We start from the raw sequence: 55,982 nt of genomic DNA on the forward strand, positions 1-55,982 counted from the left end.
CGCTCTTTGTTTACAAAGCATGGGACTGCTGCGCAGCCCAACGGGAGCAAGCTCCCTCGCCACAGGTTACTTTTTAGCCTTTCTCCTTCTTAACTGACTGGCATTAGGGTAAGCCCCCTCACGTACAGGCCCAAACCGTGGGGCATATTCATATACCGTTTCGATCTAGATGGCTCCCTGAATAGAAGAAGGTGCTGTGCTAGCATGCCTCGCTCGAACACGGCCCGCTGGCCGTCCACAAGATCGTTTTTCCGTGAGTAACCATGGTCGACAAACTGACGCATCTGAAACAGCTGGAGGCGGAAAGCATCCACATCATCCGCGAGGTCGCCGCCGAGTTCGACAACCCGGTGATGCTCTACTCGATCGGTAAAGACTCCGCCGTGATGCTGCATCTGGCACGCAAGGCTTTTTTTCCGGGCAAGTTGCCGTTTCCGGTGATGCACGTCGACACCCGCTGGAAATTCCAGGAGATGTACAAGTTCCGCGACCAAATGGTCGAAGAACTGGGCCTGGACCTGATCACCCACATCAACCCGGATGGCGTGGCGCAGGGCATCAACCCATTCACTCACGGCAGCGCCAAGCACACCGACATCATGAAGACCGAGGGCCTCAAGCAGGCCCTGGACAAGCATGGTTTCGACGCAGCCTTCGGCGGTGCCCGTCGCGATGAAGAGAAATCCCGCGCCAAAGAGCGTGTGTACTCGTTCCGCGACAGCAAACACCGCTGGGACCCGAAGAACCAGCGTCCCGAGCTGTGGAACGTCTACAACGGCAACGTCAACAAGGGCGAGTCGATCCGCGTGTTCCCGCTGTCCAACTGGACCGAGCTGGACATCTGGCAGTACATCTACCTGGAAGGCATTCCGATCGTGCCGCTGTATTTCGCCGCCGAGCGCGATGTGATCGAGAAGAACGGCACGTTGATCATGATCGACGACGACCGCATCCTTGAGCACCTGTCCGACGAAGAAAAAGCCCGAATCGTCAAAAAGAAAGTGCGTTTCCGCACCCTTGGCTGCTACCCGTTGACGGGCGCGGTGGAGTCCGAAGCCGAGACGCTGACGGACATCATTCAGGAAATGCTCCTGACGCGAACTTCCGAGCGCCAGGGCCGTGTCATCGATCACGATGGTGCTGGCTCGATGGAAGACAAAAAACGGCAGGGATACTTTTAAGCGTCGACTTACAAGCGGCAAGCTGCAAGTCAAAGGCGTTATGCGTAATTTGCAGTTTGGTGCTTGCAGCCGGTCGTTGCGAGCCGCGTTTGAGTGACTCGTAATGGATTTCGAGAAGTTGGTTGTCTGGCAGAGAAGCAAGTGTCTAGCGGTGAGAATTTACCGAGAGTTTGCTCAATGCAGGGATCTTGGTTTCAAGGACCAAATCACTCGCTCAGCGCTTTCGGTACCTTCCAATATTGCTGAAGGGATGGAGCGTCGCGGTGCCAAAGAAAAGGTACGTTTTTCTCTGGATTGCGAAGGGCTCTTGTGGAGAATTACGAACACAGATTCTCATCGGCAGTGACATCGCTTACATCGCCCAACCAATGGCTGATAACTGGATTGCAGAAACCCGCGAGCTCTCAAAAATGCTCTGCGGCCTGATCAACAAAATTTCTGACTAGCTGTACGCCGACAAGCTTGCCGCTTGAAGCTTACAGCTTGGAGCTTGAACCCGATGAGCCATCAATCTGATTTGATCAGCGAGGACATCCTCGCCTACCTGGGCCAGCACGAGCGCAAGGAAATGTTGCGCTTCCTGACCTGCGGCAACGTCGACGACGGCAAGAGCACCCTGATCGGGCGTCTGCTGCACGACTCCAAGATGATCTACGAAGATCACCTGGAAGCCATTACCCGCGATTCGAAGAAAGTCGGCACCACCGGTGACGACATCGACCTGGCCTTGCTGGTCGACGGCTTGCAGGCTGAGCGCGAGCAGGGCATCACCATCGATGTTGCCTACCGCTACTTCTCTACCGCCAAGCGCAAATTCATCATTGCCGACACCCCCGGCCATGAGCAGTACACCCGCAACATGGCCACCGGTGCATCCACCTGTGACCTGGCGATCATTCTGATCGATGCGCGTTATGGCGTGCAGACCCAGACCCGTCGCCACAGCTTTATCGCCTCGTTGCTGGGTATCAAACATATCGTGGTGGCCGTCAACAAGATGGACATCAATGGCTTTGACCAAAGCGTATTCGAGCAGATCAAGGCCGATTACCTGAAGTTTGCCGACGGTATCGCCTTCAAGCCGAGTACCCTGGCATTCGTACCGATGTCCGCGCTCAAGGGCGACAACGTGGTGAACAAGAGCGAGCGTTCGCCTTGGTACACCGGCCAGTCGCTGATGGAGATTCTCGAAACCGTCGAGATCGCCAACGACCGCAACTACACCGATTTGCGTTTCCCGGTGCAGTACGTCAACCGCCCGAACCTGAACTTCCGCGGTTTCGCCGGCACCCTGGCCAGCGGCATTGTGCACAAGGGCGACGAAGTGGTGGTGCTGCCTTCGGGCAAGAGCAGCCGTGTCAAATCCATCGTCACCTTCGAAGGCGAACTGGAGCACGCAGGCCCAGGCCAGGCCGTGACCCTGACCATGGAAGACGAGATCGACATCTCCCGTGGCGACCTGCTGGTGCATGCCGACAATGTGCCGCAAGTGACTGACGCTTTCGACGCCATGCTGGTCTGGATGGCTGAAGAGCCGATGCTGCCTGGCAAGAAATACGACATCAAGCGCGCTACCAGCTATGTGCCGGGTTCCATCACCAGCATCGTGCACCGCGTAGACGTGAACACCCTGGCCGAAGGCCCGGCGAGTTCGTTGCAATTGAACGAGATCGGCCGGGTCAAGGTCAGCCTCGACGCCGCCATTGCCCTGGACGGCTACGACAGCAACCGCACCACGGGTGCGTTTATCGTCATCGACCGTTTGACCAACGGCACCGTAGCCGCAGGCATGATCATCGCGCCACCGGTTGGCCATGGCAGTGCGGCACAGCACGGTAAATTGGCTCATGTCGCCACCGAGGAGCGTGCGCTGCGCTTCGGCCAGCAGCCGGCCACCGTGTTGTTCAGCGGCTTGTCGGGCGCCGGCAAAAGTACCTTGGCCTACGCGGTTGAGCGCAAGCTGTTCGACATGGGCCGGGCGGTATTCGTGCTGGATGGCCAGAACCTGCGTCACGACCTGAACAAAGGGCTGCCGCAGGACCGTGCTGGTCGCACTGAAAACTGGCGGCGTGCCGCCCACGTGGCGCGCCAGTTCAACGAAGCCGGCCTGCTGACCCTGGCCGCGTTCGTTGCGCCGGATGCCGAAGGCCGCGAACAGGCCAAGGCACTGATCGGTGCCGACCGTCTTCTGACCGTCTATGTACAAGCGTCGCCGCTGGTGTGCGCCGAGCGTGATCCGCAAGGCCTGTACGCTGCCGGAGGGGATAACATCCCTGGCGAATCCTTCCCGTATGACGTGCCGTTGAACGCCGATCTGGTGCTCGACACCCAGGCGCTGTCGTTGGAAGAGAGCGTCAAGCAGGTGCTCGAGTTGTTGCGTCAGCGCGGCGCGATCTAAACCGCTCCAGCACAAATAAGCCCGCCACCGAGTGATCGGTGGCGGGCTTTTTCATGCACTTACGGTCAGCGCAGATCAACTGCAGGGGAGAGCTTGTTCACGATTGCCGAGTGCCAGTCACGGCCTCAGCTGACAGGCGCGTTACCGTCGGGAGCAAGCCCCCTCACACATGATGATTATTTTTTGCCTGGGAATTGCGTGTGCAGCTTCTCCAGGAGGGCGTCCTTGTCTTCCCACAGCTGGTTGATCCAGCCTTGGAATGCCACCCGATATATCTCGTCCTGTTCATAATTCTTGCCAATGAACTCGGCCGGAATCCGTACCTCTTCAAACTGCACGACCACGTCCTTCACATTCCCGCACAGCAAATCCCAGTAGCCCGGGCGCCCGGCGGGGTAGTGGATGGTCACGTTGACCAGTGACTTCAACTGCTCGCCCATGGCATCCAGTACAAAGGCGATACCACCGGCCTTGGGCTTGAGCAGGTAGCGGAACGGCGACTTCTGCTGTGCATGTTTGCCTGGGGTAAATCGCGTGCCTTCGGCGAAGTTGAAGATGCCGACGGGGTTGTCGCGAAATTTCGCGCAGGTCTTGCGGGTGGTTTCCAGGTCTTTGCCTTTCTTCTCCGGGTGCTTTTCCAGATAGGCCTTGGTGTAGCGCTTCATGAACGGAAAGCCCAGCGCCCACCACGCCAGGCCAATCACCGGCACCCAGATCAGTTCCTGCTTGAGGAAAAATTTCAGCGGGCGGATCCGCCGGTTCAGCACGTATTGCAACACCATGATGTCAACCCAGCTCTGGTGGTTGCTGGTCACCAGATACGAGTGTTGGTAGTCCAGGCCCTCAAAGCCGGTCAGGTGCCAGCGAGTGCGCTGCACCAGATTCATCCAGCCCTTGTTGTTGGTGACCCAGGCTTCATGGGTGTGGTTCATCAGCCATTCGCTGAAGCGCTTGGCAAACGGCAGCGCCTTGAACAAGGCCACGATAAACAGGAACGAACACAGCAGGATCGTGTTCAACGCCAGCAACAGCGAAGCAATGACTCCGCGCACGGCGGCAGGTAGAAAATCCAGCATTTAGATATCCATGGGGCGGTTGGCGGCTTGGATCGCAGTCAATGCGATGGTGTACACGATGTCGTCGACTTGAGCGCCGCGTGGCAGGTCGTTCACCGGCTTGCGCAGGCCCTGGAGCATCGGCCCCAGGCTTACGCAGTCGGCGCTGCGTTGCACGGCCTTGTGCGTGGTGTTGCCGGTGTTCAGGTCCGGGAACACAAAGACTGTGGCTTTACCGGCGACCTGGCTGTTGGGCGCCAACTGCCGGGCGACGGTTTCGTTGGCGGCGGCGTCGTACTGCAAGGGGCCGTCGATCAGCAATGAGCTTTGCTGTTCGTGGGCGAGCAGGGTGGCTTCGCGGACTTTTTCAACTTCCTCGCCGCTGGCTGAGTCACCGCTGGAATAGCTGATCATCGCCACGCGTGGGGTAATGCCGAACGCGGCGGCCGAGTCGGCGCTTTGCAGGGCGATCTCTGCCAGCTCGGCCGCGCTCGGGTGCGGATTCATCACGCAGTCGCCGTACACCAGTACCTGCTCGGGAAACAGCATGAAGAACACCGACGACACCAGCGTGCAACCCGGTGCTGTTTTAATCAGCTGCAGGGCGGGACGGATGGTGTTGGCGGTGGAGTGGATGACGCCGGAAACCAGGCCGTCCACTTCATCCAGCGCGAGCATCATGGTGGCGATCACCACGTTGTCCTCCAACTGCTGCTCGGCCATCGGCGCGTTGAGGCTTTTGCTCTTGCGCAGCGCAACCATCGGTTCGACGTAACGCTGGCGAATCAGGTCCGGGTCAAGAATCTCCAGGCCCTCCGGCAATTCAATGCCCTGGGCGCGGGCGACGGCTTCCACATCCGCCGGCTTGGCCAGCAGCACACAGCGGGCAATGCCGCGGGCCTGGCAGATGGCGGCGGCTTGCACGGTCAGCGGTTCACTGCCTTCGGGCAATACGATGCGCTTGTTGGCGGCCTGGGCGCGTTGAATCAATTGATAACGGAATACCGCCGGTGACAGGCGCATTTCCCGTGGCGTGCCGCAACGTTGGTGCAGCCAGCGCGCGTCCAGGTGGCTGGCGACGAAATCGGTGATGATCTCGGCGCGCTCGCGGTCGTCGATAGGGATTTCTTTGTTGAGGCTGTTGAGCAGGTTCGCCGTGTCGTAGGAGCCTGTGCTCACCGACAGCACCGGCAGCCCGGCCTGGAGTGCGCCACGGCACAAATCCATGATGCGCGGGTCGGGCAGGGTGTCACTGGTCAGCAGCAGTCCGGCCAGAGGCACGCCGTTGATCGCCGCGAGGCTGACCGCGAGGATGATGTCGTCGCGGTCGCCCGGCGTCACCACCAGTACGCCGGGTTTGAGCAGCTCCACGGTGTTGCGCATGGTACGCGCGCAAATGATGATTTTAGTCATGCGCCGGCTTTCATAATCGCCGGCATTGAGGATCTGCGCGCCCATCAGGTCGGCTACGTCGCGGGTGCGCGGAGCGTTGAGCTCGGGCTGGTAGGGGATGCAGCCGAGCAGGCGGAAATCCCCACTGCGCAACAACGGCGAATGCTCTTTCAGGCGCGCCGAGAAGGCTTCGATGCTTTCGTCGGTGCGCACTTTGTTGAGGATTACGCCCAGCACTTTCGGATCTTTCGGCCCACCGAACAGCTGCGCCTGCAATTCGACTCGGCCGGAAAGCTCGGTGAGCACTTCGTTTTCCGGGGCGGATACAAGGATCACCTCGGCATCGAGGCTCTTGGCCAGGTGCAGGTTGACTCGAGCCGCGTAACTGGCGCTGCGGGTCGGTACCATGCCTTCGACGATCAACACATCCTTGCCCACGGCGGCCTGCTGATACAGCGTGATGATTTCTTCGAGCAGCTCATCAAGCTGGCCGTCGCCCAGCATGCGCTCGACGTGGGCCAGGCCCAGGGGTTGTGGCGGTTTCAGGCCGTGAGTGCGCGCCACCAGTTCGGTGGAGCGTTCCGGGCCCGTGTCGCCGGGGTGCGGCTGGGCAATCGGTTTGAAGAAACCGACTTTCAACCCGGCTCGCTCAAGGGTACGCACCAGCCCAAGGCTGATGGAGGTCAGACCCACACCAAAATCGGTGGGCGCGATAAAAAAAGTCTGCATGCGAATTCTCTGGAGGTGCATGGCTTCGGCGGTGCTCTATGGTTGAGCGCCTGCCGGGAATCAGGCATCAAGGTTATCGTTATTCGTGCCCTTGCGCACACCAGCCGCAGGTAAAGGGTTGGCCTATTTTTTCGAGGCGTTGTGCGGTATCGAGTACCCACGCCCTGGACTGCCAGGGCGGCTGGTGGCGCAGGTGCTGGGTGTGACCGCAAGAGAGCTCGGCGACCCAGTGCTGGTCGTCGTCCTGGTGGAACCCGATGATAAAGGATGCCGTTGGTCGGTCCCGTCTGTCCGGGTTCTGTTCGCTTTCGGGCAAATCCTTGTTTAGACTTGTCCGTTCTTCATTCTTATGCAAAAGGTCTCGCCCCATGACGATCGCCGCTAACAAGGCTGTCTCCATCGACTATACCCTGACCAACGACGCTGGTGAGGTCATCGACAGCTCAGCCGGCGGCGCGCCGCTGGTCTACCTGCAAGGCGCAGGGAACATCATCCCGGGCCTGGAAAAGGCTCTGGAAGGCAAGAGCGTTGGCGATGAACTGAACGTTGTCGTAGAGCCGGAAGACGCTTACGGCGAATACTCCGCCGAACTGGTCAGCACTCTGAGCCGCAGCATGTTCGAAGGCGTCGACGAGCTGGAAGTGGGCATGCAGTTCCACGCTTCCGCGCCAGACGGCCAAATGCAGATCGTCACTATCCGCGATCTGGATGGCGATGACGTGACTGTCGACGGTAACCACCCCCTGGCTGGCCAGCGCCTGAACTTCCAAGTGAAGATCGTTGCCATCCGCGACGCTTCCCAGGAAGAAGTGGCTCACGGTCACGTCCACGGTGAAGGCGGTCACCACCACTGATTGATACGTTGATCGGCTGGTAGCAAAAACGCCCCGACTGGTTCGGGGCGTTTTTTTGCCTGGGGTTCGAGGCAGGATGTTTATTTTCTGAGCACAAACAAAAATGCCCCGGACCTTTCGGTACGGGGCATTTCTTAACTGTTACGCCGGTAAACCCGCGTTGCAGTTGTTACCACTTAGGCTGCAGCAGCAACGTTCAGAGCCTTGATGTGGCCATTCAGGCGGCTCTTATGACGAGCGGCCTTGTTCTTGTGGATGATGCCCTTATCGGCCATACGGTCGATAACCGGCACAGCCAGAACGTAAGCAGCTTGAGCTTTTTCAGCGTCTTTGGTGTCGATGGCTTTAACTACATTCTTGATGTAGGTACGAACCATGGAACGCAGGCTGGCGTTGTGGCTGCGACGCTTCTCAGCCTGTTTTGCACGTTTTTTGGCGGAAGGTGAGTTGGCCACCGTCGAGCTCCTCGAAAGACTTTTTAGGAAATAGCAAACAAAATAGGCCGCGAATCATGCCGATGACTTGAAGTGTTGTCAAGGGTGGCTGATGCGAACTGCTGAGTGGTCGATCTGAAGAGGCGGGTGATTTATTTCCGGCGCTTGACCTGTAAACTCGCGAGCTTTGGCTCTGTGCTGCTGCAGGTGCGCAGTATCGCATAAGTGGGCGCTTTGTTCGCCTGCTGTTTATCTATAGGCGCAAACTCTTTCAATGAATCTGCTCAAATCGTTGGCTGCGGTCAGCTCTATCACAATGATCTCCCGGGTATTGGGGTTCGTGCGTGACACCCTGTTGGCGCGTATTTTTGGCGCCAGCATGGCCACGGACGCCTTCTTTATTGCCTTCAAACTGCCCAACCTGCTGCGTCGGATCTTCGCCGAGGGCGCATTTTCCCAAGCATTCGTACCGATCCTGGCGGAATACAAGTCCCAGCAGGGCGAAGAAGCGACCCGCACTTTTCTTGCCTATGTCTCGGGCCTGCTGACGCTGGTTTTGATGCTGGTCACCATTGCCGGCATGCTCGCCGCCCCCTGGGTGATCTGGGCCACGGCCCCGGGTTTTGCCAATACACCGGAAAAATTCGCGCTGACCACTGATCTGCTGCGTGTGACCTTCCCTTATATATTGCTCATTTCGCTCTCATCCCTGGCTGGCGCCGTCCTGAATACCTGGAATCGTTTCTCGGTGCCGGCGTTCGTGCCGACCTTGCTCAACGTGAGCATGATTATCTTCGCGGTGTACCTCACGCCGTACTTCGATCCGCCCGTGATGGCCCTGGGTTGGGCGGTGCTGGCAGGTGGCCTGGCGCAATTGTTGTACCAGCTGCCGCACCTGAAAAAGATCGGCATGCTCGTGCTGCCGCGGCTCAACCTGAAGGACACCGGTGTCTGGCGTGTAATGCGCAACATGTTGCCGGCGATCCTCGGTGTATCGGTCAGCCAGATTTCCCTGATCATCAACACCGCCTTCGCCTCGTTGCTGGTGTCTGGCTCGGTGTCGTGGATGTACTACGCCGATCGACTGATGGAGTTGCCGTCCGGCGTGCTCGGTGTGGCCTTGGGCACGATTTTGCTGCCGACCCTGTCGCGCACCTATGCCGGCAAAGACCGCCAGGAATACTCGCGTATTCTCGATTGGGGGCTGCGCTTGTGCTTCGTGCTGGTGTTGCCTTGTGCCCTGGCCCTGGGGATTCTGGCTGAACCGCTGACGGTATCGTTGTTCCAGTACGGCCAATTCAGCGCGTTTGATGCCTCCATGACCCAGCGTGCGTTGATTGCCTACTCTGTAGGGCTGCTCGGTATCATTGTGATCAAGGTGCTGGCGCCGGGCTTTTATGCTCAACAAAACATCCGTACGCCAGTGAAAATCGCGATCTTCACGCTGATCGTCACGCAATTGCTCAACCTGGTGTTCATTGGCCCGCTGGCTCACGCCGGATTGGCCCTGGCCATTAGTGCCGGTGCCTGTATCAATGCCGGCTTGCTGTTCTATCAACTGCGCAAGCAGCAGATGTTCCTGCCGCAACCGGGTTGGGGCATCTTTGCGCTCAAGCTGCTGGTCGCGGTGGGCGTGATGTCTGCGGTGCTATTGGGGTTGATGCACTTCATGCCCGCCTGGGACGAAGGGCACATGCTGGAGCGCTTCATGCGCCTGGGCGTGCTGGTGGTTGCAGGTGTTGTGGCTTACTTCGGCATGTTGCTGCTGCAAGGCTTTCGCCTGCGTGATTTCAATCGCAAGTCCCTGAGCTAGGGACTTTGCCTGAATAAAACGATTGTTTTATCGAATCGACTCACTTGGCCTGCGCTGTTGCCTGTCGTCCGGGGCCGGGTGTGGTTATAATCGACCACTTTATGAGCAAGAAGCGCGTTATGCAGCTGGTTCGAGGTCTCCACAACCTGCGCCCCCAGCATCGGGGCTGCGTCGCCACTATTGGCAACTTTGACGGTGTTCACCGTGGTCACCAGGCTATCCTGGCCCGGCTGCGTGAGCGAGCGGTCGAGTTGGGTGTACCCAGCTGCGTGGTGATTTTTGAGCCGCAGCCGCGGGAATTTTTCACCCCGGAAACGGCGCCGGCCCGTCTGGCCCGCTTGCGCGACAAGTTGCAGTTGCTGGCTGAAGAGGGGGTGGACCGAGTCCTCTGCCTGGCCTTCAACCAGCGTTTGCAAAGCCTCAGCGCCGCCGAATTCGTCGACCGTATCCTGGTGGACGGCTTGGGTGTGCAACACTTGGAGGTCGGCGACGACTTCCGTTTCGGTTGCGACCGCGTAGGAGATTTCGATTTCCTGCAACACGCCGGCGTCAACCAGGGTTTTACCGTCGAAGCCGCGCAAACCGTCGAACTGGATGGCCTGCGCGTAAGCAGCACCCAGGTGCGTAATGCACTGGCCGCTGCCGACTTCGCCTTGGCCGAGCGTCTGCTCGGTCGCCCGTTCCGCATTGCCGGGCGTGTATTGCACGGCCAGAAGCTGGCGCGCCAACTGGGTACGCCAACCGCCAACGTGCAACTCAAGCGTCGCCGTGTGCCGCTGACCGGGGTTTACCTGGTGAGTGTCGACATCGACGGCCAATCGTGGCCGGGAGTCGCCAATATAGGCGTCAGGCCCACGGTTGCAGGTGATGGCAAGGCCCACCTGGAAGTACACCTTTTGGATTTTGCCGGTGATTTGTATGACCGGCGTTTGACGGTGGTTTTCCACCAGAAGCTGCGTGAAGAGCAGCGTTTCGCCTCCCTTGAGGCGTTGAAAACGGCGATCAATGCGGATGTCGCCGCCGCCCGTGCACTAGCCGCACCTAGCGCCCATCGCTAACCGAAGAGCCTTAAATGACCGACTATAAAGCCACGCTAAACCTTCCGGACACCGCCTTCCCAATGAAGGCCGGCCTGCCACAGCGCGAACCGCAGATCCTGCAGCGCTGGGACAGTATTGGCCTGTACGGAAAGTTGCGCGAAATTGGCAAGGATCGTCCGAAATTCGTCCTGCACGACGGCCCTCCTTATGCCAACGGCACGATTCACATCGGTCATGCGCTGAACAAGATTCTCAAGGACATGATCATCCGCTCGAAAACCCTTTCGGGTTTTGACGCACCTTATGTCCCGGGTTGGGACTGCCACGGTCTGCCGATCGAGCACAAAGTCGAAGTGACCCATGGCAAGAACCTGGGCGCGGATAAAACCCGCGAACTGTGCCGTGCCTACGCCACCGAGCAGATCGAAGGGCAGAAGTCCGAATTCATCCGTCTGGGTGTATTGGGCGACTGGGCCAACCCGTACAAGACCATGGACTTCAAGAACGAGGCCGGTGAAATCCGTGCCTTGGCCGAAATCGTCAAGGGTGGCTTCGTGTTCAAGGGACTCAAGCCCGTGAACTGGTGCTTCGACTGCGGTTCGGCCCTGGCCGAAGCGGAAGTCGAGTACGAAGACAAGAAGTCCTCGACCATCGACGTGGCCTTCCCGATTGCGGAAGACGCCAAACTGGCCGAGGCCTTTGGCCTGACGAGCCTGGGCAAGCCGGCGGCCATCGTGATCTGGACCACCACCCCGTGGACCATCCCCGCCAACCAGGCACTGAACGTGCACCCGGAGTTCACCTATGCCCTGGTGGACGTCGGTGACCGCCTGCTGGTGCTGGCCGAGGAAATGGTCGAGTCGTGCCTGGCGCGTTACAACCTGCAAGGTTCGGTGATCGCCACGACGACCGGTTCCGCGTTGGAACTGATCAACTTCCGCCACCCGTTCTATGACCGCCTGTCGCCGGTTTACCTGGCCGACTACGTTGAACTGGGCTCGGGTACCGGTGTGGTCCACTGCTCGCCTGCCTACGGCGTGGACGACTTTGTGATCTGCAAGAAATACGGCATGGTCAACGATGACATCATCAACCCGGTGCAAAGCAATGGCGTTTACGTGCCATCGCTGGAGTTCTTTGGTGGCCAGTTCATCTTCAAGGCCGACAAGGCGATCATCGAAAAGCTGAGCGAAGTCGGTGCACTTCTGCAGTCCGCTACCATCCAGCACAGCTACATGCACTGCTGGCGTCACAAGACCCCGCTGATCTACCGCGCTACCGCGCAGTGGTTCATCGGCATGGACAAAGAGCCGGTCAGCGGCGACACCCTGCGCGTGCGCTCGCTCAAAGCCATCGAAGACACAGGCTTCATCCCGGCCTGGGGCCAGGCGCGCCTGCACTCGATGATTGCCAACCGTCCGGACTGGTGCATCTCCCGCCAGCGTAACTGGGGTGTGCCGATTCCGTTCTTCCTCAACAAGGAAAGCGGCGAGCTGCACCCTCGTACCGTTGAGCTGATGGAAGTCGTGGCCCAACGAGTCGAGCAGGAAGGCATCGAAGCCTGGTTCAAGCTGGACGCCGCCGAGCTGTTGGGCGACGAAGCACCGTTGTACGACAAGATCAGCGACACCCTCGACGTATGGTTCGACTCCGGCACCACCCACTGGCACGTGCTGCGTGGTTCCCACCCTATGGGCCACGAGACAGGTCCTCGCGCCGATCTGTACCTGGAAGGTTCGGACCAACACCGTGGCTGGTTCCATTCGTCCTTGCTCACTGGTTGCGCCATCGATAACCACGCCCCGTACCGCGAACTGCTGACCCACGGTTTCACCGTTGATGAAAACGGTCGCAAGATGTCCAAGTCCCTGGGCAACGTAATTGCGCCGCAAAAGGTCAATGACACGCTGGGTGCCGACATCATGCGCCTGTGGGTGGCCTCGACGGACTATTCGGGCGAAATGGCTGTGTCGGAGCAGATCCTGCAGCGCAGTGCCGATGCCTACCGTCGCATCCGTAATACCGCACGCTTCCTGTTGTCGAACCTGACCGGCTTCAACCCGGCCACCGACATCGTGCCGGCCGAGGACATGCTCGCCCTGGATCGTTGGGCCGTGGACCGTACCCTGTTGCTGCAGCGCGAGTTGCAGGAGCACTACGGCGAATACCGTTTCTGGAACGTTTACTCGAAGATCCACAACTTCTGCGTGCAGGAGTTGGGTGGTTTCTACCTCGACATCATCAAGGATCGCCAGTACACCACCGGCGCCAACAGCAAGGCACGCCGTTCGGCGCAGACCGCGCTGTACCACATCAGTGAGGCGCTGGTGCGCTGGATCGCACCGATCCTGGCCTTCACCGCCGATGAGCTGTGGGAATACCTGCCGGGCGAGCGCAACGAATCCGTGATGCTCAACACCTGGTACGAAGGTCTGACCGAACTGCCGGCGGACTTCGAATTGGGCCGCGAATACTGGGAGGGCGTAATGGCCGTCAAGGTTGCGGTGAACAAGGAGCTGGAAGTCCAGCGCGCGGCCAAGGCCGTCGGTGGCAACCTGCAAGCCGAAGTCACCCTGTTTGCCGAAGATGGCCTGACGGCCGACCTGGCCAAGCTGAGCAACGAGCTGCGCTTCGTGCTCATCACCTCGACGGCCAGCCTGGCACCGTTCGCCCAAGCGCCGGCAGACGCCGTGGTCACCGAAGTGCCGGGCCTCAAGCTCAAAGTCGTCAAGTCGGCGTTCCCCAAGTGCGCCCGTTGCTGGCACTGCCGTGAAGATGTCGGTGTGAATCCTGAGCATCCGGAAATCTGTGGTCGTTGCGTCGACAACATCAGCGGTGCCGGCGAGGTTCGCCACTATGCCTAGTGGAAACATGCCTAAAGCCAGTCGCTTCGGGCGCCTGGGCTGGCTCGTATTGAGTGTGCTGGTCCTGGTCATTGACCAGGCCAGCAAGGCTCACTTCGAGGGTGCTCTGGAAATGTTCCAGCAGATCGTGGTGATCCCGGATTACTTCAGCTGGACACTGGCCTACAACACTGGCGCTGCTTTCAGTTTCCTCGCCGACAGTGGCGGCTGGCAGCGTTGGCTGTTCGCCCTGATTGCCGTGGTGGTCAGTGCCGTGCTGGTGGTCTGGCTCAAGCGCCTGGGGCGCGACGATACCTGGCTTGCCATCGCCCTGGCCCTGGTGCTGGGCGGTGCGCTGGGCAACCTCTATGACCGCATTGCCCTGGGCCATGTTATCGACTTCATCCTGGTGCATTGGCAGAATCGCTGGTATTTCCCGGCGTTCAACTTTGCCGACAGCGCCATCACCGTCGGTGCGGTGATGCTGGCGTTGGACATGTTCAAAAGCAAGAAAACCGGAGAGACCGTCAATGACTGATCAGGTAGTGACTGAACAACGGATCGGCCAGAACACGGAAGTCACTTTGCATTTCGCATTGCGCCTGGAGAATGGCGACACGGTCGACAGCACCTTCGACAAGGCCCCGGCGACCTTCAAAGTCGGTGATGGCAACCTGCTGCCGGGTTTCGAAGCGGCGCTATTCGGGTTCAAGGCCGGCGATAAGCGCAACCTGCAGATCCTGCCGGAAAATGCCTTTGGCCAGCCCAACCCGCAGAATGTGCAGATCATTGCGCGTTCGCAGTTTGAAGGCATGGACCTGTCGGAAGGCTTGCTGGTGATCTTCAACGATGCGGCGAATACCGAGCTGCCAGGTGTAGTCAAAGCCTTCGATGACGCGCAAGTGACCATCGACTTCAACCACCCGCTGGCCGGTAAAACCTTGACGTTTGATGTGGAAATCATCGACGTTAAAGCGATCTAACTGACGAATCGGCCTATTGCAGCGCCGGACTTGTGTGGCGGGGGATCAAGCTCCCTCGCCACACAAGCTCGTTCCTGCAGGCAAGACACGAGGCACAGCATGCAAATCAAACTCGCCAACCCCCGTGGCTTCTGCGCCGGCGTGGACCGGGCGATCGAAATCGTCAATCGCGCCCTGGAAGTCTTCGGGCCGCCGATTTATGTGCGCCACGAAGTTGTCCACAACAAGTTCGTGGTCGAAGACCTGCGCGCACGCGGTGCCATTTTTGTTGAAGAACTCGATCAGGTGCCGGACGACGTTATCGTCATCTTCAGCGCCCATGGCGTTTCCCAGGCCGTGCGTACCGAAGCTGCCGGCCGTGGCCTGAAAGTATTCGACGCCACCTGCCCATTGGTCACCAAGGTGCATATCGAAGTCGCACGCTACAGTCGCGATGGACGTGAGTGCATCCTGATCGGCCATGCCGGTCACCCGGAAGTCGAAGGCACCATGGGCCAGTACGACGCCAGCAACGGCGGTGCCATCTATCTGGTAGAAGATGAAAAGGACGTCGCCAACTTGCAGGTACAAAACCCTGAACGGTTGGCTTTCGTGACGCAGACCACCTTGTCCATGGACGACACCAGCCGTGTTATCGACGCCCTGCGCGCGCGATTCCCGGATATCGGTGGCCCGCGCAAGGATGACATTTGCTACGCCACACAAAACCGTCAGGACGCGGTCAAGCAATTGGCCAACGAATGCGACGTGGTTCTGGTGGTCGGCAGCCCGAACAGCTCCAACTCCAATCGCCTGCGCGAGCTGGCCGAGCGCATGGCTACGCCGGCCTACCTGATCGACGGTGCCGAAGACATGCAACGCAGCTGGTTCGATGGCGTTGAGCGTATCGGTATCACGGCCGGTGCTTCGGCTCCAGAAGTCCTGGTGCGTGGCGTGATCCAACAGTTGCAGGCCTGGGGGGCGACCGGCGCGGATGAGCTGGCCGGCCGTGAAGAGAACATCACGTTCTCCATGCCCAAGGAACTGCGGGTTCGCTCTTTGCTCTGAGCCACGACGTGCCGGATCAGCCTCGACATAATGCCTGCTCGGTTTTATCACTGCGCAGGCTGATGCGGCCGCTGGGAGCCAGCACCACCTGATACAGGCTTTGTGCCTGGCCCGTGTCACATATGTGCACGGTGCCGGCACGGAAGCCTCCTCCCTGAAAAACCGGTTCGCCCAATCCGCTGAAGCGCACTTGGCTTCTGACCGGGCCATTGCCCACTATCGTTGCGCGCCCGCTGTCCTGTCGCTCCAACAGTATCGGATTGTCATCGTCCATATGGCCGCGCCCGCTGACATCCTCGATCACTCGCCAACCTCGGCCCCAATCGTCCTCCAGTGCATGAACAATCACCGCGCGATTACGTGCGAGCGCTTCGCTGCGGGCGAAGCGCAGGCCGTCCGCCAGCGAGTTCGCTGCGCTGCGCTGCTGGTGCGATTCGAGCAACCCTTTGAAGCTGGGTACTGCCAGATGCGTCAGCAGGCCGCTCAGCATCAGGCCGAATAACAACTCGATCAGGGTGAAGCCTCGTTCTGTCATAGGTCGTCCCTCCGTGGACGCCGCCGGTGATTCCGCGGGTAGCGATAGGTATAGCTACCGACTGCCAGGGTTGGATGATGGCTTTTATGTCCAAAGTATTTCCCTTTGTTCCGGGAGCAGCGTTGGTTAAAAAGCGGCGCTAGTCTTGGGGCTCACAACAGGTTTTTCCTGCTTTCCCGGCCCTCGACATGGATGACGACGGTGATGCTAATCCGTACGCACACGTTTTTTCTGCGCGCCTCCGAATGGCGCCAAACCGGCATGACGCTGATCGAAGTGTTGGTAGCGGTGTTGATTCTGGCTGTTGGTCTGTTGGGGGCCTCGGCAATCCAACTCAATGCGCTCAAGTACACCGAGAGCGCCAGGATGACCAGCCAGGCCAGTTTCATTGCCTATGACATGCTCGACCGAATTCGCTCCAATCCTGGGATCGATTATTCATGGACGCGAGCCGAGCCCGCGCCGGCCAATGCCCCGACCGCCAGCGTGCGTGACCTGGACTTGCATGATTTCGAGGCCAATATCATTGGCTTCGCTGGCGCAGATGCCAAAGGGGCTGTGTCGATCAGCGGGCCTGAGGTCACCATCACTATCAGTTGGCAAGGAGCCAGGGGGGCAGGCGGCCCGGGAGCCAGGGAGACTTTCGTTCTCACCAGTCGCATGGCCGATGAACAAGGCGCGTTGCAATGAAGCGGCGTGTACGCGGATTCAGCCTGGTGGAAATGCTGGTGGCATTGGCCGTAGGGCTCATGTTGGTGCTGGGTGGGAGCCAGGTGGTAATCAGCACGCGGATGACATACGCCAGCCAATTGGCTGCAATGGTTCTGCAAGACGATGCGCGGTTTGTCCTGGGCAAGCTGACGCAGGATATTCGCCAGGCGGGTATGTTCGGCTGCCTGACCACCGCATTTATCGAAGAAGCTCCAGCTACCTTGGAGCGGCCAGTGGGATGGAGTAGGTCGGGCGACGCAACGGCGCTGACACTGATCACTGCGGATGTCGGTAAGGGTGGAGGCAAGCCTGATTGGACGGTGGTGTCCGACTGCAGGACGGTTGCCCGGGCGTATGCTGGAACGCCGCCTGCGCCGACGCCTGGACAGGTGCACTTTGCACTGCGCCAGCTCACCTACACCTATGAGTCCGGTCAACTGAAAGTCAGCACCCCGGCGGCGCCGGCCAAAGCGGTGCTGATCGATAACGTGGGGGCGTTCGACATCAGTTTTGGCATGGCGGCCAAGCCTGCATCGACCGGTGTGGTGCGTTACGACAGCGACCCGGCCGACGAATCGTTGATACGCAGTGTGCGCGTCCTCCTGACGCTGCAAGACCCGACGGGGCGTGTCAGGGACCAGACCTACAGCGTTGTGGCGGCGCTGCGAAGTCGGCAGGGGTAGGGCCGTGACGAGCACAGTTGGCGGTATTCATTTGCGTCAGGCAGGGATGGTGTTGTTGGTCAGCCTGGTATTCCTGCTGCTGTTATCACTGGTCGGCTTGTCATCGATGCAAGGTGCGATATCCCAGCAAAAAGTCGCTGGCAGCTTGTGGCATCGCAATCAATCGTTTCAAAGCGCCGAAAGCGGCCTCAGGGTGGGGGAGGTGACGGTAAGGCGAGGTGGCGACGCGCTCCCCGAATGCCACTCAATCATCACATGCTCGCCACCCGAGGAGGCGTTTTCGCTGATGGGGGCCGGGACGAATCCTGTCTCGGCGGTTAACTGGATCGCCTCGGACGGTGGATTCTTTGGCATTCAGTCCATAGGCGATGGCCTGGGGCTTGTGCATTTGCCGGCGCAAACCTCGGCGCAGTTGTTTCGGGTGACAGCGGTCGGGCTGGTTGGCCAATCGCGCACGGTACTCGAGAGCGTATATGCGCGGGTGGAGGAGGGAGGGCGTGCGCGGTTTCAACGAATCCTATGGCGGCAACTTCAATAAGGAGCAATCGGATGAGCATGGAGAGCCAGGGTTTTACCCTGATCGAGTTACTGGTTGCCATGGCGATCATCGCGGTTTTGGCCGGGGTCGCTTATCCCGGATATACCGGACATGTGAAAAAGGTTTATCGCGGTCAAGTCGCAGCACTGTTGACCGAACAGGCCCAGTACCTGGAGCGCTTTTACACCCGGAACGGCACTTTTATTGGTGCAGAGGCGGTCAGTACAGGCAATGATCACTATAGAATCAGCGCTGTATTGACTCCCCAGGATTTTGACCTGCTTGCCACGCCCATCGTCGATTCAGTCATGGCGGACGACGCGTGCGGCGAATTCAGCTTGAGCAGTACCGGCGTGCGAAGCAACCCGGGAGCCCTGCCAGGAATGTCGCGCAAGACGTGTTGGGGGCAGTAATGAGAATGCTGGAAGAATGAGCGCCGGGTGCGCCTATCCCTATATATCGGCTGGATCAAATGATGGCAAAGCAACAGCGAGTGGTAATTGTCGGCGGCGGAGTAATCGGGTTGTTGACCGCGTTCAACCTGGCCACCCAAGGGCAGACTGTCGTGCTGCTGGAGCGTGGGGGGCTTGGGCAAGAGTCTTCGTGGGCCGGGGGCGGGATCGTTTCACCGTTGTACCCGTGGCGCTACAGCCCGGCCGTTACCGCTTTGGCCCATTGGTCCCAGGACTTTTATCCACAGCTGGCGCAACGATTGTTTGCCGCCACGGGTGTTGATCCGGAGGTTCATACCACGGGCTTGTACTGGCTTGACCTGGAAGATGAGGCTGAAGCATTAGCCTGGGCTGCCCGTGAAGGGCGCCCGCTGAGCAAAGTGGATGTGTCGGCGGCTCATGATGCCGTGCCGGTGCTGGGGGCTGGTTATTCCCAGGCCATCTACATGGCTGATGTCGCCAATGTGCGCAACCCGCGATTGGTCAAGTCCTTGAAGGCGGCATTGCTGGCGTTGCCCGGCGTGACGATTCACGAACAGTGTCAGGTGGCAGGTTTTGTCCTGGAGGGCGACACCGTAGTGGGCGTCGAAACGGCGGCCGGGCGGGTTTGCGGCGATCAGGTCGTGCTCGCGGCGGGAGCCTGGAGTGGGGAGTTGCTGGGGACGCTGGGTTTGGCGCTACCCGTTGAGCCGGTCAAAGGCCAGATGATCCTGTACAAATGCGCCTCGGACTTTTTGTCGAGCATGGTCCTTGCAAAAGGGCGCTATGCAATCCCGCGTCGTGACGGGCACATATTGATTGGCAGCACGTTAGAGCATGAGGGCTTCGACAAGACGCCGACCGAAGCGGCGCTGGAAAGCCTCAAAGCCTCGGCAGTGGAGTTGATTCCCGCGTTGGCCGACGCTGAGGTGGTGGGCCATTGGGCGGGCTTGCGGCCAGGCTCGCCGGAAGGTGTTCCCTACATTGGCGAGGTACCCGGCTTCAAGGGGCTGTGGCTCAATTGTGGGCATTACAGAAATGGCCTGGTGCTCGCACCCGCGTCCTGCCAGTTGTTCACTGACTTGCTGCTGGGCCATGCACCGATTATCGAGCCGGCACCTTACGCGCCTGCTGGTCGCCTCAACGCTGGCTAGGCTTCGGACCTTGTTCCAGGTGCGCCTGGGTGCAGTACCACTCCTGGCGTACGCTCAGTGCGCGGTCCTGCGGCAGGTGTACGCCGCAGTGCGCGCAACGCACCATCGGCGTGGCATCGAGTTCGCTGGACCGTTGCTGTTTAGCGGTCGGGCTTTTGAATTTGCGCCAGAACCATACCGCGGCAGCAATGACGGCAATCCAGAACAGTAGACGAACCATGGTAAGCAGCTTCTCGACAGGGAATGCGCCAGTTTAGCCAAGGACGTGGCAGGCGCACAGCGTAAAATGCCTGCCCACAAAAAAGGGAGCCCTGCGGGCTCCCTTCCATTACTGCCTGGACCGATCAGTCGAAAATACCGAAGGTCATGTAGCTGAACCACGAACGGTCTTCGTTGTTGCCAAGGGCTTGCGGTGCCTGCTCTTCGATCACATCGCCGTTTTCGTCGTGCGGCTTGAGGTCGGAAGGAATGGCATCTTTCGCGTCCTGGAACTGCTTGACCACGTCCTGGTTGGCGCGGGTTTCGCCCGGCGGCAGCGGTGGACGGGACTCGATCAGGCCCAAGGTGTACTTGCTCAGCCACGAACGGTTGTCCGCTTCGGCGACCTGAGGCACGAACTGGCCGTCTTTCAGGCTCGGGTGATCCGGGTAGTTAAGCTTCAGGGTTTCCAGGCTGGTGCTCGCCAGGGCATCCAGGTGCAGGCGCTGGTAAGCCTCGGTCATTACCGCCAGGCCATCGCCCACGGATGGGGTTTCCTGGAAGTTTTCCACCACATAGCGGCCACGGTTGGCAGCGGCCACGTACGCCTGACGGGTCAGGTAGTAGTGGGCTACGTGGATTTCGTAGGACGCCAACAGGTTACGCAGGTAGATCATGCGTTGCTTGGCATCCGGCGCATAGCGGCTGTTGGGGTAGCGGCTGGTCAGCTGGGCGAACTCGTTGTAGGAGTCGCGGGCAGCACCCGGGTCACGCTTGGTCATGTCCAGCGGCAGGAAGCGCGCCAGCAGGCCAACGTCCTGGTCGAACGAGGTCAGGCCCTTCATGTAGTAGGCGTAATCCACGTTCGGGTGCTGCGGGTGCAAGCGGATAAAACGCTCGGCGGCGGACTTGGCAGCTTCCGGCTCGGCGTTCTTGTAGTTGGCGTAGATCAGTTCGAGCTGGGCCTGGTCGGCATAGCGTCCGAACGGATAGCGCGACTCCAGGGCCTTCAGCTTCGCTGTGGCGCTGGTGTAGCTATTATTGTCCAAGTCTTTCTGAGCTTGCTGGTAAAGCTCGACTTCGCTCAGGTTTTCGTCGACGACGTCCTTTGTTGACGAGCAAGCAGCAGTCATGGCGAGGATGGCGATCAGCAGCAGGTGTTTCACTTGCATGGCGGCTTGCGTCCCTATGACGGCCGCTGTCTTGGGCGGGGCCGTCCTGTTATGATGAGCGCCCCGTTGAAAGCCTCGGGGCAAAAGACGCCGTATTTAACCACAAGCGCGCAGCCGAAACCAAAGGCTGTGCCACGCCTAGTCTGAGCATGTCCGATAAAATTGAACTTCGCGCAGAGGTGCCGTCCGAATTGGGCGGCCAACGCCTCGATCAAGTCGCCGCACAATTATTCGCTGAGCACTCGCGCTCGCGCCTTTCCGCCTGGATCAAAGACGGCCGCCTGACTGTGGATGGAGCGGTTATCCGCCCGCGAGACATAGTTCATGGCGGTGCGATTCTTGAGCTGACTGCCGAGCAGGAAGCCCAGGGAGAATGGGTTGCCCAGGACATTGAGCTGGACATCGTCTATGAAGATGACGACATCCTGGTCATCAACAAACCCGCAGGCCTGGTGGTTCACCCGGCTGCCGGGCACGCTGATGGCACTTTGCTCAACGCCCTGTTGCATCACGTGCCGGATATCATCAATGTCCCGCGCTGCGGCATCGTGCACCGTCTGGACAAGGACACCACCGGCTTGATGGTGGTAGCCAAGACCATTCAGGCGCAGACGCAGCTGGTCACACAGTTGCAGAGCCGCAGTGTCAGCCGGATCTACGAGTGCATCGTGATCGGCGTCGTGGTCGCGGGCGGCAAGATCAATGCCCCTATTGGTCGCCACGGCCAGCAGCGCCAGCGTATGGCGGTGATGGAAGGCGGCAAGCAGGCCGTAAGCCACTACCGTGTATTGGAGCGTTTCCGTTCCCATACCCATGTGCGGGTCAAACTGGAAACCGGTCGTACTCACCAGATTCGCGTGCACATGGCGCACATCAACTTCCCGTTGGTCGGAGATCCTGCCTACGGTGGTCGCTTCCGCATTCCGCCGGCAGCCAGTGCAACCATGGTTGAGTCGCTGAAAAACTTCCCGCGCCAGGCGTTGCATGCACGCTTCCTGGAATTGGATCATCCGACGAGCGGTAAGCGCATGAGCTGGGAATCGCCTCTGCCAGACGACCTGGTCTGGTTGTTGTCGCTGCTCAAGCAGGATCGCGAGGCGTTTATCGGATGAGTGACTGGCTGATTCCTGACTGGCCTGCGCCGGCTCAGGTGAAAGCTTGCGTCACCACCCGTACGGGCGGCGTCAGTCCGGCGCCGTTCGACAGCCTCAACCTGGGCGATCATGTCGAGGACAGCCTGGAGGCCGTCCTTGAAAACCGTCGTCGCCTTTCCGAGGCCTTTAATATTCAGCCAGCCTGGCTGCGCCAAGTGCATGGCGTGGTCGTGGTCGAGGCCGATCCCGGCTGCGTCGCCGAAGCTGATGGCAGTTGGACCAGTACCCCGGGCATTGCCTGCACTTCAATGACTGCTGACTGCCTGCCTGCGTTGTTCTGCAATCGTGCCGGCACTCGGGTCGCGGCGGCCCATGCAGGTTGGCGCGGTCTGGCGGCAGGGGTGTTGGAGGCGGCGTTCGAAAGCCTGGATACCGAACCTGCCGACGTCCTGGTCTGGCTCGGCCCTGCCATTGGTCCGCAAGCTTTTGAAGTGGGCCCGGAAGTGCGTGATGCCTTCATGCAGCAGTTGCCGATGACCGAGCAGGCCTTTTTGCCCAGCCGCAATCCCGGCAAATACATGGCCGACATCTACCAGTTGGCGCGATTGCGTCTGGCTGCGCGAGGTGTCACTGCTGTTTATGGGGGCGGTTTCTGCACCGTGACCGACCCACGCTTCTTTTCTTACCGCCGCCACCCTCGCACCGGTCGGTTTGCCTCCCTGATCTGGCTTGAGCGCTAGACTCTCCTGATCTAAGTCAACTATCCACAGCTTGAATCTCCCAGAATCGACCACATCTATAGGGCTATCTGGCAGGTTTCTTCATTCAGGATGTGTTTGTAGCTCCGGCCTGCTCAAAAGGAAGGTGACTAATGCGTATTGATCGTTTAACCAGCAAATTGCAGTTGGCTTTATCTGATTCCCAATCATTGGCGGTGGGCCTTGACCACCCGGCCATTGAGCCAGCGCACTTGATGCAGGCGCTCCTGGAGCAGCAAGGTGGTTCTATCAAACCTTTGCTGATGCAGGTGGGCTTTGACGTCAACAGCCTGCGCAAGGAGTTGAGCAAAGAGCTCGACCAACTGCCGAAAATCCAGAATCCGACCGGCGACGTGAACATGTCGCAGGACTTGGCGCGTCTGCTCAACCAGGCCGACCGTCTAGCCCAGCAGAAAGGTGACCAATTCATCTCCAGCGAGCTGGTGCTGCTCGCCGCCATGGATGAAAACAGCAAACTCGGCAAATTGCTGCTGGGTCAGGGCGTCAGTAAGAAAGCCTTGGAAAATGCCATCAACAACCTGCGTGGCGGCGACGCGGTAAACGACCCCAACCATGAGGAGTCGCGTCAGGCACTGGACAAATACACCGTTGACCTGACCAAGCGTGCCGAAGAAGGCAAGCTTGACCCGGTAATCGGCCGTGACGATGAAATCCGTCGCACCATCCAGGTCCTGCAACGTCGTACCAAGAACAACCCGGTGCTGATCGGTGAGCCCGGCGTGGGTAAAACCGCGATCGCCGAGGGTCTGGCCCAGCGCATCATCAATGGTGAAGTGCCGGATGGTCTTAAAGGCAAGCGCCTGTTGTCCCTGGACATGGGCTCGTTGATCGCCGGTGCCAAGTTCCGTGGCGAGTTCGAAGAGCGTCTGAAATCCCTGCTCAACGAGCTGTCGAAGCAGGAAGGGCAGATCATTCTGTTTATCGACGAGCTGCACACCATGGTCGGCGCCGGTAAAGGCGAAGGCTCGATGGACGCCGGCAACATGCTCAAGCCGGCGTTGGCACGGGGTGAGTTGCACTGCGTTGGCGCGACCACGCTTAACGAGTACCGCCAGTACATCGAAAAGGACGCGGCTCTTGAGCGTCGTTTCCAGAAAGTGCTGGTGGAAGAGCCGAGCGAAGAAGACACCATCGCGATCCTGCGTGGCCTGAAAGAACGCTATGAGGTCCACCACAAGGTGGCGATCACTGATGGCGCAATCATTGCGGCGGCTAAATTGAGCCATCGCTACATCACTGATCGTCAGTTGCCGGACAAGGCTATTGACCTGATCGACGAGGCCGCCAGCCGTATTCGCATGGAGATCGACTCCAAACCGGAAGTGCTCGACCGTCTGGATCGACGCCTGATTCAACTGAAAGTTGAATCCCAGGCTCTTAAGAAGGAAGAGGATGACGCGGCGAAGAAACGCCTGGAAAAACTCCAGGAAGAAATCGTCCGCCTGGAACGTGAGTATTCGGACCTGGAAGAAATCTGGACCTCGGAAAAGGCCGAAGTACAGGGTTCTGCACAGATCCAGCAAAAAATTGAGCAATCCCGTCAGGAACTGGAAGCTGCGCGTCGTAAAGGTGACCTGAACCGCATGGCCGAATTGCAGTACGGGGTGATCCCGGACCTGGAGCGCAGCCTGCAGATGGTCGACCAGCATGGCCACAGCGAGAACCAATTGCTGCGTAGCAAGGTGACCGAGGAGGAAATTGCCGAGGTGGTCTCCAAGTGGACCGGCATTCCGGTGTCGAAGATGCTTGAGGGCGAGCGTGACAAGCTGTTGAAAATGGAAAGCCTGTTGCATCAACGTGTCATCGGCCAGGAAGAGGCGGTGGTCGCGGTGTCCAACGCAGTGCGCCGTTCGCGGGCAGGTTTGTCCGACCCGAATCGTCCGAGCGGCTCATTCATGTTCCTCGGCCCGACGGGTGTGGGTAAGACCGAGTTGTGCAAGGCGTTGGCCGAGTTCCTCTTTGATACCGAAGAGGCCATGGTACGGATCGATATGTCCGAATTCATGGAGAAACACTCGGTGGCTCGCTTGATCGGCGCCCCACCAGGCTACGTGGGCTACGAGGAGGGCGGTTACCTGACCGAAGCCGTGCGGCGCAAGCCTTACTCGGTGATCCTGCTGGATGAGGTCGAGAAGGCCCACCCGGATGTATTCAACATCCTGCTGCAAGTGCTGGAAGATGGCCGCCTGACGGACAGCCACGGGCGTACCGTGGACTTCCGTAATACGGTGGTCGTGATGACCTCCAACCTGGGCTCGGCGCAGATCCAGGAGCTGGTGGGTGATCGTGAGGCACAACGTGCTGCGGTTATGGACGCGTTGACCAGTCACTTCCGTCCCGAATTTATCAACCGGGTTGATGAAGTGGTCATCTTCGAGCCTCTGGCACGCGATCAGATCGCGGGCATCACCGAGATCCAGTTGGGGCGTCTGCGAGGTCGCCTGGCCGAGCGCGATCTTGACCTGGAGTTGAGTGGTGAGGCGTTGGACAAGCTGATCGCAGTCGGTTACGACCCGGTGTATGGCGCACGGCCTTTGAAACGTGCGATCCAGCGCTGGATCGAAAACCCGCTGGCCCAGTTGATCCTGTCGGGCAGCTTTATGCCGGGTACCAGCGTCAAGGCCACGGTGGAGAACGACGAAATCGTCTTCCATTAAGCCTGGCCAGTTCTGCAATAAGAGAAGGCTCCGCATTGCGGAGCCTTTTTTTTCGATAGGGCGTTGAACTGTAAGGCAAAGGCTTGTAAAGTGCGCCCCGCAACAACGTCAGCCCACGGATTTCTTCTCCCCAAGAAGAAATCAGAAAGAAGCGCAAATCATTGTCTTAAAAGCAATTTAAAGGGTTGACAGGGGTTTTTAAGATTGTAGAATAGCGCGCCTCAGAGACATGAACGTAGCGATACGGACAAGTCGAAGAGAAGGTTACATCGCTGCAAAAGTTGTACATTTGAATATGTAGTTCCGTGATAGCTCAGTCGGTAGAGCAAATGACTGTTAATCATTGGGTCCCAGGTTCGAGTCCTGGTCACGGAGCCAATTCAAAACCGGGGTATAGCGCAGTCCGGTAGCGCGCCTGCTTTGGGAGCAGGATGTCGGGAGTTCGAATCCCCCTACCCCGACCATATTTGGGTCGTTAGCTCAGTTGGTAGAGCAGTTGGCTTTTAACCAATTGGTCGTAGGTTCGAATCCCACACGACCCACCATTTTTGAGACCAGTTAACGCTGGAATCGAATCTTAAGATCAGAGGCCAAAAGCGCTGATCGAAGAAGGCGACTGAAAGGTCGCCTTTTTTCCGGGGTATAGCGCAGTCCGGTAGCGCGCCTGCTTTGGGAGCAGGATGTCGGGAGTTCGAATCCCCCTACCCCGACCATATTCAAAGAAAAAAGGCGCCTTTATGGCGCCTTTTTTCGTTTGTTCATCGGGCTCATGCCGCGAATCTTGAGCCCATGATTGAATGAACGTGGCTGTTCATCGATTCATGTTCACAGGCTTCGTTTTTTTCGCTCTTCTTAGCCTCAATCTCTGTTAGCTCAACTGCCCTCATAGGGAAGCTGCTCGCGGTCCCGCTGCCGCTCAGGCTCACCCTTCACGAACCGCATTGCGTATGCCCTCCAACAGCATGGCAAACGCCGGGTTGTCATTGTCTTCGCGCCAGATCAGGTGCAACTCGCTCTGCGCGCCTTCGCCCAGGTCGATATCGCGGAACACCACGTTTTTGAATACCACGCTGCTAGCGCACCGGGGCACCAGGGCCAGGCCCATGCCGGCGTTGACCAGCGCGAGGATGGTCAGGGACGAGCCCAGCCACTGCACGTATTCCGGTGCCACGCGGGCGGAGCGCAGCAGGCCGGTGAGTAGCTCGTTGAACGGCGGGTAGGCGGCGTGGGCGTACATCAGGAAAGGTTGGGCATCCAGGTCCTGTGCGCTGACCGTCGCTGCCTGGGCCAGCCGGTGGCTGCTTGGCACGGCCAAGACAAAGGGTTCGCGAACCAGGCATTCGGTGGCGTAGCCGGGTTCCAGCAACGGGGCGCGGACGATGCCGAGGTCGATGCGCCGGGCGCGCAGGGCCTCGTATTGCTGGTAGGTGTTCATCTCCGACAGGTCGATCTTGACGTGGGGCTGCTTGAGCCGCGCCTCGGCGATCACCTTGGGCAAGAACTCATACACCGCGCTGCCAACGAAACTGATATTGACCGTACCGATATCGCCTTCGGCAAAGCGCCGAGCGGTCACGGCCGCTTGCTGCGCGCGCTCCAGCAGGTTCTGGGCCTCGACGAAAAACGCACGGCCGGCGGCGGTGAGGGCGACGCTGCGGGTCGTACGGGTAAACAGCTCAACCCCCAGGTGATGTTCCAGCAATTGGATCTGCCGGCTCAGCGGTGGCTGGGTCATGTTCAACCGTTCGGCGGCGCGGCGGAAATTCAGCTCGGTCGCCACGGTAGTAAAACAGCGCAGCTGTGTTAGCTCGAACATTGATCTAATCCTGGTATCAATCGGATGCCAAGTTAGATTAGACGGGAACAATCCCCGGCGTCCATGATCCGTGCGTCCCTTAAAAAAACAATGAATGGGAGTTGCCCGTGGATACCCTCCAGAATCCGCCTGACCCGACGGTGCTCGCCCGCGCGGCTGCCAAGGTCAAGCGCCATATACTGCCGCTGTTTGTGGTGATGTTCATCGTCAATTACATCGACCGCGTCAATATCGGCTTTGTGCGCAGCCACATGGAGACCGACCTGGGTATTGGCGCGGCGGCCTACGGCTTGGGCGCCGGGCTATTCTTTATTGGTTATGCGATCTTCGAAGTGCCCTCCAACCTGCTGTTGCAACGCTACGGCGCGCGGGCCTGGTTGACGCGCATCATGTTCACTTGGGGCGCGGCGGCGATGGCGATGGCTTTTGTCAGAGGTGAAACCAGCTTCTACATCCTGCGCTTCGTGCTCGGCGCTGCCGAAGCCGGGTTTTTCCCCGGCATCATCTACTACTTCACCCAATGGTTGCCGGCCGCCGAGCGCGGCAAAGCCATGGCGATTTTCCTCAGTGGTTCGGCCATCGCCTCGGTGATCTCCGGGCCGGTGTCTGGGGCGTTGCTCAACGTCAGCGGGTTGAGCCTGCATGGCTGGCAGTGGATGTTCCTGATCGAAGGCTTTGCTTCTATCGTGTTGTGCGGCTTTGTGTGGTTCTGGTTGCAGTCCCACCCCCATCAGGCCAAGTGGCTGAGCGACGAAGAAAAACATGCACTCACCCGTGTCATCGCGCTGGAGCAGCAGGCGCGCGAAGCGAGCCAGAATGTGCGGCCGTCGATGTTCAAGTTGCTCGCCGACAAACAGATCGCGCTGTTCTGTTTTATCTACTTCTCCATCGCCCTGACTATTTACGGCGCCACGTTCTGGCTGCCCAGCATGATCAAGAAAATGGGCAACCTGGGCGACTTCCAGGTGGGCTTGTTCAATTCGATCCCCTGGTTGATTTCGATCGTCGCCATGTACGGATTTGCCACCCTGGCCAGCAAATGGAAGCACCAGCAGGCGTGGGTTTCACTGATGCTGGTGATCGCCGCTTTCGGCATGTTCATGTCCACCACCGGTGGGCCGGTGTTTGCCTTTGTCGCCATCTGTTTTGCCGCGATTGGCTTCAAGGCGGCCTCGGCACTGTTCTGGCCGATCCCCCAGGGCTACCTGGATGCGCGGATCGCGGCGGCGGTGATTGCCCTGATCAATTCGGTGGGCAATTTGGGCGGTTTCGTCGCGCCCACGACCTTCGGTTTGCTCGAGCAGACCACCGGCTCCATCGAGGGTGGCTTGTACGGCCTCGCCGCAACCTCGTTACTGGCCGCCGTGGTGGTGTTTTTTGCCCGCACCACGCCACAGGGCGGGGTGCCTCCCGCGTCAACACCTTCTACTCGTCACCACGCCTTGCGTTCAGGTCCACAGGGAGCCGCCTCTTGAAAATTGTCCGCGTTACCGTCACTCCGATTGCCTTCCGTGACCCGCCCTTGCTCAACGCCAGTGGTATTCACGAACCCTTTGCACTGCGCTCGATCATCGAGGTCGAAAGCGACACCGGCTACATCGGCCTGGGCGAGAGCTACGGCGATGCCCCGGCACTGGCGATCCAGCAGCAGGTGCAATCGCAACTGATCGGTCTCGACCCGTTCAACCTCAACCAATTGCGCGCCATCGTGCAAGCCACGGTGGCCGCCCACAAACCGGCGAGCCTGGCCGGGGCGGAACTGGCGCCGGGTTCTCATGCCAGCAAGGCGGTGAGTAATGCCTATTCGGCGTTTGAGGTGGCCTTTCTCGATTTGCAGGCGCACGCATTGAATGTACCGCTGGTGGACCTGCTCGGTGGGGCGATTCGCGACCAGATTCCGTTCAGCGCCTACCTGTTTTTCAAATACGCCGAACACATCGAGTCACCTTATAAACCCGACAGTTGGGGTGAAGCCCTCAACGAGCAACAGATCGTCGCCCAAGCCCGGCGCATGATCGAAACTTACGGCTTTAAAAGCATCAAGCTCAAGGCCGGTGCGCTGCAACCCGAGCACGAAGTGGCATGCATAAAGGCCTTGAAAAAGGCCTTTCCCGGCGTGCCGCTGCGTATCGACCCGAATGGCAATTGGTCCCTGGAAACTTCGATTCGCATGGCCGAGCTGCTCGGCGATGACCTGCAATACTACGAAGACCCGACCCCTGGCCTGGACGGCATGGCCGAGTTACACAAGCGTACTGGCCTGCCCCTGGCGACCAATATGGTGGTCACCGACTTTGACGAATTCCGCCGCAGCATCGCCTTGAACAGCGTGCAGATTGTGCTCGCCGACCACCACTACTGGGGCGGCCTGCGCGACACCCAGGCACTGGCGAAGATGTGCCAGACCTTTGGCCTCGGTGTGTCGATGCACTCCAACTCGCACCTGGGTATCAGCCTGATGGCCATGGCCCATGTCGCCGCATCGGTGCCCAACCTCGATTACGCCTGCGACACCCACTACCCGTGGCAAGAACCGGATGAAGAAGTGATCAAGGGAGGCAAGCTGCCGATCGTCGACGGCTGCGTACGGATCACTCGTGCACCGGGGCTTGGCCTTGAGCTGGACCATGACCAACTGGGCAAGCTGCATGATCAGTACCTCAGTTGCGGCATTCGCCAGCGCGACGACGTGAAACAGATGCAGCGCTATCAACCGGAGTGGAAAATCGTTAAACCACGTTTCTGAAGCTGGTCGCTTCGTTTTTGCCCGGTGGTGCATTTGCGTGTGCCTCCGGGCTTTTTTTTGCGCGGTTCCTGCGCATCCGTATGCGCCGCGCCAGTTTTATCCTGCAACAGCATTCCAAACTTGACCCGGCACTTTTGCGTAAGCGTCCCGCTGATACACGCTGATTTAAGACGTAACACGCGAAGCAGTGCTCGCTTGTTGATAGAGGCTCAGTTCAAGGAAGCTGTAGTCATTTCGGTAATGCCGGTTCGGCGAGTGGTGTTCCATTTCGCATGACTGACCTCTCTATATCTTTGTCTTCAAGCACGATCCCGAATCGGCCAGACAGCTCCTTTCGTCCTTTGGATGTCAATGCAAGTGCCCGACTATCAAGGTCTTGGATAACCCACTTGCGGCTTATGACAGTCTGTAGAAAAGCTGCTCCGAGTGCTCCCGCAAGATGAGGGCGCCGCATGCTCCAGTCCAAGCATGAGCACGCGAAACGACGTCGCTGTGCCCTTACCGTTTCTATCTCGATACCGAGCGCTGTCATCGCTTTTTCGCCGCTCATAGTGAGCTGATACAGACTCTCCCCAGCGACCGGCGCGGTTAACCAGCCCGCACCCATGAAATGGTCGTGCAGTTTTACAGCCAGTGTTCCTGCCATATGGTCATAACAAGTACGCGCGAACTGCAATCGGGTTGGGGTCGTGGAAACATATTGCGTGTCCGCGTTTTGGGCTATCACCATGAGGGCCTCAATAGCCTGGGCCACTTGCGCGTTCTCCAGGCTGTAGTAGCGATGCCTGCCTTGCGTGTGCAACCTCACCAACCCGTCTTCTTTCAATCTTGCTAAATGCGCACTCGCCGTGGAAGCACTAACGTCGGCGATGACGGCCATTTCGGTACTGGTACGCGCGTGCCCATCCATCAGCGAACAAAGCATTTTCGTCCTCGCCGGTTCGGCAATGGCGCCGGCTACCCGAGAAATCGCGGTGTCATTGCTTTGAGCGTCCATATTTCGTTCCTGAGCGAATCGTTGGCGTGAAGGGTGTTCGATAGTAGTCGTTCTTTGTGAACAGGACTTGCGGAATGACGCCTTTTGAAGCAGCTACTCATGCTGATCCCTACGTTTATTACTCAGGGCTCAGGCGACAAAACGGCCTGTTATTCGATGCAGATCTTCGTTTATGGATTGCAAGTGATGCCGAGTTTGTCGAAGCCATTCTGGGGCATCCCGATTGTTGCGTGCGTCCGCTAAACGAGCCGATTCCTCCCGCCATCGCGCGGGGCATGGCAGGAGTGATCTTCGGTCGTTTGATGCGCATGAACGAGGGCCCGCCGCACCTGTGCCCCAGGATGGCTATCGAGCCTGCCTTGGCCTCTGTAGAGACAGAAAACATCGAAGACATCGTGTCACGCGTGGTCGATATCCTCGATAACCCGGTCGACAATGTAGATGAGCTGATGTTCACGTTGCCGGTTTCCGTCATTGCCACCTTAATAGGCCTTCCATCCAGCCGGCTGCAGGAAGTCGCGAAGCTGACACGGGATTTTGTTGCTTGCCTATCGCCGTTAAGCGACGAAATTCAGCTCGGTAAAGCCAATGCCGGGGCCACTCGGCTAAGCGAATTATTCACCGCGCTGCTAAGCAGCGACGATAAATGTAGCCGCTTCTTGAGCCATATCCGGAGCGGATGCGAGGCCACGGCCTGGGGAGATCATCCTGCGTTTATCGCTAATCTTATTGGTCTATTGTCACAGACCTGCGAAGCCACAGCAGGCTTGATCGGCAATACCCTCGTAGCGCTCCATCGCAACCCCGACCTGATTGAGGAGATGCAACTTACGCCGATGATGGTTGCAGACTTGGTGGCAGAGGTAGCGCGCTACGACTCACCAGTGCAAAACACCCGGCGATTCGTAGCAAAGCGATGCACTATCAGGGGCCGCGTACTGGAGGCGGGCGATACCGTTCTATTGCTGCTCGCTTCAGCCAACAGGGATGCCTGCGCGAACCCAGACCCCGATAGCTTCTTGCTCAATCGAACGCAACGACGAACCTTCAGCTTCGGCTCAGGAAGACATGAATGTCCAGGTCAGCAACTTGCATTGACTATCGCCTCCCAGACGATTTTGGTATGGCTACATCGCCAATCAACCCCGTTTGATCGTCCTTATCGGTGGCGCTATTTGCCGTCCCTTAATGGCCGCATCCCTAAGTTTTATCGTGATCAGGAAACTCAGCAATGATCGCAGTTATCTTTGAGGCATGGCCTCATGAGCAGCAATACCAGCGGTATCTTGATCTTGCTGCTGAACTGAAACCATTGCTGGCAGAGTTGGATGGCTTCATCTCGGTCGAGCGTTTCCAAAGCCTAAGTGAACCGGGAAAGGTTCTCTCACTGTCATTCTGGCGTGACGAGGAAGCTATCAAGCGGTGGCGCGGCCTTGAGCTGCATCGTGCTGCCCAATTAGCTGGCCGTAGGCAGGTTTTCGATGACTATCACCTGCGTATAGCCCAAGTAGTTCGAGATTATAGTCTTGAGGACCGCGTCCAAGCGCCGATCGATAGCAATAAGGAATGGCGTGTTGAACCCTTCTGCCTGGCTGAATACCCTAAGCCGCGCTGAAGAACGCCACCTTCTCGGTCAGGCGATCCGCCAAATGCGAGAGCTCCAGGCTCGCCGTCGCAACTTGGCATGACCCTGCGGCGGACTGCACCGTGGAGCCGTGAATACGGTTGATGTTTTGAGCCACTTCATCGGCAACCACGTTCTGTTGCTCCGAGGCGCTGGCGATCTGGGCGTTCATATGACTGATGGCGCCCACTTGCTCGCTGATCCTGCCCAATGCACTTTGCGCTTTGCGGGTGAGTGCCACCGTTTGGCTCGCCATCTCGCAACTGTCACGCATTGTTTGCGCGGCGGTTTCAGTGCCCAACTGCAGCGTACTGATCATCTCCCGAATTTCCTCGGTTGACTGCTGCGTACGGCTGGCCAGCGAACGCACTTCATCAGCGACAACCGCAAATCCGCGCCCATGTTCTCCAGCCCTCGCGGCCTCAATGGCTGCATTCAAGGCAAGCAAATTGGTTTGCGAGGCAATGGAGTTGATAACGTCGATCACTGACTCGATATTTTCACTGTGTTTGGAGACCTGATTCACGGTACTCGTGGTCTGCTCCAGACTAACCGCCAACTGTTCGATGGAGAGGGTCGTGCTTGCAACCAATTGATTGCCGCTTTCCACTTCAGTATCAGCAAGCCTGGAGGCATCGGCTGCCTGAGCGGCGTATCCTGACACCTCAGTAACCGTTGCAGCCATTTGCGTGATAGCTGCAGCCACTTGCTCGGCTTCGCGGATTTGGAGGCTGATCTGTTCATTATTTACCGATGAGGTGGCAGACAACTGCGTGGACGAGTGGTTGACCTCTCGTGCCGCACTGCGCACTTGCAGCATAGTCTCGGCCAGATGGCTAAGCGCGTCTTTCAAGACACCCATGACACTGTCAGGGTAGTTCGTTGAGATAGCCTGATTCAGCTCACCAGCGGCCAGCCGTTCTATGGCCAATGCGACCTCGGTGGGTTCGGCGCCTAACGTGGATTTAACGAATCGGATAATGACAACCGACAGCATGACGCTCAGCATCAGGGCGATACCGGTCGCGATCAACATCAGCGTACTGAACTGGCTTGCGGTCGCCTGCACCGCGCCAAGCTTCGCCTTGATTGACGCCTCTTCGTAGTCGATGAGCGCATTAACGCGCTTTAACCACTCACTGTAATCCAAAGAAGTTTGACGCATCAGCAGTGCCTGGGCTCCCGATACGTCGCCAGCCTGGCGCAGGGAAATGACCGCCTGGGTGGATTTCAGGGTTTGTTGCTCGATGTCCTTGATAGCACTCAGTAACCGGGCTTCCTCGCCCCTCACGTTTAAGCCTTTGAACAACTGATCCATAGGCGCCGCCGAGTCTGAGTAGGCCTTTTCCAGGGTCCTGATTTCCGTGAGGTGTTTTTCCAGATCAAGGTCGCTCTCTACCAGCACCGCGTCTCGGATCGCAATGGCGCGGTTATGGACACTGCCACGAAAATTGATGGCATAGCGCTGAACCTTCGCTGCGTTTTCGCTGACGTCGCTCAACGTGGAATCGATAAATGCAACGCGCTGAATCCCGACGGCGGTTATGACTATAAGAAGCGCAAGGATGGCTGCGAAGCTAAGCCCTATGCGTGTCGCCAGGGAGACCGGTTTTTTCATGGCTAGCTCGATATATGCCCTGTGTGGGCCTGGATTGGTGCGAATGATGCTATTAAGCCACCACGTTGGAGGTGAAGGTACGTCCAAGTCTGGTGCCCCATCCAGTTAGGAATAGGTACGGACTTGATAGCTAAATGCTATCAATTTGGGCGGGGCGTATTCTTGATCGATGGTCGTGGCAGGGACGGTGGTTACCGCTCTCACCGCCAGATCGAAGCCTCTTGGGCGGGGTGCCGGTCGCTACTCAGGCAAAAAAAATCCCCCTATCGAACGATAGGGGGATTTTTTACGCCGGCATTAATCAGTGCAGCTTGAGCCTCGGCTCGGTACCACGTCCGATCTTGCTGCCGAGCATCAGCATCGCTGTGCGGAAGAAGCCGTACAGCGCCATCTGGTGCATGCGGTACAGCGACACGTAGAACATCCGCGCCAGCCAGCCTTCCAGCATGACGCTGCCGGTCAGGTTGCCCATCAAGTTACCCACGGCGGAAAAGCGCGACAGCGAGATCAGCGAGCCGTAGTCAGTGTACTTGTACGACGGCAGATCCTTGCCTTCGATCCGCAGCTTCAAAGACTTGGCCAGCAACGAGGCCTGCTGGTGAGCCGCTTGGGCCCGTGGCGGCACATTGCGGTCAGTGCCCGGTTGCGGGCACGCGGCGCAGTCACCGAACGCGAAGATATTCTCGTCGCGGGTGGTTTGCAGCGTCGGCAGCACTTGCAGTTGGTTGATCCGGTTGGTTTCCAGGCCATCGATATCCTTGAGGAAACCGGGGGCGCGAATACCGGCGGCCCATACCTTCAGGCTGGCCGGAATCACCTGGCCGCTGCTGGTGATCAGGGCATCTGCCGTCACTTCGCTGACCGCCGAGTTGGTCAGCACGGTCACCCCGAGTTTCTCCAGGGTTTTATGCACAGGCGCGCTGATTCGCTCCGGCAGTGCGGGCAAGACTTTCGGTCCGGCTTCGATCAAGGTGATGTGCATGTTTTCCGGTTTGATGCGGTCCAGGCCGTAGGCCGCCAGCTCGTGGGCGGCATTGTGCAGCTCGGCGGCCAGTTCAACCCCGGTGGCACCGGCGCCGACGATGGCGACGCTGATTTTTTCTTCCACATCGGTCTGGCCTGCGTGGGCGCGCAAATAGTGGTTGAGCAACTGCTGATGGAAGCGCTCGGCCTGCTTACGGGTGTCGAGGAACAGGCAGTGTTGCGCCGCGCCCTCGGTGCCGAAGTCATTGGTGGTACTGCCCACTGCGATCACCAGGGTGTCGTAGCTCAGCACGCGCGCAGGCACCAGCTCACGGCCTTCTTCATCGAGGGTGGCGGCCAGCTGAATCTTCTTCTGTTCACGATCGAGCCCGCTCATGCGCCCCAGTTGGAACTCGAAGTGGTTCCATTTGGCCTGGGCGACATAATTGAGTTCGTCTTCCGAAGAGTTCAGCGAGCCGGCAGCCACTTCGTGCAGCAGCGGTTTCCAGATATGGGTCAGGTTGGCATCGGCCAATGTGATGCTGGCGATGCCGCGCTTGCCCAGAGTCTTACCCAGGCGGGTAGCCAACTCCAGGCCGCCGGCGCCGCCGCCGACGATAATAATACGATGGGTCATGGGGATATCTCGCAAGGCTAAAAGAAATCGGAGCAGTCACCCCCGCGAGCGCCAGGCAGCTCATAGCGTGAGGTAACTCAAAAGGCGGCTCAGCAAACCGAGCCCGATCACCGCCACCAGCACCACACCAAGGAGCAGCCACGGCCGGAAAGGCTTGCGCTCGACTTGGTTCTGGGAGAGTTGCAGGTACTCTTCGACATGCTGTTGGTCATCGGGGTTCAGGCGGCTGGTCATAAAGGCCTCGTCAGGTAGACGTTGCAAAAGGGCGCCACGTTACAGTCAGGGGATTGGCGGCATCGCCACAAGCGTAGCCTGTGCCCGTGTCACAGGCTGATGCCCACGTCGAATACTATGCTGCGACCCAGGTTGTTACGCAAGAAATCCGGTGCGTCCGGATGGGCGAACAGCACCCGTGCGAAGGTCGGCCCCACCAACGACAGCGAACGCCAGCCCTGGCGCAGGTATTCGGTGGGCGGTGGGAAGTGGCTGTTGAGGTCCAGTACTTCACGTTTGAGGCTGGTGAACGCAATCAAGTCCAGCTCGCCGAGGTCCATGCCGCGTTCTTTGTAGTTATGGGCTTTCTTGCGCAAGGTGGGGGCCAGGCGCAGCAGAAACTCATGGGCGGGAATGCGTCGCGGCTTGGCCTCGCGCCGAACCAGCTGGCTCAGGGAAAACGCACTGCGCCGGCGCAGTAGCTCATCGCGCCATTCGTCGTTCAGGCGTCGGCCTTCGTCCAGAACAAAAAAGACCTCGAAACTGGCGTCGCGAAACAGCACGTCCGGCGGCTCTTGCCCGGCAGGGTGAAACTCTTCAGCCCGGTAGGGCACATTCAAGCCTTGCAGCAGGCGCTGGCAGACCCAACGCTCACGCTCCCATTTGCGGGCATTGGACAAGAATGCATTGGCTTGTTCGGCCGCTACGGTGAGCAGGCGCAAATAATCTGAATCATCCATGTCTGCAGCTTAGCGTTCAAATGATGACCACAGGAAGTCTTGCTTTAAAACAGCGGTGTAGACTGGTCACCCGACAGTGACCCCAGGGATGACATGCGTCATGAGGCTATTTGCAGCAGGAGTATCCCCGTGATCGGCGCAGCGGTCTTGGCGCCGGCAACCCTCGGCTTCGGCTGGCTGTTGTACGCGCCTTTGGTGCTGTGGGCGGTCCTGCGTTCGCCTTGGGTCGAGCTGTTCGCTGATCGCCGGCGCCAGCATTTACTGTTCGGTACGGTGTTTGCGCTGTTCATGCTGTGGCTGGTGCGTCGGGATTTCGACACGGGGGTTTCCTATCACTTTATCGGCATGACCGCCGTGACCCTGTTGCTCGACTGGCCCTTGGCAATCGTCGGTGGCCTTGCCGCGCAAATGGGCCTGGTATTGTTGGGGCGCCAGGATCTGGCCGCCGTTGGCATCAATGGCATGTTGTTGATCGTACTGCCGGTGCTGGTCACCGAGGGCTGCGCGCTGCTGGTGGAGCGAGCACAGCCGCGTAACCCTTTTGTGTATATCTTTTGCTCGGGCTTTTTCGCCGCAGCGCTATCGGCGTTGCTCTGCCTGTTGGCCGCGTTGGGCCTGTTGTGGTTCGACGGCCGTTTTGCGATGCCGGAATGGCTGGAGGACTTCGTCGGTTACTTATGGCTGATCATCTTCCCCGAAGCATTTATCAACGGCATGGTGATCAGTGCCCTGGTGGTGTTCAGCCCTGAATGGCTGGAGACTTTCAACCGCACCCGCTACCTCTCGGCACCTTGGAAGGACGACGATCCGCAGCGTTGACCCAGATCAAATCGCGGGCAATCCGGCGGGCCCATGCTCTGCCCAATTTTCCAGGAGTACGGATCATGAGTGTGTATGAGTGGGCACGGCAGGAGTTGCGCAGAAGCCAGGACGCGGCACAGGAAATCGGTTTTGACCCGGGATTGACCCTGCGCGCCATGCTCAGTGCGGTGGTGCAACAGAGCAAGGGCGTGCGCACTTTCGAAGACCTGGCCGACGAGCTGCAATATCTTGCAGAGAACCTCGACGACCAGCAGGAATACGCTTTTATGCGGCCTTAGTGGCGCGGCTGCAGGTCTTCGGAGAACAGTTCGTCTTCGGCATCCGGGGCCACGGGAATCTTGTGTTCTTCGGCCGCCCAGGCACCCAGGTCGATGAGCTTGCAGCGGTCCGAGCAGAACGGTCGGTTGGGGTTGGTCGTCTTCCATTCCACGGGTGCACCGCAGGTTGGGCATTCGACGGTCAAGGGTTGGCTCATGATCGGCCTCCACGCAAAGTAAGGTAAAAGTGGTGCAATCGCTCGACCTCGCTGTGCAGCCAGGCGAGGTCCTGGTCATTGACCAGCACGTCATCGGCATGGTTCAGGCGGTCTTCACGGCTGGACTGGGCCTTGAGAATCGCCTGCACCTGCTGTTCGCTGATGCCGTCGCGCTGCAGGGTACGCTGAATCTGCAGCGATTGCGGCACGTCGATCACCAGAATGCGCTGGGTCATGCTGTACTGGCCGGACTCGATCAGCAGCGGTGACACCAGGATCGCATAGGGCGATTGCGCACGCGCCAGGTGGCTGCGAATCTCCTCGCCAATCAGTGGGTGCAGCAAAGCTTCCAGCCAGAGGCGCTCTTCAGGAACTTCAAAGATCAGTTTACGCAACGCGGCGCGATCCAATTGGCCGTCGGGCAGCAACACGCCGGTACCGAAGTGTTCGGTGATGCGCGCCAGTGCCGGCCGGCCGGGCTCGACGACCCAGCGGGCGGCATGGTCGGCGTCTACCAGGTCGATACCGAGGTCGATAAAGTGCTGGGCAGCGGCGCTTTTGCCACTGCCTATGCCGCCGGTGAGGCCAAGAATCCAGGGTGTTTCGACAGAAGTGGTCATCTGAAACCGACAGACTGCAAATAGAAGTCTGTTATTTGACCACCCCAAAGCAATGCAATCCAGCCGGCAATCGCCAGGCAAGGACCAAACGGCATCGGCGTCGATACCCGGGACTTGCGCAAATGCATCAGCATCAGCCCGGCAAAAACCCCCAGCAGCGACGCCATCAGCAGCGTCATCGGCAGAATCTGCCAACCCCCCCAGGCGCCGAGCATGGCCAGTAATTTGAAATCGCCATAGCCCATGCCGTCCTTGCCGGTGATCAGCTTGAACAGCCAGAACACCGTCCACAGGCTCATATAGCCCATGACCGCTCCCCACAGCGCATCGGGCAGTGTCGCCAGCAAGGCGGTACTGTTGAGGATCAGGCCTAGCCATAACAGTGGCAGCACGAGCACGTCCGGCAATAGTTGATGATCCGCATCGATCAGGCTCATGGCCAGTAAGCCCCAACTCAGCACCATCGCTGCACCGGCCTGCCAGCCGAAACCAAAGTGCCACGCAGTGGCGGCCGAAATGAGGGCGCAGGCCAGCTCGGTAAACGGGTAGCGGGCGCTGATGGGCTCGCGGCAATGGGCGCAACGCCCCCTGAGCATCAAGTAGCTGAGCAGCGGGATATTTTCCCAGGGACGAATCGGCTGATTGCAGTGCGGGCAGCAGGAGTTGGGGCGCATCAGGTTGTAGGCAGGCCCGACAGGCGCAGCTGGCAGCCCGAGGACTTCATTGGCCTGGGCACGCCATTCCCGTTCGAGCATTTTCGGCAGGCGCCACACCAACACATTGAGGAAGCTGCCGACGATCAGGCCCAGCATCAGCGCGGTTGCAACGAAGGCCCATGGGCGTTCAGCGAGCAGCATGCTCAAAATGCACTCCCCAATTGGAAGACCGGCAGATACATGGCGATGACGAGCGCACCGACAATACCGCCCAGCACCACCATGATCAGCGGCTCCATCAGGCTGGTGAGGTTATCGACCAAGTGGTCCACATCGGCCTCGTAATGGCTCGCGACTTTTTCCAGCATGCCGTCCAGCGTGCCGGACTCTTCACCGATGGCCGTCATCTGGATCGCCATGCCTGGAAACAAACCGCTGGCGGCCATGGAGTGGTTCAGTTGCATGCCTGTGGCTACATCGTGGCGCATACGTTCGATCGCCTCTTTGAAGGGGCCGATGCCGACGGCGCCGGCTGCCGAGCTCAATGCCTGCACCAGAGGCACGCCTGCTGCAAACGTAGTGGAGAGGGTGCGAGCATAGCGGGCGATGGCGGACTTCTTCAGCAGTGTGCCTGCCAGGGGCAGTTTCAACAAACCCGCTTCCAGCTTGTGACGAAAGCCAGGGGAGGCCCGGTAGGCCAGGCGTAGCCCGGCAATCGTCGCGCCCAGGCCCAGTGCCACTAACCACCAGGCGCGCTGCAGGAACTCGGACAGGGCAATGACCCACAGGGTAAAGCCGGGCAATGGGCTGTCGACGCCCGCGAACAGGTTCTGGAACTGCGGCACCACATGAATCAGCAGCAGTGTACTGACCAGGCTGGCAACCACCAGTATCGCGATAGGGTAGGTCATGGCTTTCTTGATCCTGGCCTTGAGCCGTTCGCTTTTTTCAAGATGGATTGCCACTCGCTCCAGCAGGGTTTCCAGGGCGCCGGCCTGTTCGCCGGCGGCAACCAGGTTGCAATACAACTCATCGAAACAGCGCGGGTGCTTGCGCAGCGCGGCAGCCAGATTGCTGCCGGCGGCGATCTCGTGTTTCAGCCCCTCGACCAATTCGCGCAGTTGTCGGTTTTCGACACCTTCCCGGATGACGTCGAATGCTTGCAGCAAGGGGATGCCAGCCTTGAGCAGCGTCGCCAGTTGACGAGTGAACAGCGCAATATCGGTGGGTTTTATGGCAGGAGCGAGCATTGGCAAGCCTTGGGCTTGCTTGCGCACATGATCGAGGCAGATCCCTTGTTGGCGCAGTTGGGCCTTGACCTGCGCAAGGTCATGGCCGACTGTTTTTCCGGTCACCCTGCGCCCTTTGCGGTTGATGCCTTCCCAGGCGTAGATCGTCGAAGCGTCGTTCATGTCACGGTTCCGCACACAGGTAGTGGAAGCTTTATAGCTTAGTCAGGTGACGGATTCGGGCATGAAGCAGGTGAGCGATAAAATGTCAGAATGTGCGTCTTGGGCGCGATTGGCCGCTTACGGATGAGTACACTGGCGCCGCTGCAAAATGCAGGGCGCAGGAAGCGCCTTGTCTTGGGTTCTATCTCTGGAGAGTGAATGTGATGCGTCAGAAAGGCTTTACCTTGATCGAGTTGCTGATCGTCGTGGCGATCATCGGCATTTTGGCAACCATCGGTCTGCCCATGTATACAAAGCACCAGGCCAAGGCCAAGTTCACGGCAGGCCTGGCTGAAATCAGTGCATTGAAGGCTGGCTTCGAGGACACCCTCAACCAAGGCACCGTGCCGACGCTGGCGTTGATCGGTGGTACCAGTCCTACCGCCAACTGCAAGATCGACGTGGCTGGCGATGTAGCCACCGGTGCCGGTTCCATCCGTTGTGAAATCCTCGATGCACCTGCGCCCGTGCTGGGCAAGAGCATCACTTTGACGCGCAGTGCCACCACGGGCTGGAAGTGTGCCACTACGGCTGACGCGCAATACATCGCCAAGGGCTGCGGCGCCGACGGCGCGTAACGGTTGCCGGGCGGTAGGCGAGTGAGTTGCCGCATGCCCGATGCGGTGCTAGCTTTAGTCCACCGCCCGTGTAGCTCAGCCGGTAGAGCAGCGCACTCGTAACGCGAAGGTCGCAGGTTCGATTCCTGTCTCGGGCAAAAAGGCAACACTGTTTCAAAGGCAACGTTTTCAGATGATCCCAGAATGGTTCTGAAGGCCAGACGAGTCGGCATTCCTGCCGACTCATCAGTATCTGCGCGACCTTGATGACCCAGATGCATCCCCATTCCTCGATCTAAGAGAACAACATGACCACGACTGAGATGACCCAGGAAGTTCGGCACCAGGCAGCCCTCGAAAAATACCTCGAGGAGTCACCGCAGCTTAAAGAAGAGATCAAGGATTTGAGTGCTGATGACCAGCGCGACCAGATCCAATGGGCATTCGAGGACGAGGCTGAAAGCCAGGGCTATCAGCCCTGGGAACTGACCCTCAAGTACACCTCTACACCGGAAGAATTCGAAGCCGCACGGCTGGCCTTGCACAAAGAGGCGGCCGAGGTGCTGGGTGTCGAATGGGAAGAGTATTGCGAGATGAATAATCTCGTCGTCTGACAGTGGAGTGAGCGGGCTCGCCCCCCGCTCACTGCTGCATTTGAGTCAGATGCTGAGGCGCATCGACAAATCCATCGCCTTCACATCCTTGGTCATCGCGCCGATGGAGATGTAGTCCACTCCGGTTTCAGCGACAGGCAGCAGGGTGCTTTCATTGATCCCGCCGCTGGCCTCCAGCTTGGCCTTGCCGGCGTTCAGTCGAACGGCTTCGCGCATGTCATCCAGGCTCAATTCGTCGAGCATGATGATATCGGCATTCGCCGCCAGTGCTTCGCGCAGTTCTTCCAGGCTTTCCACTTCGATTTCCACCGGCTTGCCTGGGGCGATCTTGTGAGCGGCCGTAATCGCCTGGGCAATGCCGCCACAGGCAGCGATATGGTTTTCCTTGATCAGGAACGCGTCATACAGACCAATACGGTGGTTGTGGCAGCCGCCACAGGTCACAGCGTATTTCTGCGCCAGGCGCAGGCCCGGCAAGGTTTTGCGGGTGTCGAGCAACTTGACCTGGGTGCTGGCGACGAAATCCGCCAGGTACTGAGCCCGCGTGGCCACGCCAGACAGCATTTGCAGAAAGTTCAGCGCGCAGCGCTCACCGCTGAGCAGCGAGCGCGCCGGGCCTTCGAGATGAAACAACGCTTGGTTGGGGCTGACGCGATCACCATCGGCGACCTGCCAATGCACCGCGACGCGCGGGTCGAGCTGGCGGAACACCGCGTCTACCCAGGCGGTACCGGCGATAACCGCCGCATCACGAGTAATGATCGTGGCTTTGGCCAGCCGTTCGGCCGGGATCAACTGCGCGGTGATATCGCCGCTGCCGATATCTTCCAGCAGTGCGCGGCGCACATTGGCTTCGATTTCGGCGGTGAGGTCGGCAAGACGGAGATTCGGCATAACGGGCTCCACAAACAAAGTGCATGGATTATAGGGGCAGCGGGCGTCTGAACCCAGACTCGCTACTCATTTGCCATGCAATGGCAGAGTTTGCTGGCGCAACTGCCCTCATTTGCAAGATAATCCAGCGCCTTGCAATTGGCGTCATAGCTTTGACGTATTGGTGATACCCGGGGTATTTGCAGCGCCCGTCCAGGCCTGCCCTCGATATTTCTCCATTTAAACACCGCCGTTTCAGGAGGCCAGGATGCACAATGACGGAAAGGTGGTGCCCATCAACAAGGCACAGGCCACGCCATCGCCGCTCGCGCGCCTGCCGGTGGTGTTACTGCAGGTGCGTGACAAAGCTGCGCAACAGTTGCAACAAGGGTTGCAGGAACTGTTCGATAACGCAGACGACACCCTGTTCGAGATGGCCGACAAGGCCCGCAATAACGTCGACCATCACATTTTCTTTGAGGCTATGCGTGACCTGCGCCTCAAGCGCAAGAGTTTCGAGCGCGTCTTCATGGAGCAGCTTTTTGCAGCCTTCGCCAATCTGGGACAGGTTGGGCGCAGTGACGTGCACCTGGTGCCGAGGGTGTCATACGAAGCCGGCGCCGGTAAGTCCAGTGATGAGCGGGAAAAAGCCGTGGCGCTGGAGGCCATGTTGGGGCGCGTGCGCCACCGTGACGGCCTGGCGCTGGGGCAACTGACGGCCCGTTTGAGTGCTTTGCTGGGGCAGCCGCTGGATGAGCGTGAAAACCCGTTAGGCCCGGCATTGTTGTGCGAATTCTTTTTGCGGGCGGGGCGCAGCCTGGGGGTGGAGATCCGCGTCAAGCTGATCATCCTCAAACTCTTTGAAAAGTATGTGCTCAGTGACGCTGACCTGTTGTACGGCGAAGCTAATCAACTGTTGGTCGCCACCGGCGTATTGCCGGAGCTCAAGGCTATACCCTCGCGCCGCTCCGGCGGGCGGGCGTCCCGTGACCATCAGCGCGAGGAACGCTCGCTGGCCGCCGAGCCGGTGTTCGATGACAGTGGTCAGGAAGCCTTTGCCGCTTTGCAGACGCTGCTGGCGGCCGTGCGTGGCAGTGTCGCTCCTACCCTTGAAGCCAGCGCCGAACCGCAACCGATTGCCTCCCGCGACCTGCTGCGTCTGCTTTCTCACCTGCAGCAATACGTACCGGAACCTGAGGCCGAAGACGATTTTGACCTGCGTAACCAGCTTGAGCAGCTGTTGACCCGGGTCAGCGTCAAGAGCGGCAAATCCCGCGTGGTGGAGGATGCCGACGAGGACGTGATCAACCTGGTCGCGCTGCTGTTCGAATACATCCTCAATGACCGCATCGTACCTGATGCCTTCAAGGCGCTGATCGGTCGTTTGCAGATCCCGATGCTGAAAGTGGCGGTGCTGGACAAGAGCTTTTTCAGCCGTACCAGCCATCCGGCACGACGCTTGCTCAATGAAATAGCCGCCGCCGCCATGAGCTGGAGCCCTCGGGATGACTATCAGCGTGACAGCCTGTACCTGCACATCGAGCAGGTGGTGCAGCGGTTGCTGAATGATTTCGTTGACGACATGACGATTTTTTCCGAGTTGCTGGCGCAGTTCACTGCGTTTATCACGGATGAGCGTCGCCGCAGCGAGCTGCTCGAACAACATACCTACGTGGCCGAAGAAGGGCGTTTGCGCGCCGAAGCCGCTCGCCAGCGTGTGGCCGAGGTGCTCAACCGACGGTTGCTGGGCAAGGTGTTGCCCCAGGCGGTGGTGCAATTTATCCAACAGGCTTGGAGCCAGGTACTGCTGCTGGCCAATCTCAAGCACGGGGAGCAGTCGGTCCAATGGCAGGCGGGGCTGCGCACCATGGACGAACTGATCTGCAGCGTGGGCCTGCAGAAAGACACCGAGGCCGGTCGTCACCTGCTGGAGCAGTTGCCCGGGCTGCTCAAGGCACTGCGCGACGGCCTGACCAGTGCCGCGTTCGATCCCTTCAGCACCCGTGAATTCTTTGATCGGTTGCAAGCCATGCATGTGCAGTCATTCGGTGGCGAAGGCTTCGAGACACTGATTGAAGTACGCGAGCCCTTCGTGTTCGGTTCCGCAGCGTCTGATCCGGTCGTGAGCCTGCCCAATGATGACCCGGACCTGCTCAAGGTCTATCAGTTGCGGATGGGTAGCTGGTTCGAATTCCAGACCGACAAAACCACTACCCTACGCTGTAAGCTCACGGCGATCATGGCGCCGACCAATAGCTACATTTTTGTCAATCGCTCCGGGCTCAAGGTCCTGGAGAAGAGTGCAGCGCAATTGGCCATGGCCTTCAAGCAGGGTGTGCTGCGCACGTTGGACGACGGCTTGCTGTTTGATCGGGCGTTGGCATCAGTGATCGGCAACCTGCGTCAACTCAATCGCGGCAAGTGATCGCAACGGCAGGGCTGAACGCGGCATACTGGTAACACCTCGTCTCATTTAAGGAGCCAGTATGCAGTTGGACCCCGCCAGCGGTTGGTGCCAGGGCATCCTTCATTGCCCTTCACCCAACTTCAACGAGCGCCCTGCTGGTGAAATCTCGCTGTTGGTGGTGCATAACATCAGCTTGCCACCGGCGCAGTTCGCCACAGGCAAGGTGCAAGCGTTTTTCCAGAACCGCCTGGATGTCACGGAGCATCCCTATTTTGAAGGGATTGCCGCCCTACGAGTGTCTGCGCATTTTCTGATTGAGCGTGACGGCACGGTGACGCAATTTGTCTCGTGCCGTGATCGGGCGTGGCATGCCGGGGTTTCCAGCTTCGAGGGGCGTGAGGTCTGCAATGACTTTTCCCTGGGGATCGAATTGGAGGGAACGGACGAGCTGCCATTCACCGATGCCCAGTATGCTTCGCTGATCGAGCTGACACGCCAGTTATTGGCGGCTTACCCCGACATAACGCAGCAGCGTATTTGTGGTCATAGCGATATCGCACCGGGCCGCAAGACCGACCCCGGCCCGGCTTTTGATTGGACGCGCTTTCGCAGCGCCCTGCAGGATGGAGGACACGCACGATGAGTTTCCTGGTGTTGGTGCTGGCGGTGTGGATCGAGAAGTTCTCGGCCCTGCGCCAGCGGTTGCAACGTGATGGCGGCTGGTTGCGTGAGCTGGCCAAGTTGGAGTCGAGCCCACGCATGGGCAAGCGACCCTGGCTGATTCTGCTGTTGCTGGTGCTGCTGCCAGTGCTGTTGCTGGCGTTGTTGCTGCTGGTGCTGGAACCGGTCGCTTACGGCTTGTTGGCATTGCCGGTGCACTTGCTGGTGGTGATCTACAGCCTGGGGCGTGGCGATCTGCTGGCGCAGCTTGGTCCTTTTCGCGACGCCTGGCGCCGCGGTGACCTGCAGGCCGCCGAGCACGTGGCCGAGCGTGACCTGAAGATCGGCGCGGACAGTGGCGAGCAGTTGCTGGAACGGGTTCAAGGGCACTTGCTCTGGCAGGCTTATCAGAGTTTTTTTGCGGTGATTTTCTGGTATTTCCTGTTGGGCCCGGTGGCGGCGCTGGCCTATCGCTTGCTGGCGCTGGCAAACGAAAACAGCCAGAACCCGTTGGTGGCCGAGCGCGCCGGGCAATTGCGGCATGCGTTTGACTGGGTACCGGTGCGCCTGCTGGCGGCCAGTTTTGCCCTGGTCGGCAACTTCGTCGCGGTCAGCCGGGTGATGCTCCACGAGTTGTTGAGTTGGGATATCAGCGCTGCGCAGCTGCTGGAAAAAGTCGGCCTGGTGGCCGCGGAAATCCCTGCGCCCGTGGTAGGCGCCGACGGTCTCAGCAGCCTGGACAGCCTGTGGGAACTGCTGTTGCGCGCCGCCGTGTTGTGGTACGCCGGGTTTGCCATCTGGACCGTGTTGCCTTAGCGCCCCTGCGAACCGACCGTGGTCGACGCAGGTGATCGAGCTGAAGCAATTGATCGGTGCGTTTCGCGTGTAGGACGTTTGTGTGGGAACAAGCTTTTTGCGGCGTGGTGCTTGTCTGGTTTTTCCTGTTGGCCTTCATTGTGATGTGAAACGGTGAGAATTTGTATCACCTAGTAACGATCTCGTGGAGGCACTGCCATGAACGCTGTCATCGGCATCAAAGGGCATTGTGCACAGTGTGATATGACGTTCGAGCTCAAGCCTTGGCAGTTGAATGCCATTGCCATCGATGAGCCCTTTGGCTGCAGGTATTGTCACTCGTGCCTGCAGCTGTGTTGCCATAAGCAGTTACGTCAATTCCGAGCAGTGGACCATTGGGCGCTGGTTCGTCCCGCCATGGTCATTCTGACGTGTACGACCTTGCTGATGGCGCTGGTGGCGGAGTGGGTGGGGCTGCTCAGTGTGATCGGGCAGTTCAATATCTCACTGGTGACGGTGTTGGTGCACTGCCTGATCGTGCGTTACGCCCGCCACCGGCAGAAGATGACCTTGAATCTACAGGCCGTCAGTTCGCGGCCAATTGAACAGCTCACAGGCGTTGCGGGTGCTCGCCTCGGCCAGGTTTGACGCTTCGATGCCCATGCGTTCAGCCAGGGCGACGCAGATGTCCGGCAAGTGTTGCGGGCTGTTGCGCTGGCCTGTGTACATGGCCGGGGCCATATCCGGCGAGTCGGTTTCGAGCACCACCGCCTCAAGAGGCAGTTGAGCGAGCACCTTGTGCATGCGCAGTGCCTGGGGCCAGGTGGCTGCGCCGCCCAGTCCCAGTTTGAAACCGAGTTTGATGTACTCGCGGGCCTCTTCAACGCTGCCGGCGAACGCATGGATGATGCCGCCTCGTGGCAGGCGAAGGCGCTTGAGCGTGGCGATCACCGCCGCGTGGCTGCGACGTACGTGCAGCAAGGCCGGAAGCTGGAAGTCCAGCGCCAGTTTCAGTTGGGCTTCGAACAGGCTTTGCTGACGTTCGCGATCCAGCTGTTCAAGGAAGTAATCCAGGCCGATCTCGCCGACGGCGCACAGCTGCCGGTGGCCGTGCAGGCGGGCCAGCCAGTCGCCCAGCTCCGTCAGATCGGCGGGGCGGTGTTCATCGAGATACACCGGATGCAGGCCGAAGGCGGCGAATAAGCCCTCATCCGTTTGCACCAGATCCCACAACCGTTGCCAATTCTGCTGATACACGCCCAACACCACCATGCGCTGCACGCCGAGATGGCGGCTGTGGGTGAGGACTTCCCGCCGGTCATCATCGAAATCCGGGAAGTCCAGGTGGGTGTGGGTGTCGATCAGCTTCACGCTCAAGCCTCGTGAATGCGCTGCTTGAAGGTACGCCCGATGGCGTGCACGCCAGGCTGGTACTGCTCTTCTTCAATCGCCGCCAGTGCCAGGCGCAGGGCGGTATCGGCGATCAATTGATGTTGTTGAGCCATGGCATTGACCGGCAATGGCAGGAAGTCCAACAACTGGGTGTCACCGAAGGTGCCCAGGCGCAATGGCCGGGACCGAAGCGGGAAGTCATGCAGCGCGTCGAACACACCTTGCAGCAGCACGTAGGAAGTAGTCACCAGCGCGTCAGGCAAATGGCCCAAGCGCTGCAGTAGTTGTTCCATCAACTGGCGACCACAATCGCGACTGAAGGACTCGCCGTGTTCGACGATCACGTCACCGGCAAAACCTTCGAGTGCTTCACCAAAGCCCGCGGCGCGTTCCTGGCTGATGCCTAACTCCGGGCGGGCACCGATCAGCGCGATCTGCTTGGGCAACGGCAGCAACAGGCTGCTGGTCAACTGCTGGCAGGCCTTGCGGTCGTCGCTGACCACCGAACAGAACTGCGCAGGCTCCATCACCCGGTCGATGGCGATCACCGGCAAGCCCTTGGCTTGCAGCTCGCGGTAACTGTCGTCGCCGGCCGGCAGGCAACTGGCTACAAACAACGCATCGCAGCGCCGCGCGCGGAACAGTTGCAGCAATTGGCGTTCGCTGTCGGCCTCGTCGTCGGAACTGGCGATCAGTAACTGATACCCCCGTGCCCGCGCGCCTTGCTCCAGTAGCTTGGCGATGCGTGCGTAGCTGGGGTTTTCCAGGTCCGGCAGGATGAAGCCCAAGGTGCGCGTATGCCGGCTGCGCAGCCCGGCGGCCTGGGGGTTGGGAGTAAAACCATGGGCTTCAACCACGGCACGCACCCGCTCGACGGTGGCGTTGCTGATGCGCTGCTGTTCGGCCTTGCCATTGATGACATAGCTGGCGGTGGTTACGGACACACCGGCCAGGCGTGCAATATCACTGAGTTTCAAACCGGGATTTCCTTGTTTTTTGGAGCTCGCCCCGACATTTTGTCCAATCGTAACCGATTCCAGCGCACGACCCATGCCTGAGCTCAAGCGCCGAGTGGTCCTTCAAGCTTGCGCAATTACCGCGTAACCTGCCATAAATTCTAGATTAAACGTTTCAGCTGGCGTATTTTTACGACGTTCGTGACTAAGTGGCTACTGCCAATTGACCACTCAGTCAGTTATTTTTGAACACCCTTGCGCTGATTTATTCAAAACAATACCTAGTGCACCCCTTGCACTAACTAGGAGAACGGCATGCTGGAGCTCACTGTAGAGCAGATATCCATGGGCCAGGTGGCTGTGGATAAATCTGCCGCCTTGCATTTGCTTGCTGAAAAATTGGTGGCCGATGGCCTGGTCGCCGAGGGCTACCTCAGTGGCTTGCAAGCCCGTGAAGCCCAAGGCTCGACGTTTCTTGGCCAAGGCATCGCCATTCCCCACGGTACTCCCGAAACCCGCGACCAGGTGTTTTCCACCGGCGTGCGCCTGTTGCAGTTCCCCGAAGGGGTGGACTGGGGCGACGGCCAGATCGTTTACCTGGCGATCGGCATCGCGGCCAAATCCGATGAACACCTGCGCTTGCTGCAACTGCTGACCCGTGCCCTCGGCGAGACCGACCTGGGCCAGGCGCTGCGTCGCGCCGGTTCCGCCGACGCCTTGTTGAAGTTGCTGCAAGGCGCGCCGCAGGAACTGGCACTGGATGCACAGATGATCAGCCTGGGCGTGTCCGCCGATGATTTTGAAGAGTTGGTTTGGCGGGGCGCCCGCCTGTTGCGCCAGGCCGATTGTGTGAGCAATGGTTTCGCCGCGGTATTGCAGCAAGTCGACGCGCTGCCCCTGGGCGATGGCCTCTGGTGGTTGCACAGCGAGCAGACGGTCAAGCGCCCGGGCCTGGCGTTTGTCACCCCGGACAAACCCATGCGCTACCTTGGGCAGCCGCTTAACGGTCTGTTCTGCCTGGCGAGCCTGGGCGAAGCGCACCAGACGTTGCTGGAGCGCCTGTGTGCGTTGTTGATTGAAGGTCGTGGCCATGAGTTGGGCCGCGCCACCAGCAGCCGTGCAGTGCTCGAAGTCCTCGGCGGCGAACTGCCTGCCGACTGGCCCAGCGCGCGTATTACCCTGGCCAATGCCCACGGCCTGCATGCGCGTCCGGCCAAGATCCTCGCGCAATTGGCGAAAAGCTTCGACGGCGATATCCGCGTACGCATCATCGATGGCCCTGTGGGCGCCGTGTCGGTGAAAAGCCTGAGCAAGTTGTTGAGCCTGGGCGCCCGCCGTGGCCAGGTACTGGAGTTTGTCGCCGAACCGACGATTGCCGGTGATGCATTGCCTGCCTTGCTGGCGGCGGTAGAAGAAGGCCTTGGCGAAGAGGTCGAGCCACTGCCGACGGTAAGCGCCCAGCCGGCAATACTCGACAGTGAACCAGTGCTCAATGCGCCCCTGTCCGGCAGTCAGATCCAGGCCATTGCTGCCGCCCCCGGCATCGCCATCGGCCCGGCCCATATCCAGATCCAGCAAGTGTTCGATTACCCATTGCGCGGCGAATCTTCTGCGATTGAACGCCAGCGCCTGCAACTGGCCCTGGCCGACGTACGCCACGATATCCAGGGGTTGATTGAACGCAGCCAGGCCAAGGCCATCCGCGAAATTTTCATCACCCATCAGGAAATGCTCGACGACCCGGAATTGACCGACGAAGTCGACACCCGCCTCAAGCAGGGCGAGAGCGCGCAAGCGGCGTGGATGAGCGTGATTGAAGCGGCCGCCAAGCAGCAGGAGTCGTTGCAGGACGCCTTGCTGGCGGAGCGCGCCGCCGACCTGCGGGATATCGGCCGCCGTGTGCTGGCGCAGTTATGTGGCGTGGAAACCGCACAGGAGCCGAACGAGCCGTACATTCTGGTGATGGACGAAGTGGGGCCTTCGGATGTGGCGCGCCTCGATCCATCGCGCGTCGCCGGTATCCTGACCGCCCGTGGTGGTGCTACGGCCCACAGCGCCATTGTCGCGCGAGCGCTGGGCATCCCCGCGCTGGTGGGGGCCGGTCCGGCAGTATTGCTGCTGGCGTCCGGCACGCCGTTGTTGCTTGACGGCCAGCGTGGCCGCCTGCATATCGACCCCGACGCCAGCACCCTGCAACGTGCTGTCGTCGAGCGCGACACCCGCGAACAGCGTCTGCAAGCTGCCTCGGCCCAGCGCCATCAACCGGCGCTGACCCGCGACGGCCATGGGGTTGAAGTGTTCGCCAATATCGGCGAAAGCGCCGGGGTGGCTAGTGCGGTGGAGCAGGGTGCCGAAGGCATTGGCCTGCTGCGCACCGAGCTGATTTTCATGGCTCACCCGCAGGCGCCGGATGAAGCCACCCAGGAAGCTGAATATCGCCGCGTGCTCGATGGCCTCGAGGGTCGCCCGCTGGTGGTGCGCACCCTCGATGTAGGGGGCGATAAACCGCTGCCCTATTGGCCGATTGCCGAGGAAGAAAACCCCTTCCTGGGTGTGCGCGGTATTCGCCTGACCTTGCAGCGGCCGCAGATCATGGAAGCCCAGTTGCGTGCGTTGCTGCGCTCGGCGGACAACCGCCCGTTGCGCATCATGTTCCCCATGGTCGGCAGCGTGGACGAGTGGCGTGCAGCGCGAGATATGACCGAGCGCCTGCGCCTGGAAATCCCGGTGGCGGATTTGCAGTTGGGCATCATGATCGAAGTGCCGTCCGCCGCGTTGCTGGCACCGGTGCTGGCCAAGGAGGTGGATTTCTTCAGTGTCGGCACCAACGACCTGACCCAGTACACCCTGGCCATCGACCGTGGCCACCCGACGCTGTCGGCCCAGGCTGATGGCTTGCATCCGGCCGTATTGCAACTGATCGACATCACCGTGCGTGCCGCGCATGCCCAGGGCAAATGGGTCGGCGTGTGCGGTGAGTTGGCGGCGGACCCGCTGGCGGTGCCGGTGCTGATCGGTTTGGGTGTGGATGAATTGAGCGTATCGGCCCGCAGCATTCCTGAAGTGAAGGCGCGGGTGCGGGAGTTCAGTCTGAGCGAGGCCCAGGGCCTGGCGCAAAAAGCACTCGCGCTGGGTTCGCCCGCCGAGGTGCGTGCCCTAGTGGAGGCCGTGTAAATGGCAAAGATTCTGACCCTGACGCTGAACCCGGCGTTGGACCTTACGGTGCGCCTGGCGCGTCTGGAGCAGGGTGCCGTCAACCGCAGCGAGCCGTTGCTCACCCATGCTGCCGGCAAGGGGGTGAATGTCGCCCAGGTCCTGGCCGATCTGGGCCATCAGGTCACCGTCGGTGGCTTTCTCGGCGAGGACAACCCCCAGGCTTTCGAAGCGCTGATTGCGCGGCGCGGTTTTGCCGATGCGTTTATCCGCGTGCCGGGCGAAACCCGCAGCAACATCAAGATTGCCGAACAGGACGGCCGCGTCACTGATATCAACGCACCGGGGCCGCAGGTCAGCGAGCAGGCGCAGTTGGCGTTGCTTAATCAGCTTGCGTTGATTGCGCCCGGCCATGATGCCGTGGTCGTTGCCGGCAGTTTGCCGCGTGGCGTCAGTGCGCAGTGGTTCCAAGGCGTGCTGGCAACCCTGAAGGACCTCGGCTTGAAAGTCGCCCTGGACACCAGCGGCGAAGCCCTGCGCGCCGGTTTGCAGGCAGGCCCCTGGCTGGTCAAACCCAACACTGAAGAGCTCGCCGAAGCCCTGGATAACGCAGCCGACGCCGTCAGCCGCCTGCATCGGCAAGGCGTGGAACATGTGGTGGTGTCCGATGGCGCTGCCGGCGTGAACTGGTATCGCCCGGGCGTGGCATTGCACGCCACGCCGCCCAAGGTCAGCGTTGCCAGTACCGTCGGTGCTGGCGACTCGCTGCTGGCCGGCATGCTGCACGGTTTGCTCAGCGGCGAGGCCCCCGAGCAGACCCTGCGCCGCGCCACCGCGATTGCCGCCATGGCGGTGACGCAGATCGGTTTCGGCATCAGCGATGACGCGCTGTTGGCGCGTATGGAAAGCGGCGTCGACGTGCGCGCGCTGACAGAACAATAAGAGGGTTTGTGATGAAGTTAGCCATTGTTACCGCCTGCCCGAACGGCATGGTCACCAGTGTGCTGTGCGCTCGCTTGTTGGACGCCGCCGCGCAGCGCCAGGGTTGGAGCACCAGCGTCGAGGTGGTGGACGTTGCACGCCCGGAGCGGCAGTTGTCCCAGGCCACCATCGATGCCGCCGAGTGGGTGCTGCTGGTCAGCAGCACGCCGGTGGACATGCAGCGGTTTGTCGGCAAGCGCGTGTTCCAAAGCACACCTGCCCAAGCGCTGGCGGATGTTGAAGCGGTATTGCGCCTGGGTGCCGAAGAGGCCCAAGTGTATGTCGCAGCGCAGCAGGCGCCTGAAAACACACCGCGTATCGTCGCGATTACCGCGTGCCCCACGGGCGTCGCCCACACCTTCATGGCCGCCGAGGCCTTGCAGCAGACAGCCAAGCGCTTGGGGTATGAGTTGCAGGTCGAGACCCAGGGTTCGGTGGGCGCTCGCACGCCCTTGAGCCCGGAAGCTATCGCCAATGCCGACGTGGTGTTACTCGCGGCGGACATCGAAGTCGCCACCGAGCGCTTCGCCGGCAAGAAGATCTACCGCTGCGGCACCGGCATTGCGCTCAAGCAATCGGAGGCAACCCTCAATAAGGCCCTGGCCGAAGGTGCTGTAGAAAATGCAGCCAGTGGCACGGTAACCAAGCAGGAAAAAACCGGGGTGTACAAACACCTGCTCACCGGGGTGTCGTTCATGTTGCCGATGGTGGTGGCGGGCGGGTTGCTGATCGCCTTGTCCTTCGTGTTCGGCATCCATGCCTTTGAAGAAAAAGGCACCCTGGCCTCGGCCCTGAAGATCGTCGGCGACCAGGCCTTCATGCTGATGGTGCCGCTGCTGGCGGGCTACATCGCCTACTCGATTGCCGACCGCCCGGGCCTGGCGCCCGGCATGATCGGAGGCTTGCTGGCGGGCACCTTGGGCGCCGGGTTTATCGGTGGCATCCTCGCCGGTTTCCTGGCCGGTTACTGCGTCAAGCTGATCACCCGCGCGGTACAGCTGCCACAGAGCCTGGAGGCGCTCAAGCCGATCCTGATCATCCCGTTGCTGGCCAGCCTGTTTACCGGGTTGGCGATGATTTATCTGGTAGGCCCGCCGGTGGCGCGGATGCTCACCGGCCTGACCGACTTCCTCAGTACCATGGGCACCACTAACGCGGTACTTCTGGGCATTCTGTTGGGCGGCATGATGTGCGTGGACCTCGGCGGGCCGATCAACAAGGCGGCGTATGCGTTTTCCGTTGGGTTGTTGGCGGCGCAGAGCGGTGCGCCCATGGCCGCGACGATGGCCGCAGGCATGGTGCCACCGATCGGCATGGGCATCGCTACGTTCCTGGCGCGACGCAAGTTCGTCCAGACCGAGCGCGAAGCCGGCAAGGCCGCCATGATTCTAGGCTTGTGCTTTATCTCTGAAGGCGCGATTCCGTTCGCCGCCAAAGACCCGCTGCGGGTGATCCCGTCGAGCATCGCCGGTGGCGCCTTGACCGGTGCGCTGTCGATGTACTTCGGCTGCAAACTCGCCGCGCCGCACGGCGGCCTGTTCGTGCTGGTGATCCCGAATGCGATGAACCATGCGTTGCTGTACTTGCTGGCGATTGTGGCCGGCAGCCTGCTGACAGGTTTGATCTATGCGCTGATCAAACGCCCGGAAGCTGTGGAGCTGGCTGTAACGGCCTGATCCGCGGTAAAGCATGTGGAAGGGGGGAGCTTCCACATTCGATATCTCGCGTTCTTGAGGGCGGTGTCACAACGGTTTCATCCCCGCGTGGTTAATTGGCCCTTTTGATACTCAAGAGGGCACCTGCATGAGCCACTTCGATCTCGGCCGTCGCCGTGTGATGCAAGCCGTCGGCGCCGGCATTCTGCTGCCGGGCCTGGCCCCGGCGGTGATTGCTTCGGTGAAGGACCGGCCGCAACTCACCGACGGTGTGCAGTCCGGCGACCTGCTCGGTGACCGCGCAATGATCTGGAGCCGCAGCGACCGCCCCGCCAAAATGGTGGTGGAGTGGGACACTCGCAGTGTGTTCAGCAACCCTCGTCGTTTTGTTTCCCCTCTGGCCGACCAGCGCAGTGATTTTACCGCCCGTGTCGAACTCACCGGTTTGCCTGACGATCAGGCGATCTTCTACCGCGTGCACTTCGAGGATGCCCAGACCGGCGTCGCCAGCGAGCCCTGGTTCGGCCACCTGCGCAGCGTGCCGCAACAGCGTCGTGACATCCGCTTTGTATGGAGCGGCGATACCGTCGGCCAAGGCTTCGGCATCAACCCGGACATCGGCGGTATGCGCATCTATGAAGCCATGCGCCTGCGCCTGCCGGACTTTTTTATCCACAGCGGCGACACCATCTACGCCGACGGCCCGGTGCCGGCGCAACTCACCGTCGAGGACGGACGCATCTGGCGCAACATCACCACTGAAGCCAAGAGCAAGGTCGCTGAAACCCTCGATGACTATCGCGGCAATTATCGTTACAACCTGATGGACGAAAACGTGCG

At 59.7% G+C, this 55,982-nt stretch carries 52 protein-coding genes, 5 tRNA genes and 2 pseudogenes (1 of these 59 running past the window's edge); 39 read left to right on the top strand and 20 right to left on the bottom strand.

Annotated features, from left to right (window positions below):
- Positions 1-263: 263 nt before the first annotated feature.
- From cysD to cysN, 3 genes and pseudogenes are all read left to right on the top strand, one after another.
- On the top strand, positions 264-1,181 hold the full coding sequence (gene cysD, locus M5B97_RS15590) for a sulfate adenylyltransferase subunit CysD (RefSeq protein WP_123714490.1): 918 nt from the start codon (positions 264-266) through the stop codon (positions 1,179-1,181).
- Positions 1,182-1,284: 103 nt separating this feature from the next.
- Positions 1,285-1,627, top strand: a pseudogene (locus M5B97_RS15595) (four helix bundle protein).
- A gap of 53 nt (positions 1,628-1,680) precedes the next feature.
- The gene (cysN, locus tag M5B97_RS15600; protein WP_134658785.1) at positions 1,681-3,579 is read left to right on the top strand and encodes a sulfate adenylyltransferase subunit CysN; all 1,899 of its coding nucleotides are present in this window, start codon (positions 1,681-1,683) and stop codon (positions 3,577-3,579) included.
- A gap of 176 nt (positions 3,580-3,755) precedes the next feature.
- Here cysN and M5B97_RS15605 read toward each other — a convergent pair whose 3' ends face one another.
- The 3 genes from M5B97_RS15605 to M5B97_RS15615 all read right to left on the bottom strand — a co-directional run bounded on the left by M5B97_RS15605 (position 3,756) and on the right by M5B97_RS15615 (position 7,125).
- Positions 3,756-4,655: an acyltransferase gene (locus M5B97_RS15605; protein WP_248731964.1), complete on the bottom strand. Its 900-nt coding sequence runs from the start codon at positions 4,653-4,655 to the stop codon at positions 3,756-3,758.
- Positions 4,656-6,755, bottom strand: a complete 2,100-nt coding sequence (pta, locus tag M5B97_RS15610) for a phosphate acetyltransferase (RefSeq protein WP_123714494.1) — start codon at positions 6,753-6,755, stop codon at positions 4,656-4,658.
- Positions 6,756-6,834: 79 nt separating this feature from the next.
- On the bottom strand, positions 6,835-7,125 hold the full coding sequence (locus M5B97_RS15615; RefSeq protein WP_248732061.1) for a DUF3565 domain-containing protein: 291 nt from the start codon (positions 7,123-7,125) through the stop codon (positions 6,835-6,837).
- Between M5B97_RS15615 and M5B97_RS15620 the strand changes: the two genes are divergently transcribed.
- Positions 7,124-7,609 carry a peptidylprolyl isomerase gene (locus tag M5B97_RS15620; protein WP_134658779.1) on the top strand — a complete coding sequence of 162 codons (486 nt, stop codon included), beginning with the start codon at positions 7,124-7,126 and terminating at the stop codon, positions 7,607-7,609. The genes M5B97_RS15615 and M5B97_RS15620 overlap by 2 nt on opposite strands.
- 176 nt (positions 7,610-7,785) lie before the next feature.
- On the opposite strand, the gene rpsT is transcribed toward M5B97_RS15620, so the two are convergent.
- Complete coding sequence (gene rpsT, locus M5B97_RS15625; protein ID WP_123714497.1) at positions 7,786-8,064, bottom strand: 30S ribosomal protein S20; 279 nt, start codon at positions 8,062-8,064, stop codon at positions 7,786-7,788.
- 253 nt (positions 8,065-8,317) lie between these two features.
- Here rpsT and murJ point away from each other — a divergent pair, with 253 nt between their 5' ends.
- The 6 genes from murJ to ispH all read left to right on the top strand — a co-directional run bounded on the left by murJ (position 8,318) and on the right by ispH (position 15,769).
- Entirely contained in the window at positions 8,318-9,856 is a 1,539-nt protein-coding gene (gene murJ / locus M5B97_RS15630) for a murein biosynthesis integral membrane protein MurJ (RefSeq protein ID WP_248731965.1), read from the top strand.
- Between the two features lie 119 nt (positions 9,857-9,975).
- A complete protein-coding gene (gene ribF, locus M5B97_RS15635) occupies positions 9,976-10,914 on the top strand; it encodes a bifunctional riboflavin kinase/FAD synthetase (protein ID WP_053254290.1) in 939 nt (312 codons plus the stop codon).
- Positions 10,915-10,928: 14 nt separating this feature from the next.
- Positions 10,929-13,760 carry an isoleucine--tRNA ligase gene (gene ileS / locus M5B97_RS15640; RefSeq protein ID WP_248731966.1) on the top strand — a complete coding sequence of 944 codons (2,832 nt, stop codon included), beginning with the start codon at positions 10,929-10,931 and terminating at the stop codon, positions 13,758-13,760.
- Between the two features lie 7 nt (positions 13,761-13,767).
- Positions 13,768-14,277, top strand: coding sequence for a signal peptidase II (gene lspA / locus M5B97_RS15645; protein WP_123714500.1), 510 nt, complete (start codon positions 13,768-13,770; stop codon positions 14,275-14,277).
- A complete protein-coding gene (locus M5B97_RS15650; RefSeq protein ID WP_123714501.1) occupies positions 14,270-14,722 on the top strand; it encodes a peptidylprolyl isomerase in 453 nt (150 codons plus the stop codon). The genes lspA and M5B97_RS15650 overlap by 8 nt, the downstream gene beginning before the upstream one ends.
- A 99-nt stretch (positions 14,723-14,821) precedes the next feature.
- Positions 14,822-15,769 (top strand): 4-hydroxy-3-methylbut-2-enyl diphosphate reductase, encoded by a 948-nt coding sequence (ispH, locus tag M5B97_RS15655; RefSeq protein ID WP_123714502.1) that lies wholly within the window; start codon positions 14,822-14,824, stop codon positions 15,767-15,769.
- On the opposite strand, the pseudogene M5B97_RS15660 reads toward ispH, so the two are convergent.
- Positions 15,723-16,304: pseudogene (locus tag M5B97_RS15660) on the bottom strand (GspH/FimT family pseudopilin). The gene ispH and the pseudogene M5B97_RS15660 sit on opposite strands and share 47 nt — an antisense overlap.
- 204 nt (positions 16,305-16,508) lie before the next feature.
- On the opposite strand from M5B97_RS15660, the gene pilV reads away from it, so the two are divergent.
- From pilV to thiO, 5 genes are all read left to right on the top strand, one after another.
- A complete protein-coding gene (pilV, locus tag M5B97_RS15665) occupies positions 16,509-16,994 on the top strand; it encodes a type IV pilus modification protein PilV (protein ID WP_248731967.1) in 486 nt (161 codons plus the stop codon).
- Positions 16,991-17,698: a prepilin-type N-terminal cleavage/methylation domain-containing protein gene (locus M5B97_RS15670; RefSeq protein ID WP_248731968.1), complete on the top strand. Its 708-nt coding sequence runs from the start codon at positions 16,991-16,993 to the stop codon at positions 17,696-17,698. Before pilV ends, M5B97_RS15670 begins: the two co-directional genes overlap by 4 nt.
- Positions 17,699-17,744: 46 nt before the next feature.
- Positions 17,745-18,236 (top strand): PilX N-terminal domain-containing pilus assembly protein, encoded by a 492-nt coding sequence (locus M5B97_RS15675; RefSeq protein WP_248732062.1) that lies wholly within the window; start codon positions 17,745-17,747, stop codon positions 18,234-18,236.
- A gap of 11 nt (positions 18,237-18,247) precedes the next feature.
- Positions 18,248-18,649: a type IV pilin protein gene (locus tag M5B97_RS15680; protein ID WP_248731969.1), complete on the top strand. Its 402-nt coding sequence runs from the start codon at positions 18,248-18,250 to the stop codon at positions 18,647-18,649.
- 62 nt (positions 18,650-18,711) lie between these two features.
- A complete protein-coding gene (gene thiO / locus M5B97_RS15685) occupies positions 18,712-19,821 on the top strand; it encodes a glycine oxidase ThiO (RefSeq protein ID WP_248731970.1) in 1,110 nt (369 codons plus the stop codon).
- Here the strand turns inward: thiO and M5B97_RS15690 are convergent.
- Together M5B97_RS15690 and M5B97_RS15695 are read right to left on the bottom strand one after the other, a co-directional pair.
- Positions 19,808-20,041 carry a PP0621 family protein gene (locus M5B97_RS15690; protein ID WP_123714509.1) on the bottom strand — a complete coding sequence of 78 codons (234 nt, stop codon included), beginning with the start codon at positions 20,039-20,041 and terminating at the stop codon, positions 19,808-19,810. The two genes, thiO and M5B97_RS15690, sit on opposite strands and share 14 nt — an antisense overlap.
- Before the next feature lie 124 nt (positions 20,042-20,165).
- A complete protein-coding gene (locus M5B97_RS15695) occupies positions 20,166-21,191 on the bottom strand; it encodes an outer membrane protein assembly factor BamD (protein ID WP_123714510.1) in 1,026 nt (341 codons plus the stop codon).
- A 149-nt stretch (positions 21,192-21,340) separates the two neighbouring features.
- Between M5B97_RS15695 and rluD the strand changes: the two genes are divergently transcribed.
- From rluD to M5B97_RS15730, 7 genes are all read left to right on the top strand, one after another.
- A complete protein-coding gene (gene rluD / locus M5B97_RS15700; protein ID WP_105697438.1) occupies positions 21,341-22,303 on the top strand; it encodes a 23S rRNA pseudouridine(1911/1915/1917) synthase RluD in 963 nt (320 codons plus the stop codon).
- On the top strand, positions 22,300-23,025 hold the full coding sequence (gene pgeF, locus M5B97_RS15705; RefSeq protein ID WP_248731971.1) for a peptidoglycan editing factor PgeF: 726 nt from the start codon (positions 22,300-22,302) through the stop codon (positions 23,023-23,025). Before rluD ends, pgeF begins: the two co-directional genes overlap by 4 nt.
- 131 nt (positions 23,026-23,156) lie before the next feature.
- Positions 23,157-25,721 (top strand): ATP-dependent chaperone ClpB, encoded by a 2,565-nt coding sequence (gene clpB / locus M5B97_RS15710; RefSeq protein ID WP_123714512.1) that lies wholly within the window; start codon positions 23,157-23,159, stop codon positions 25,719-25,721.
- A 302-nt stretch (positions 25,722-26,023) separates the two neighbouring features.
- A tRNA-Asn gene (locus tag M5B97_RS15715) sits at positions 26,024-26,099 on the top strand.
- A gap of 9 nt (positions 26,100-26,108) precedes the next feature.
- Positions 26,109-26,185 (top strand) — tRNA-Pro (locus M5B97_RS15720).
- 5 nt (positions 26,186-26,190) lie between these two features.
- Positions 26,191-26,266, top strand: a tRNA-Lys gene (locus M5B97_RS15725).
- A 91-nt stretch (positions 26,267-26,357) separates the two neighbouring features.
- Positions 26,358-26,434 (top strand) — tRNA-Pro (locus M5B97_RS15730).
- A gap of 209 nt (positions 26,435-26,643) precedes the next feature.
- Here M5B97_RS15730 and M5B97_RS15735 read toward each other — a convergent pair.
- Complete coding sequence (locus M5B97_RS15735; protein WP_123714513.1) at positions 26,644-27,537, bottom strand: LysR family transcriptional regulator; 894 nt, start codon at positions 27,535-27,537, stop codon at positions 26,644-26,646.
- Positions 27,538-27,644: 107 nt separating this feature from the next.
- Between M5B97_RS15735 and M5B97_RS15740 the strand changes: the two genes are divergently transcribed.
- Positions 27,645-29,012 carry an MFS transporter gene (locus tag M5B97_RS15740; RefSeq protein ID WP_248731972.1) on the top strand — a complete coding sequence of 456 codons (1,368 nt, stop codon included), beginning with the start codon at positions 27,645-27,647 and terminating at the stop codon, positions 29,010-29,012.
- The gene (locus M5B97_RS15745) at positions 29,009-30,283 is read left to right on the top strand and encodes a glucarate dehydratase family protein (protein WP_248731973.1); all 1,275 of its coding nucleotides are present in this window, start codon (positions 29,009-29,011) and stop codon (positions 30,281-30,283) included. Before M5B97_RS15740 ends, M5B97_RS15745 begins: the two co-directional genes overlap by 4 nt.
- Before the next feature lie 229 nt (positions 30,284-30,512).
- Here M5B97_RS15745 and M5B97_RS15750 read toward each other — a convergent pair whose 3' ends face one another.
- Positions 30,513-31,280 carry a metalloregulator ArsR/SmtB family transcription factor gene (locus M5B97_RS15750; protein WP_248731974.1) on the bottom strand — a complete coding sequence of 256 codons (768 nt, stop codon included), beginning with the start codon at positions 31,278-31,280 and terminating at the stop codon, positions 30,513-30,515.
- A gap of 74 nt (positions 31,281-31,354) precedes the next feature.
- Here M5B97_RS15750 and M5B97_RS15755 point away from each other — a divergent pair, with 74 nt between their 5' ends.
- The gene (locus M5B97_RS15755) at positions 31,355-32,515 is read left to right on the top strand and encodes a cytochrome P450 (RefSeq protein WP_248731975.1); all 1,161 of its coding nucleotides are present in this window, start codon (positions 31,355-31,357) and stop codon (positions 32,513-32,515) included.
- Positions 32,512-32,895 (top strand): antibiotic biosynthesis monooxygenase, encoded by a 384-nt coding sequence (locus tag M5B97_RS15760; RefSeq protein ID WP_134658755.1) that lies wholly within the window; start codon positions 32,512-32,514, stop codon positions 32,893-32,895. The genes M5B97_RS15755 and M5B97_RS15760 overlap by 4 nt, the downstream gene beginning before the upstream one ends.
- Here the strand turns inward: M5B97_RS15760 and M5B97_RS15765 are convergent.
- From M5B97_RS15765 to M5B97_RS15780, 4 genes are all read right to left on the bottom strand, one after another.
- The gene (locus tag M5B97_RS15765; protein WP_134658753.1) at positions 32,882-34,522 is read right to left on the bottom strand and encodes a methyl-accepting chemotaxis protein; all 1,641 of its coding nucleotides are present in this window, start codon (positions 34,520-34,522) and stop codon (positions 32,882-32,884) included. The genes M5B97_RS15760 and M5B97_RS15765 overlap by 14 nt on opposite strands.
- 301 nt (positions 34,523-34,823) lie before the next feature.
- Entirely contained in the window at positions 34,824-36,122 is a 1,299-nt protein-coding gene (locus M5B97_RS15770; protein ID WP_123714518.1) for an NAD(P)/FAD-dependent oxidoreductase, read from the bottom strand.
- Positions 36,123-36,182: 60 nt separating this feature from the next.
- Complete coding sequence (locus M5B97_RS15775; RefSeq protein ID WP_090366854.1) at positions 36,183-36,356, bottom strand: DUF3094 family protein; 174 nt, start codon at positions 36,354-36,356, stop codon at positions 36,183-36,185.
- Positions 36,357-36,445: 89 nt separating this feature from the next.
- A complete protein-coding gene (locus M5B97_RS15780) occupies positions 36,446-37,075 on the bottom strand; it encodes a DUF1780 domain-containing protein (protein ID WP_053254334.1) in 630 nt (209 codons plus the stop codon).
- Positions 37,076-37,204: 129 nt separating this feature from the next.
- Here M5B97_RS15780 and M5B97_RS15785 point away from each other — a divergent pair, with 129 nt between their 5' ends.
- Together M5B97_RS15785 and M5B97_RS15790 are read left to right on the top strand one after the other, a co-directional pair.
- Complete coding sequence (locus M5B97_RS15785; protein ID WP_134658749.1) at positions 37,205-37,894, top strand: energy-coupling factor ABC transporter permease; 690 nt, start codon at positions 37,205-37,207, stop codon at positions 37,892-37,894.
- A gap of 65 nt (positions 37,895-37,959) precedes the next feature.
- Positions 37,960-38,175 (top strand): hypothetical protein, encoded by a 216-nt coding sequence (locus tag M5B97_RS15790; RefSeq protein WP_025856597.1) that lies wholly within the window; start codon positions 37,960-37,962, stop codon positions 38,173-38,175.
- On the opposite strand, the gene yacG is transcribed toward M5B97_RS15790, so the two are convergent.
- Genes yacG through M5B97_RS15810 form a run of 4 tightly spaced genes read right to left on the bottom strand, consistent with a single transcriptional unit; the run spans position 38,172 to position 41,060 of the window.
- Positions 38,172-38,372, bottom strand: coding sequence for a DNA gyrase inhibitor YacG (gene yacG, locus M5B97_RS15795; protein ID WP_123714520.1), 201 nt, complete (start codon positions 38,370-38,372; stop codon positions 38,172-38,174). The two genes, M5B97_RS15790 and yacG, sit on opposite strands and share 4 nt — an antisense overlap.
- A complete protein-coding gene (gene coaE / locus M5B97_RS15800) occupies positions 38,369-38,992 on the bottom strand; it encodes a dephospho-CoA kinase (protein ID WP_123714521.1) in 624 nt (207 codons plus the stop codon). The genes yacG and coaE overlap by 4 nt, the downstream gene beginning before the upstream one ends.
- Positions 38,989-39,855, bottom strand: coding sequence for an A24 family peptidase (locus M5B97_RS15805; RefSeq protein ID WP_248731976.1), 867 nt, complete (start codon positions 39,853-39,855; stop codon positions 38,989-38,991). The genes coaE and M5B97_RS15805 overlap by 4 nt, the downstream gene beginning before the upstream one ends.
- Positions 39,852-41,060 carry a type II secretion system F family protein gene (locus M5B97_RS15810; RefSeq protein WP_248731977.1) on the bottom strand — a complete coding sequence of 403 codons (1,209 nt, stop codon included), beginning with the start codon at positions 41,058-41,060 and terminating at the stop codon, positions 39,852-39,854. The genes M5B97_RS15805 and M5B97_RS15810 overlap by 4 nt, the downstream gene beginning before the upstream one ends.
- Before the next feature lie 203 nt (positions 41,061-41,263).
- Between M5B97_RS15810 and M5B97_RS15815 the strand changes: the two genes are divergently transcribed.
- From M5B97_RS15815 to M5B97_RS15825, 3 genes are all read left to right on the top strand, one after another.
- Positions 41,264-41,677, top strand: a complete 414-nt coding sequence (locus M5B97_RS15815; RefSeq protein ID WP_283101019.1) for a pilin — start codon at positions 41,264-41,266, stop codon at positions 41,675-41,677.
- Between the two features lie 64 nt (positions 41,678-41,741).
- Positions 41,742-41,814: transfer RNA gene (locus tag M5B97_RS15820), tRNA-Thr, on the top strand.
- A gap of 150 nt (positions 41,815-41,964) precedes the next feature.
- A complete protein-coding gene (locus tag M5B97_RS15825) occupies positions 41,965-42,270 on the top strand; it encodes a DUF6388 family protein (protein WP_123714525.1) in 306 nt (101 codons plus the stop codon).
- Between the two features lie 45 nt (positions 42,271-42,315).
- Here the strand turns inward: M5B97_RS15825 and nadC are convergent, their stop codons facing one another.
- Positions 42,316-43,164: a carboxylating nicotinate-nucleotide diphosphorylase gene (nadC, locus tag M5B97_RS15830; RefSeq protein WP_248731979.1), complete on the bottom strand. Its 849-nt coding sequence runs from the start codon at positions 43,162-43,164 to the stop codon at positions 42,316-42,318.
- Positions 43,165-43,411: 247 nt separating this feature from the next.
- Between nadC and M5B97_RS15835 the strand changes: the two genes are divergently transcribed.
- The 4 genes from M5B97_RS15835 (at position 43,412) to M5B97_RS15850 (ending at position 47,653) form a co-directional block, all read left to right on the top strand.
- Positions 43,412-45,568 (top strand): DUF1631 domain-containing protein, encoded by a 2,157-nt coding sequence (locus tag M5B97_RS15835; RefSeq protein WP_248731980.1) that lies wholly within the window; start codon positions 43,412-43,414, stop codon positions 45,566-45,568.
- Between the two features lie 61 nt (positions 45,569-45,629).
- Complete coding sequence (gene ampD / locus M5B97_RS15840) at positions 45,630-46,193, top strand: 1,6-anhydro-N-acetylmuramyl-L-alanine amidase AmpD (RefSeq protein WP_123714528.1); 564 nt, start codon at positions 45,630-45,632, stop codon at positions 46,191-46,193.
- Positions 46,190-47,026, top strand: coding sequence for a regulatory signaling modulator protein AmpE (gene ampE, locus M5B97_RS15845; protein ID WP_123714529.1), 837 nt, complete (start codon positions 46,190-46,192; stop codon positions 47,024-47,026). Before ampD ends, ampE begins: the two co-directional genes overlap by 4 nt.
- Positions 47,027-47,224: 198 nt before the next feature.
- Entirely contained in the window at positions 47,225-47,653 is a 429-nt protein-coding gene (locus M5B97_RS15850) for a hypothetical protein (protein WP_248731981.1), read from the top strand.
- Here M5B97_RS15850 and M5B97_RS15855 read toward each other — a convergent pair.
- Complete coding sequence (locus M5B97_RS15855; RefSeq protein ID WP_248731982.1) at positions 47,582-48,376, bottom strand: TatD family hydrolase; 795 nt, start codon at positions 48,374-48,376, stop codon at positions 47,582-47,584. The genes M5B97_RS15850 and M5B97_RS15855 overlap by 72 nt on opposite strands.
- 2 nt (positions 48,377-48,378) lie before the next feature.
- Entirely contained in the window at positions 48,379-49,374 is a 996-nt protein-coding gene (cra, locus tag M5B97_RS15860) for a catabolite repressor/activator (protein WP_134658735.1), read from the bottom strand.
- Positions 49,375-49,668: 294 nt separating this feature from the next.
- On the opposite strand from cra, the gene ptsP reads away from it, so the two are divergent.
- From ptsP to M5B97_RS15880, 4 genes are all read left to right on the top strand, one after another.
- Entirely contained in the window at positions 49,669-52,527 is a 2,859-nt protein-coding gene (ptsP, locus tag M5B97_RS15865) for a phosphoenolpyruvate--protein phosphotransferase (RefSeq protein WP_248731983.1), read from the top strand.
- Complete coding sequence (pfkB, locus tag M5B97_RS15870) at positions 52,528-53,448, top strand: 1-phosphofructokinase (RefSeq protein ID WP_248731984.1); 921 nt, start codon at positions 52,528-52,530, stop codon at positions 53,446-53,448.
- A gap of 11 nt (positions 53,449-53,459) precedes the next feature.
- Entirely contained in the window at positions 53,460-55,163 is a 1,704-nt protein-coding gene (locus tag M5B97_RS15875) for a PTS fructose-like transporter subunit IIB (RefSeq protein WP_248731985.1), read from the top strand.
- A 127-nt stretch (positions 55,164-55,290) separates the two neighbouring features.
- A protein-coding gene (locus M5B97_RS15880) for an alkaline phosphatase D family protein (protein ID WP_248731986.1) crosses the window boundary here: on the top strand, positions 55,291-55,982 show its 5' end (the start). Its footprint extends 850 nt past the window's final position; 692 of the gene's 1,542 nt are visible here — the first part of the coding sequence; its start codon is at positions 55,291-55,293; its stop codon lies beyond the right edge, outside the window.

It is taken from the genome of Pseudomonas sp. MWU13-2517, from assembly GCF_023242545.1.
Taxonomy (GTDB): domain Bacteria; phylum Pseudomonadota; class Gammaproteobacteria; order Pseudomonadales; family Pseudomonadaceae; genus Aquipseudomonas.

Excerpts from the sequence above, each read along its gene's own strand:
- cysD (WP_123714490.1), top strand. The coding sequence starts at position 264 with ATGGTCGACAAACTGACGCATCTGAAACAGCTGGAGGCGGAAAGCATC.
- cysN (WP_134658785.1), top strand. The coding sequence starts at position 1,681 with ATGAGCCATCAATCTGATTTGATCAGCGAGGACATCCTCGCCTACCTG.
- M5B97_RS15605 (WP_248731964.1), bottom strand. The coding sequence starts at position 4,655 with ATGCTGGATTTTCTACCTGCCGCCGTGCGCGGAGTCATTGCTTCGCTG.
- pta (WP_123714494.1), bottom strand. The coding sequence starts at position 6,755 with ATGCAGACTTTTTTTATCGCGCCCACCGATTTTGGTGTGGGTCTGACC.
- M5B97_RS15620 (WP_134658779.1), top strand. The coding sequence starts at position 7,124 with ATGACGATCGCCGCTAACAAGGCTGTCTCCATCGACTATACCCTGACC.
- M5B97_RS15615 (WP_248732061.1), bottom strand. The coding sequence starts at position 7,125 with ATGGGGCGAGACCTTTTGCATAAGAATGAAGAACGGACAAGTCTAAAC.
- murJ (WP_248731965.1), top strand. The coding sequence starts at position 8,318 with ATGAATCTGCTCAAATCGTTGGCTGCGGTCAGCTCTATCACAATGATC.
- ribF (WP_053254290.1), top strand. The coding sequence starts at position 9,976 with ATGCAGCTGGTTCGAGGTCTCCACAACCTGCGCCCCCAGCATCGGGGC.
- ileS (WP_248731966.1), top strand. The coding sequence starts at position 10,929 with ATGACCGACTATAAAGCCACGCTAAACCTTCCGGACACCGCCTTCCCA.
- lspA (WP_123714500.1), top strand. The coding sequence starts at position 13,768 with ATGCCTAAAGCCAGTCGCTTCGGGCGCCTGGGCTGGCTCGTATTGAGT.
- M5B97_RS15650 (WP_123714501.1), top strand. The coding sequence starts at position 14,270 with ATGACTGATCAGGTAGTGACTGAACAACGGATCGGCCAGAACACGGAA.
- ispH (WP_123714502.1), top strand. The coding sequence starts at position 14,822 with ATGCAAATCAAACTCGCCAACCCCCGTGGCTTCTGCGCCGGCGTGGAC.
- pilV (WP_248731967.1), top strand. The coding sequence starts at position 16,509 with ATGCTAATCCGTACGCACACGTTTTTTCTGCGCGCCTCCGAATGGCGC.
- M5B97_RS15670 (WP_248731968.1), top strand. The coding sequence starts at position 16,991 with ATGAAGCGGCGTGTACGCGGATTCAGCCTGGTGGAAATGCTGGTGGCA.
- M5B97_RS15675 (WP_248732062.1), top strand. The coding sequence starts at position 17,745 with ATGGTGTTGTTGGTCAGCCTGGTATTCCTGCTGCTGTTATCACTGGTC.
- M5B97_RS15680 (WP_248731969.1), top strand. The coding sequence starts at position 18,248 with ATGAGCATGGAGAGCCAGGGTTTTACCCTGATCGAGTTACTGGTTGCC.
- thiO (WP_248731970.1), top strand. The coding sequence starts at position 18,712 with ATGGCAAAGCAACAGCGAGTGGTAATTGTCGGCGGCGGAGTAATCGGG.
- M5B97_RS15690 (WP_123714509.1), bottom strand. The coding sequence starts at position 20,041 with ATGGTTCGTCTACTGTTCTGGATTGCCGTCATTGCTGCCGCGGTATGG.
- M5B97_RS15695 (WP_123714510.1), bottom strand. The coding sequence starts at position 21,191 with ATGCAAGTGAAACACCTGCTGCTGATCGCCATCCTCGCCATGACTGCT.
- rluD (WP_105697438.1), top strand. The coding sequence starts at position 21,341 with ATGTCCGATAAAATTGAACTTCGCGCAGAGGTGCCGTCCGAATTGGGC.
- pgeF (WP_248731971.1), top strand. The coding sequence starts at position 22,300 with ATGAGTGACTGGCTGATTCCTGACTGGCCTGCGCCGGCTCAGGTGAAA.
- clpB (WP_123714512.1), top strand. The coding sequence starts at position 23,157 with ATGCGTATTGATCGTTTAACCAGCAAATTGCAGTTGGCTTTATCTGAT.
- M5B97_RS15735 (WP_123714513.1), bottom strand. The coding sequence starts at position 27,537 with ATGTTCGAGCTAACACAGCTGCGCTGTTTTACTACCGTGGCGACCGAG.
- M5B97_RS15750 (WP_248731974.1), bottom strand. The coding sequence starts at position 31,280 with ATGGACGCTCAAAGCAATGACACCGCGATTTCTCGGGTAGCCGGCGCC.
- M5B97_RS15755 (WP_248731975.1), top strand. The coding sequence starts at position 31,355 with ATGACGCCTTTTGAAGCAGCTACTCATGCTGATCCCTACGTTTATTAC.
- M5B97_RS15760 (WP_134658755.1), top strand. The coding sequence starts at position 32,512 with ATGATCGCAGTTATCTTTGAGGCATGGCCTCATGAGCAGCAATACCAG.
- M5B97_RS15765 (WP_134658753.1), bottom strand. The coding sequence starts at position 34,522 with ATGAAAAAACCGGTCTCCCTGGCGACACGCATAGGGCTTAGCTTCGCA.
- M5B97_RS15770 (WP_123714518.1), bottom strand. The coding sequence starts at position 36,122 with ATGACCCATCGTATTATTATCGTCGGCGGCGGCGCCGGCGGCCTGGAG.
- M5B97_RS15775 (WP_090366854.1), bottom strand. The coding sequence starts at position 36,356 with ATGACCAGCCGCCTGAACCCCGATGACCAACAGCATGTCGAAGAGTAC.
- M5B97_RS15780 (WP_053254334.1), bottom strand. The coding sequence starts at position 37,075 with ATGGATGATTCAGATTATTTGCGCCTGCTCACCGTAGCGGCCGAACAA.
- M5B97_RS15790 (WP_025856597.1), top strand. The coding sequence starts at position 37,960 with ATGAGTGTGTATGAGTGGGCACGGCAGGAGTTGCGCAGAAGCCAGGAC.
- yacG (WP_123714520.1), bottom strand. The coding sequence starts at position 38,372 with ATGAGCCAACCCTTGACCGTCGAATGCCCAACCTGCGGTGCACCCGTG.
- coaE (WP_123714521.1), bottom strand. The coding sequence starts at position 38,992 with ATGACCACTTCTGTCGAAACACCCTGGATTCTTGGCCTCACCGGCGGC.
- M5B97_RS15810 (WP_248731977.1), bottom strand. The coding sequence starts at position 41,060 with ATGAACGACGCTTCGACGATCTACGCCTGGGAAGGCATCAACCGCAAA.
- M5B97_RS15815 (WP_283101019.1), top strand. The coding sequence starts at position 41,264 with ATGCGTCAGAAAGGCTTTACCTTGATCGAGTTGCTGATCGTCGTGGCG.
- M5B97_RS15825 (WP_123714525.1), top strand. The coding sequence starts at position 41,965 with ATGACCACGACTGAGATGACCCAGGAAGTTCGGCACCAGGCAGCCCTC.
- nadC (WP_248731979.1), bottom strand. The coding sequence starts at position 43,164 with ATGCCGAATCTCCGTCTTGCCGACCTCACCGCCGAAATCGAAGCCAAT.
- M5B97_RS15835 (WP_248731980.1), top strand. The coding sequence starts at position 43,412 with ATGCACAATGACGGAAAGGTGGTGCCCATCAACAAGGCACAGGCCACG.
- ampD (WP_123714528.1), top strand. The coding sequence starts at position 45,630 with ATGCAGTTGGACCCCGCCAGCGGTTGGTGCCAGGGCATCCTTCATTGC.
- ampE (WP_123714529.1), top strand. The coding sequence starts at position 46,190 with ATGAGTTTCCTGGTGTTGGTGCTGGCGGTGTGGATCGAGAAGTTCTCG.
- M5B97_RS15850 (WP_248731981.1), top strand. The coding sequence starts at position 47,225 with ATGAACGCTGTCATCGGCATCAAAGGGCATTGTGCACAGTGTGATATG.
- ptsP (WP_248731983.1), top strand. The coding sequence starts at position 49,669 with ATGCTGGAGCTCACTGTAGAGCAGATATCCATGGGCCAGGTGGCTGTG.
- pfkB (WP_248731984.1), top strand. The coding sequence starts at position 52,528 with ATGGCAAAGATTCTGACCCTGACGCTGAACCCGGCGTTGGACCTTACG.
- M5B97_RS15875 (WP_248731985.1), top strand. The coding sequence starts at position 53,460 with ATGAAGTTAGCCATTGTTACCGCCTGCCCGAACGGCATGGTCACCAGT.